55 protein-coding genes (2 of these 55 only partly in view) are annotated in these 57671 nt (G+C 40.6%); 27 read left to right on the top strand and 28 right to left on the bottom strand.

All coding sequences use genetic code 11. The annotated features are described in order from the left end of the window. A protein-coding gene (gene pyrF / locus LX92_RS05845; RefSeq protein ID WP_109649354.1) for an orotidine-5'-phosphate decarboxylase crosses the window boundary here: on the top strand, window positions 1–205 show its 3' portion. Its footprint begins 620 nt before the window's first position; 205 of the gene's 825 nt are visible here — the last part of the coding sequence; its start codon lies beyond the left edge, outside the window; it ends in the stop codon at window positions 203–205. Window positions 206–207: 2 nt separating this feature from the next. On the opposite strand, the gene LX92_RS05840 is transcribed toward pyrF, so the two are convergent. Continuing rightward, window positions 208–402: a hypothetical protein gene (locus tag LX92_RS05840; protein WP_109649353.1), complete on the bottom strand. Its 195-nt coding sequence runs from the start codon at window positions 400–402 to the stop codon at window positions 208–210. A gap of 227 nt (window positions 403–629) precedes the next feature. On the opposite strand from LX92_RS05840, the gene LX92_RS05835 reads away from it, so the two are divergent. After that, window positions 630–1415, top strand: coding sequence for an alpha/beta fold hydrolase (locus LX92_RS05835; RefSeq protein ID WP_109649352.1), 786 nt, complete (start codon window positions 630–632; stop codon window positions 1413–1415). Between the two features lie 7 nt (window positions 1416–1422). Here the strand turns inward: LX92_RS05835 and LX92_RS22270 are convergent, their stop codons facing one another. From LX92_RS22270 to LX92_RS05790, 9 genes are all read right to left on the bottom strand, one after another. Further along, window positions 1423–1644 carry a hypothetical protein gene (locus tag LX92_RS22270; protein ID WP_146197805.1) on the bottom strand — a complete coding sequence of 74 codons (222 nt, stop codon included), beginning with the start codon at window positions 1642–1644 and terminating at the stop codon, window positions 1423–1425. A gap of 407 nt (window positions 1645–2051) precedes the next feature. Continuing rightward, window positions 2052–3509 (bottom strand): aryl-sulfate sulfotransferase, encoded by a 1458-nt coding sequence (locus tag LX92_RS05825; RefSeq protein WP_109649350.1) that lies wholly within the window; start codon window positions 3507–3509, stop codon window positions 2052–2054. Between the two features lie 104 nt (window positions 3510–3613). Further along, window positions 3614–4531 carry a hypothetical protein gene (locus LX92_RS05820; protein ID WP_109649349.1) on the bottom strand — a complete coding sequence of 306 codons (918 nt, stop codon included), beginning with the start codon at window positions 4529–4531 and terminating at the stop codon, window positions 3614–3616. Between the two features lie 10 nt (window positions 4532–4541). Next, window positions 4542–6242: a SusD/RagB family nutrient-binding outer membrane lipoprotein gene (locus LX92_RS05815; protein WP_109649348.1), complete on the bottom strand. Its 1701-nt coding sequence runs from the start codon at window positions 6240–6242 to the stop codon at window positions 4542–4544. A 10-nt stretch (window positions 6243–6252) separates the two neighbouring features. Beyond that, entirely contained in the window at window positions 6253–9435 is a 3183-nt protein-coding gene (locus LX92_RS05810) for a SusC/RagA family TonB-linked outer membrane protein (protein ID WP_109649347.1), read from the bottom strand. Window positions 9436–10187: 752 nt separating this feature from the next. Continuing rightward, window positions 10188–11699, bottom strand: a complete 1512-nt coding sequence (locus LX92_RS05805) for a helix-turn-helix domain-containing protein (RefSeq protein WP_223308261.1) — start codon at window positions 11697–11699, stop codon at window positions 10188–10190. A 359-nt stretch (window positions 11700–12058) separates the two neighbouring features. Then, a complete protein-coding gene (locus tag LX92_RS05800; RefSeq protein WP_109649346.1) occupies window positions 12059–12766 on the bottom strand; it encodes a DUF4197 domain-containing protein in 708 nt (235 codons plus the stop codon). 34 nt (window positions 12767–12800) lie between these two features. Beyond that, window positions 12801–13652 (bottom strand): formyltetrahydrofolate deformylase, encoded by an 852-nt coding sequence (gene purU, locus LX92_RS05795; RefSeq protein WP_109649345.1) that lies wholly within the window; start codon window positions 13650–13652, stop codon window positions 12801–12803. Window positions 13653–13745: 93 nt separating this feature from the next. After that, window positions 13746–14159: a hypothetical protein gene (locus LX92_RS05790; RefSeq protein ID WP_109649344.1), complete on the bottom strand. Its 414-nt coding sequence runs from the start codon at window positions 14157–14159 to the stop codon at window positions 13746–13748. Between the two features lie 106 nt (window positions 14160–14265). Here LX92_RS05790 and LX92_RS05785 point away from each other — a divergent pair, with 106 nt between their 5' ends. Then, window positions 14266–14721, top strand: a complete 456-nt coding sequence (locus LX92_RS05785) for an Lrp/AsnC family transcriptional regulator (protein ID WP_109649343.1) — start codon at window positions 14266–14268, stop codon at window positions 14719–14721. 168 nt (window positions 14722–14889) lie between these two features. Further along, complete coding sequence (locus LX92_RS05780) at window positions 14890–16302, top strand: alpha/beta hydrolase (RefSeq protein ID WP_109649342.1); 1413 nt, start codon at window positions 14890–14892, stop codon at window positions 16300–16302. Here the strand turns inward: LX92_RS05780 and LX92_RS05775 are convergent. Then, on the bottom strand, window positions 16289–17026 hold the full coding sequence (locus LX92_RS05775) for a DJ-1/PfpI family protein (RefSeq protein ID WP_109649341.1): 738 nt from the start codon (window positions 17024–17026) through the stop codon (window positions 16289–16291). The genes LX92_RS05780 and LX92_RS05775 overlap by 14 nt on opposite strands. A gap of 7 nt (window positions 17027–17033) precedes the next feature. Then, window positions 17034–18236 carry an MDR family MFS transporter gene (locus tag LX92_RS05770; protein ID WP_109649340.1) on the bottom strand — a complete coding sequence of 401 codons (1203 nt, stop codon included), beginning with the start codon at window positions 18234–18236 and terminating at the stop codon, window positions 17034–17036. Between the two features lie 217 nt (window positions 18237–18453). Here LX92_RS05770 and LX92_RS05765 point away from each other — a divergent pair, with 217 nt between their 5' ends. After that, a complete protein-coding gene (locus LX92_RS05765) occupies window positions 18454–19110 on the top strand; it encodes a DUF1684 domain-containing protein (RefSeq protein ID WP_109649339.1) in 657 nt (218 codons plus the stop codon). A gap of 62 nt (window positions 19111–19172) precedes the next feature. On the opposite strand, the gene LX92_RS05760 is transcribed toward LX92_RS05765, so the two are convergent. The 6 genes from LX92_RS05760 to crcB form a co-directional block, all read right to left on the bottom strand. Beyond that, window positions 19173–20417, bottom strand: coding sequence for an ammonium transporter (locus tag LX92_RS05760; RefSeq protein WP_109649338.1), 1245 nt, complete (start codon window positions 20415–20417; stop codon window positions 19173–19175). A gap of 27 nt (window positions 20418–20444) precedes the next feature. After that, window positions 20445–20783, bottom strand: coding sequence for a P-II family nitrogen regulator (locus tag LX92_RS05755; RefSeq protein WP_109649337.1), 339 nt, complete (start codon window positions 20781–20783; stop codon window positions 20445–20447). 129 nt (window positions 20784–20912) lie between these two features. Continuing rightward, window positions 20913–21971 (bottom strand): outer membrane beta-barrel protein, encoded by a 1059-nt coding sequence (locus LX92_RS05750; protein ID WP_109649336.1) that lies wholly within the window; start codon window positions 21969–21971, stop codon window positions 20913–20915. A gap of 113 nt (window positions 21972–22084) precedes the next feature. After that, a complete protein-coding gene (locus tag LX92_RS05745) occupies window positions 22085–23365 on the bottom strand; it encodes an ammonium transporter (protein WP_109649335.1) in 1281 nt (426 codons plus the stop codon). Between the two features lie 28 nt (window positions 23366–23393). Beyond that, window positions 23394–23732 (bottom strand): P-II family nitrogen regulator, encoded by a 339-nt coding sequence (locus tag LX92_RS05740; RefSeq protein WP_109649334.1) that lies wholly within the window; start codon window positions 23730–23732, stop codon window positions 23394–23396. A gap of 246 nt (window positions 23733–23978) precedes the next feature. Then, on the bottom strand, window positions 23979–24353 hold the full coding sequence (gene crcB / locus LX92_RS05735) for a fluoride efflux transporter CrcB (protein ID WP_109649333.1): 375 nt from the start codon (window positions 24351–24353) through the stop codon (window positions 23979–23981). Between the two features lie 744 nt (window positions 24354–25097). On the opposite strand from crcB, the gene LX92_RS05725 reads away from it, so the two are divergent. After that, window positions 25098–25484 (top strand): pyrophosphohydrolase domain-containing protein, encoded by a 387-nt coding sequence (locus LX92_RS05725; protein WP_109649331.1) that lies wholly within the window; start codon window positions 25098–25100, stop codon window positions 25482–25484. A 41-nt stretch (window positions 25485–25525) separates the two neighbouring features. Here the strand turns inward: LX92_RS05725 and LX92_RS05720 are convergent, their stop codons facing one another. Both LX92_RS05720 and LX92_RS05715 read right to left on the bottom strand, forming a co-directional pair. Further along, entirely contained in the window at window positions 25526–26386 is an 861-nt protein-coding gene (locus LX92_RS05720) for a hypothetical protein (RefSeq protein WP_109649330.1), read from the bottom strand. A gap of 116 nt (window positions 26387–26502) precedes the next feature. After that, complete coding sequence (locus tag LX92_RS05715; protein WP_109649329.1) at window positions 26503–27567, bottom strand: branched-chain amino acid aminotransferase; 1065 nt, start codon at window positions 27565–27567, stop codon at window positions 26503–26505. A 103-nt stretch (window positions 27568–27670) separates the two neighbouring features. On the opposite strand from LX92_RS05715, the gene LX92_RS05710 reads away from it, so the two are divergent. The 10 genes from LX92_RS05710 to LX92_RS05660 all read left to right on the top strand — a co-directional run bounded on the left by LX92_RS05710 (window position 27671) and on the right by LX92_RS05660 (window position 38696). Beyond that, complete coding sequence (locus LX92_RS05710; protein WP_109649328.1) at window positions 27671–28144, top strand: DUF4920 domain-containing protein; 474 nt, start codon at window positions 27671–27673, stop codon at window positions 28142–28144. Further along, window positions 28144–28833: a tRNA (5-methylaminomethyl-2-thiouridine)(34)-methyltransferase MnmD gene (gene mnmD, locus LX92_RS05705; RefSeq protein ID WP_109649327.1), complete on the top strand. Its 690-nt coding sequence runs from the start codon at window positions 28144–28146 to the stop codon at window positions 28831–28833. Before LX92_RS05710 ends, mnmD begins: the two co-directional genes overlap by 1 nt. Window positions 28834–28936: 103 nt before the next feature. Then, the gene (locus LX92_RS05700) at window positions 28937–29869 is read left to right on the top strand and encodes a TIGR01777 family oxidoreductase (protein WP_109649326.1); all 933 of its coding nucleotides are present in this window, start codon (window positions 28937–28939) and stop codon (window positions 29867–29869) included. A 165-nt stretch (window positions 29870–30034) separates the two neighbouring features. Next, window positions 30035–30595 (top strand): nucleotide exchange factor GrpE, encoded by a 561-nt coding sequence (locus LX92_RS05695; RefSeq protein ID WP_109649325.1) that lies wholly within the window; start codon window positions 30035–30037, stop codon window positions 30593–30595. A gap of 9 nt (window positions 30596–30604) precedes the next feature. Beyond that, the gene (dnaJ, locus tag LX92_RS05690; protein WP_109649324.1) at window positions 30605–31726 is read left to right on the top strand and encodes a molecular chaperone DnaJ; all 1122 of its coding nucleotides are present in this window, start codon (window positions 30605–30607) and stop codon (window positions 31724–31726) included. Between the two features lie 1741 nt (window positions 31727–33467). Continuing rightward, window positions 33468–34403, top strand: a complete 936-nt coding sequence (locus LX92_RS05680) for an ABC transporter ATP-binding protein (RefSeq protein WP_109649322.1) — start codon at window positions 33468–33470, stop codon at window positions 34401–34403. After that, window positions 34396–35736 (top strand): ABC transporter permease, encoded by a 1341-nt coding sequence (locus tag LX92_RS05675; protein WP_109649321.1) that lies wholly within the window; start codon window positions 34396–34398, stop codon window positions 35734–35736. The genes LX92_RS05680 and LX92_RS05675 overlap by 8 nt, the downstream gene beginning before the upstream one ends. 2 nt (window positions 35737–35738) lie before the next feature. After that, the gene (locus LX92_RS05670) at window positions 35739–36644 is read left to right on the top strand and encodes a mechanosensitive ion channel family protein (protein ID WP_109649320.1); all 906 of its coding nucleotides are present in this window, start codon (window positions 35739–35741) and stop codon (window positions 36642–36644) included. Continuing rightward, window positions 36631–37521, top strand: a complete 891-nt coding sequence (locus LX92_RS05665; protein ID WP_146197804.1) for a DUF6268 family outer membrane beta-barrel protein — start codon at window positions 36631–36633, stop codon at window positions 37519–37521. Before LX92_RS05670 ends, LX92_RS05665 begins: the two co-directional genes overlap by 14 nt. A gap of 11 nt (window positions 37522–37532) precedes the next feature. Then, window positions 37533–38696: a sigma-54-dependent transcriptional regulator gene (locus LX92_RS05660; protein WP_109649318.1), complete on the top strand. Its 1164-nt coding sequence runs from the start codon at window positions 37533–37535 to the stop codon at window positions 38694–38696. A 2-nt stretch (window positions 38697–38698) separates the two neighbouring features. Here LX92_RS05660 and LX92_RS05655 read toward each other — a convergent pair whose 3' ends face one another. Then, window positions 38699–39382, bottom strand: coding sequence for a hypothetical protein (locus tag LX92_RS05655; RefSeq protein ID WP_109649650.1), 684 nt, complete (start codon window positions 39380–39382; stop codon window positions 38699–38701). A gap of 198 nt (window positions 39383–39580) precedes the next feature. On the opposite strand from LX92_RS05655, the gene LX92_RS05650 reads away from it, so the two are divergent. The 3 genes from LX92_RS05650 (at window position 39581) to LX92_RS05640 (ending at window position 42878) form a co-directional block, all read left to right on the top strand. Further along, window positions 39581–40459: a PPK2 family polyphosphate kinase gene (locus LX92_RS05650; protein WP_109649317.1), complete on the top strand. Its 879-nt coding sequence runs from the start codon at window positions 39581–39583 to the stop codon at window positions 40457–40459. Continuing rightward, entirely contained in the window at window positions 40456–41844 is a 1389-nt protein-coding gene (locus LX92_RS05645; protein ID WP_109649316.1) for a M20/M25/M40 family metallo-hydrolase, read from the top strand. The genes LX92_RS05650 and LX92_RS05645 overlap by 4 nt, the downstream gene beginning before the upstream one ends. A gap of 101 nt (window positions 41845–41945) precedes the next feature. After that, window positions 41946–42878: a peptidylprolyl isomerase gene (locus tag LX92_RS05640; protein ID WP_109649315.1), complete on the top strand. Its 933-nt coding sequence runs from the start codon at window positions 41946–41948 to the stop codon at window positions 42876–42878. Window positions 42879–43406: 528 nt separating this feature from the next. Here the strand turns inward: LX92_RS05640 and LX92_RS05635 are convergent. Both LX92_RS05635 and LX92_RS05630 read right to left on the bottom strand, forming a co-directional pair. After that, entirely contained in the window at window positions 43407–43601 is a 195-nt protein-coding gene (locus LX92_RS05635) for a cold-shock protein (RefSeq protein ID WP_013304911.1), read from the bottom strand. Between the two features lie 161 nt (window positions 43602–43762). Continuing rightward, window positions 43763–44401 carry a peroxiredoxin gene (locus LX92_RS05630; RefSeq protein ID WP_109649314.1) on the bottom strand — a complete coding sequence of 213 codons (639 nt, stop codon included), beginning with the start codon at window positions 44399–44401 and terminating at the stop codon, window positions 43763–43765. Between the two features lie 197 nt (window positions 44402–44598). Between LX92_RS05630 and LX92_RS05625 the strand changes: the two genes are divergently transcribed. The 4 genes from LX92_RS05625 (at window position 44599) to LX92_RS05610 (ending at window position 47487) form a co-directional block, all read left to right on the top strand. Continuing rightward, window positions 44599–45051 (top strand): YfiT family bacillithiol transferase, encoded by a 453-nt coding sequence (locus LX92_RS05625; protein ID WP_317047054.1) that lies wholly within the window; start codon window positions 44599–44601, stop codon window positions 45049–45051. Window positions 45052–45180: 129 nt separating this feature from the next. After that, window positions 45181–45519 (top strand): tRNA-binding protein, encoded by a 339-nt coding sequence (locus LX92_RS05620; RefSeq protein WP_109649313.1) that lies wholly within the window; start codon window positions 45181–45183, stop codon window positions 45517–45519. A gap of 4 nt (window positions 45520–45523) precedes the next feature. Further along, window positions 45524–46447: a bile acid:sodium symporter family protein gene (locus tag LX92_RS05615; RefSeq protein ID WP_109649312.1), complete on the top strand. Its 924-nt coding sequence runs from the start codon at window positions 45524–45526 to the stop codon at window positions 46445–46447. After that, the gene (locus LX92_RS05610; RefSeq protein WP_109649311.1) at window positions 46444–47487 is read left to right on the top strand and encodes a lysophospholipid acyltransferase family protein; all 1044 of its coding nucleotides are present in this window, start codon (window positions 46444–46446) and stop codon (window positions 47485–47487) included. Before LX92_RS05615 ends, LX92_RS05610 begins: the two co-directional genes overlap by 4 nt. A gap of 2 nt (window positions 47488–47489) precedes the next feature. Here LX92_RS05610 and LX92_RS05605 read toward each other — a convergent pair whose 3' ends face one another. From LX92_RS05605 to LX92_RS05595, 3 genes are all read right to left on the bottom strand, one after another. Next, window positions 47490–50024 (bottom strand): M14 family zinc carboxypeptidase, encoded by a 2535-nt coding sequence (locus LX92_RS05605; RefSeq protein ID WP_109649310.1) that lies wholly within the window; start codon window positions 50022–50024, stop codon window positions 47490–47492. 81 nt (window positions 50025–50105) lie between these two features. Then, complete coding sequence (locus tag LX92_RS05600) at window positions 50106–50477, bottom strand: PUR family DNA/RNA-binding protein (protein ID WP_109649309.1); 372 nt, start codon at window positions 50475–50477, stop codon at window positions 50106–50108. Between the two features lie 78 nt (window positions 50478–50555). Beyond that, window positions 50556–52310: an ABC transporter ATP-binding protein gene (locus LX92_RS05595; protein ID WP_109649308.1), complete on the bottom strand. Its 1755-nt coding sequence runs from the start codon at window positions 52308–52310 to the stop codon at window positions 50556–50558. A gap of 185 nt (window positions 52311–52495) precedes the next feature. On the opposite strand from LX92_RS05595, the gene nusB reads away from it, so the two are divergent. The 3 genes from nusB to yajC are packed head-to-tail and all read left to right on the top strand — an operon-like array spanning window position 52496 to window position 54270. Beyond that, complete coding sequence (nusB, locus tag LX92_RS05590; RefSeq protein WP_109649307.1) at window positions 52496–53443, top strand: transcription antitermination factor NusB; 948 nt, start codon at window positions 52496–52498, stop codon at window positions 53441–53443. Window positions 53444–53485: 42 nt separating this feature from the next. After that, entirely contained in the window at window positions 53486–53956 is a 471-nt protein-coding gene (locus tag LX92_RS05585) for a DUF1573 domain-containing protein (protein ID WP_109649306.1), read from the top strand. Window positions 53957–53976: 20 nt separating this feature from the next. Then, window positions 53977–54270: a preprotein translocase subunit YajC gene (gene yajC, locus LX92_RS05580; RefSeq protein WP_109649305.1), complete on the top strand. Its 294-nt coding sequence runs from the start codon at window positions 53977–53979 to the stop codon at window positions 54268–54270. Between the two features lie 125 nt (window positions 54271–54395). Here yajC and LX92_RS05575 read toward each other — a convergent pair whose 3' ends face one another. Continuing rightward, a complete protein-coding gene (locus LX92_RS05575; protein WP_109649304.1) occupies window positions 54396–54998 on the bottom strand; it encodes a YdeI/OmpD-associated family protein in 603 nt (200 codons plus the stop codon). A gap of 4 nt (window positions 54999–55002) precedes the next feature. Next, a complete protein-coding gene (gene pepT, locus LX92_RS05570; protein WP_109649303.1) occupies window positions 55003–56229 on the bottom strand; it encodes a peptidase T in 1227 nt (408 codons plus the stop codon). A gap of 150 nt (window positions 56230–56379) precedes the next feature. Here pepT and LX92_RS05565 point away from each other — a divergent pair, with 150 nt between their 5' ends. Continuing rightward, window positions 56380–57671 carry the start of a TonB-dependent receptor gene (locus tag LX92_RS05565; protein ID WP_109649649.1) on the top strand. Its footprint extends 1600 nt past the window's final position, so only the first 1292 of its 2892 coding nucleotides appear in the window; its start codon is at window positions 56380–56382; the stop codon falls past the right edge of the window.

The following is a 57671-nucleotide window of genomic DNA, read 5'->3' as shown; positions in this document are numbered from 1 at the left end:
ATTGGTGCCGGGTGTTGGCGCACAAGGGGGAAGTTTAAAAGAGGTGTGCCATTACGGAATGAACCAGCATATCGGTCTCTTGATAAATTCTTCAAGAGGAATCATCTATGCATCAAAAAATAAGGACTTTGCAGCTATGGCAGCCCTCAAGGCAAAAGAATTGCAACAACAAATGCAAGAGGAGTTAAAATTGTTGGGGCGATAGGCCTAAACAAGTTCTTCCAGTCTCCTTTTGGTTTTTTTGGCTTTCTGCTCAAAAAACTCACCCAATTTGGTATTGCTGTATTTGAGATTTGAGGCTCTTTCCATAAAGCATTGGTATTGGTATTCCAATAGGCTAATGGCCTGACTCCCTGTTGATATGGATGTTACCGATCCGACTTTACAATATTGTTTTTCCATAGTGTTCAAATGTTATATCAAATATACGTGTGATTTGCTATTTTAGATGTTGTGAAGCCTAATTAGCTCCTTATATGTAGGTTATTTATCCATTTATTAACAATTGCTTAATAATGTTCATAAAAAAGCAAGATAATGGCTGTTAAAAAAAACCTTAAATCGATAGCCCTATTAAAAGTTTTAATACATTGCACAATTCCTTAGAACGGGACGTTTAGAGAACACTATTGTTAAGTTACTACACATATATACATAAAGAATCAACCACTTGGGTGACGTTTGTTCACGGGGCAGGGGGTAGTTCCTCCATTTGGTTTAAACAAGTGCGTGAATTTAAAAAGCACTTCAATGTATTGTTGTTGGATTTAAGGGGGCACGGGAATTCCAAACCCAGTATCAAGGATGCCTTTAACGATAGATACACTTTTGATTCGATTACTGACGATATCCTTGAGGTTATCAATCATCTAAAAATTGCCAAATCACATTTTATCGGTATTTCCTTGGGAACCATCCTTATTAGGAATCTTGCCGAAAAACACCCCCATAGGGTGGTGAGTATGGTCATGGGTGGAGCCATAATGCAACTAGACATACGTTCGCAGATCCTAATGCGATTGGGTATTTTATTCAAATCGGTTATTCCGTATTTATGGCTTTACAAGTTCTTTGCCTTTATTATCATGCCCCATAAAAACCATAAGGAGTCGCGGTCGCTTTTTGTTCGTGAGGCAAAAAAGTTATATCAGAAAGAATTTACGCGATGGTTCAGGTTGACTTCGGAGATAAATCCGTTGTTACGCATCTTTAGGGCCGTTGATACCAAAATTCCCACCTTGTATGTCATGGGGGGTGAGGATTATCTGTTTTTACCCGCTGTTAAAAAAATTGTGCAGGAACATACCGCCTGTAGTCTTTTGACCATTGAATATTGTGGACATGTGGTCAATGTTGAACAGCCACAGATTTTCAATCACCTGGTTATTTCATACTTGTCGGATACCGGTAATTGATTCGTCTTTATTCCACATTATAACCGATTGGACTCCCTAAATATTTTTTATCCATTTGTTTAATGTTCTTCTGTGTCAATCCCGTATTGGTCCAAAATGGAAGATGTGCCTGTTGTATTACGATCCACCAAGAATTTGATTTATGGGTAGGTACTTGGAGGGTTGTCAACACTGATGGAACAATTGTAGGTTGATAGTAATGGGTTATGGGATAAGAACCGGATTTCATGGATCTTGAACAAGGATAGTATTGTGCGATAACCAAGGGAAATAGAAATACTGGAATGGAAAAAAGTGGTTCGTACTGCCTTTGATGGATTGTATCAGTGAAAGGAATTACCTGAAGTTTGGGGTGATATCCTTTCTTTCCTATGGGATAAATAGCCATTATGTAAATTGCAGCCCTGAAGAATATTGTTAACTAATTCAAATAATTACTCTAAAAAATGAAACTTTACAATATTTTTAGAAGTAAACCTCAGGACTGCCTTACACTTATTAGATTGAATGTTCAACTAATTTAAAGACAAACCAGGTGTGTATGGGAAAAGCTTATAAACGTTTACGTTTCCGACAAAGTATTACCCTATGCTTACTGTGATTGATTCCATTAACGATATAGGCTGAACCAGTACTTTATTTACAATTGCCAATGTCGAAATTCAATTCCAACGGATTTCCCGGAATAAGGTCTTTTCCGGTAAACCCCTCATAATCCTGACTATACTTTATTGCTTGAAAAACGTTGCTTGCCGCCGTATCCCCTTGCGATAAGGGTTCACCTTGGTTGGTTATGGGATTAACGTATTTCCAAACTATTTCCTGATCCTCATTAATTTCGAAAAACGTACCCTTTGTTCCTTCGCAGATCAATGTATTTCCGTTAGGAAGGCGTTGTGCGCTCGAAAGAATTTTTGAATAGAACATAACAGGGTCATCAGGATGGCTATAAGACCAATCGGGGGCTTCAGGACCATAAGGTTCCCCCGGATTATTCCGGTAGTTAAAAGTGCCTTCCTTGGGTGTATCGATGATATCAACGGAGGAGTAATCCGTTTTTCGTCCCAAGCCGTTATTAAAGAGCATTATCTTGCCCCCATCAGGATGGTCATTTGGTATCCAATGGGCATTGTGCTGTCCAAATAATTTCCTATCGGCCGGGGTCCCATGATGATATGCTTCTGGATTTCCCCATCTATACATAATAGCGCCACCCATACCACTATTCCCCCCATTATCAAATTTGGCTTCTTCGGTGGTGGTTGAATGGTCTATGATATATATTTCACTAAGTTTCTGGGAACTTATTATGATTTGATCAAGGTCTACATGATATTGTATTGAATTAAAGTGCAACCAATCGGTATCCTTGTTTGGGCTTCCCTGATAATTGATATCCAATAGTTGTGGATTTTCTGAAACAACCCCATAATTAAACTTTGTGTTGTCATAATCCTGAACAAGATGATCCCATGTGCTCCATTCCCATACAATATTACCGCCATTGCTACCAGAGGGTTCAATTTCAATAATACGTTCGTCATAGAGGCCATCTTCTGGGAGGTGTTCTGGATTTCTACCGGCTAAAATGGCCTCATCCCGTGTTTTTTTATGTGCTGATAAAAATAAAATATTACCATTGGGCAAAGGGACTAATCCATGGTGTTGGCTATAGCTTGGACTTGAATAAACATAACTCCAGATCAAGTCACCTTGCCAATTGAATTTTTCAATCACCCCACCAATGCCACCGTAGGGTAACCCTGGATTAATGATTTTACCAGCCCTTAACAAGGAGCCATCTTCCAAGAGACAGAATGCACCACCCCTGTCATAAGTACTCAACCATTGATTAATGACCCGCCCACAATTATCGATAAGATAAGTGGCCTTGTAAATGGTGTAAAGGGTGTAGCCGTCATAAGCTTTTGGGTCATTTAACAATGTTCCCAAATTGTTTGATTCTGGAATCGGCATAGAATCCGGTGCTATGGAAACCGGTTTCGTAATTTGGGTGTCACCACTATCAACAGAACAACTTGCAAAAAATGATATCCATAGAATGATTAGGATGTGAAACAACAATTTTTTCATGGGATACGGAATAGAATGAAAACCATACACCTTAGGAATGGATTTAGTCCGAAAAGAAAAGCAGCTTAGGGTTATAAGCTGCTTTTCTGGGTGTTTGAATAAATTTATTGGGTGAACAAATCAGGCCAATCGACTCCTCCTTCCCTGGTTAGTACAACATCTCCTGAATCCCCATAATCGTTGGACCATGATAATGACATTTCCGGGCCATTGACATCGGTAATGACCCATGTATAGGTCAACCCGTATTGGTCCTGTCCGCCGGAAATGATGAGGTTGCAGGCATCGGAAAAGGTCGCACCACCGCTGGTTGCCGGGGAATCGCTCCAACAAGTGGTTCCATATTGGCCGAAACCAAGATCCGATGTTAAATAGATGCCACCCCCTTGATCCGTCCATGTGACGGTTCCGCTCACGTCCCCGCTCGGACAAGTACCGGTTATCGCCTGCAGATTGGAAGACACAAAGGAATGGGTGCCACCCAAATTCGAGGTACAGGATACCGGATAATTGAGTACCGTGGTAAAAAGCACCGTGGTTTGAATATTGGTTCCAGTACCACCTTTTACGCCGTCAGGACTAACAATATCGAGTATGGTGCCGTCGGGCATCGTAAACCGGGTCGTAATGGTCAACATATCTCCAACCTGAAGATCGGCACCGCTATCAATTTCGGAAAATGCAGCGACCACGTCCGCTGTCGTTAGACTAAAATCCTGGGGTAGGGTTACATTGCTAAACAAAACAGCATTGTAAACAGGACCTGCAAATGTGGTATAAACACCGATAATATCAGTTGATGCAGGATTCCCTTGGGCAATAGATACGTTGAATTCCAAGGTTATCGGCTCCCCATTCTGTGCTTTTACTTGATCGATGAAAGCTGGGGCACTTGTCGCTTTTACCAGATTGGGTGCCGCACCTTCCTCTAACGGGATCACCGAAGTTCCACCGTCATCTTCACACGAAACCGTAAAAGTTATGGTCGCTATTATGAGTAGTATAGTTTTGATTTTTTTCATGATTTTTTTATTAATTGTCCCAAAATATTTTAACGGTCGTTGCATCTTTTTGTTCTGGTGCGTTTTGATTGAGGTTCAACTCTGGTTGCGGCCAAAAAAATGAATATTGAAAACCATTGTTAAGCACGGTTAAATTATCCTGTAGGGGCCAGCCATCGCCATTGTCCAATTGGTATTCCGGGGAAGGACCATTGGGGTCTGCCAAAATAGGATACCCTGTTCTTCGATAATCGTTGTATTGGTCCATGGAATCACCGAAGGTGGCCACCCATTTTTGGGTCATGATCAATTCCAGTCTTTTCTCATCGTTGGCGGCAGCGAATTCGTTGTCAATCCCATCCATGAAGGCAATAACCTCCGGGGATCCTTCCAATGTGGGTACCGATTGGGAAGTCCCAGATCCAGCAACCACTTGATCCACTTTGGCGAAACTTGCTTCCATGGCCTCCCGTAGTTTGGCGCCTGCGTCCCCGCTCATTAAGCCTACATGCATAAGCTCTGCCTGAATATATAGGAACTCGTCATAAGTTAGGATCCTCCTAGGGGCTACCCCAGTGCCACTGGCAATCGTTCGGGCAAACCCTTGACCGTCATCATAGCGACCCCCGCAAGGGAAGATACCTGGGAAGGTAGCATCAGTTTGTACGGCATGATCTCGATCCGGACCAATACTTCCAAAACGTATGCTAAAAAAACCAGTTGATGAATCCCAGTAATCGGCATTGGGGTCTCCCGTGGTGGTATCCCCTTGATCTCTGGGGAATTGACCGGGGGTCAATTGGTTCGCCCAATAGTAAGGAATCCTGGGGTCCTTGTTTCCCGTGTGGATGTTCGGGTTCATGCCCATTAAGATTTCATAGAACCAAGGGCTGATATATTTGGCCACTTGAGCACCACCATAGGCATCGATAAAAAGTTGATTGCGTTCATCTGAGGGAGCTTGGGCAATGGTATGGGTAAATTGAAAATCGTCGGCAATCGAAGAAAGAAAATTATTCTCGGAAACCAAAGAATTGAAATCGGCCTGATTGAATAGGGAGGACAATCGAATTTGGTTGTACAATTTCAATTTATACGTATTGGCGAATTTTACCCATTGGGTTGTGGATCCCCCATAATATAAATCATCGGAGGCAGGAAGTGACAGTCCTTGTCCGCTAGCCACTTTTGCCTTTCCAGAATCCAGTAAATCCAAAACCGCCTGATATACCGCTTCCTGATTATCAAAAACCGGACTTACGGTGCCCCCTTCCAATAGGGTTGCCTCTGAGAAAGGCACATCGCCCCAAAGGTCTACAGCTACCGACATGAGGTAGGCCTTTAGGATCTCGGCGATACCGACATACACCATGTCCCCACTTTCCGTTGCTTGGGAAATCAGTGTTTCAATATCGGTAAGGGTCAAATATATAGTGTCCCAATCATTGTTCAGGTTAATATTGTCTGCCTTGGTACCATATTGATCTTGTTCTTCCCTTGCCGTGAATTGGTGGGTATAAACAGATAACATGTCCCCGCTCCACAGGCGAAAATCCACCGTGTTTGCTATCGCTATATCGATGTTGGTCAATAATTGGCCCAAAGGAGCAGTTGTCGGACTGTCGGTATCCGTATCGACATCCAAGTATTTCTCACAGCTGATAAAAGGGATTGACAGAAATAACCAAGCCAAGGTGTATGTTAAAAATCTTGAGTATTTTATAGTTTTCATGCCTTTTTTATTAGAAAGTTATGTTGAATTTAAACCCGTATCGTCTAGAAGTAGGGGCCGCTGCAATTTCGATACCCTGTAATCTGGTGGAACCAAAACTGGTTACATCGGGGTCAAAATTTGTATATTTTGGTACGTTGGGTGCGAAATACCATAAGTTATTCCCCATGACGCTAAAACTAATTTTCCCAAAAGGAGTTTTGTCCAGCCACTTGGATGGAAAGTCATAGGTAAGGCTCATCTCTCGTAGACGATAGACTGTGCCGTCATAAATAGCAGCTTCATCAACTGAATTTTGCGCAAAGGTATTTCCACCAGCAGGAGAGAAATACAGTTCGTTCATGTCAATTTGGGTAGTATTTGGGATTTGATTACCATTACCGTCTAGAATTGGATTTCCATTATTATCCCCGTAAAATCCAGGAATGATAAAAGTGCGTTCCCTATCCTCTGTATCTTTGGTGACCCCTCTTCCAAGTAGGGATGCGATACTTGTTGAACTAATATCCCCTCCTTCCTTCCAATCGAACTGTGCCCTAAACGCTAAATTTTTATAAGTGAAGGTGTTGATTAGTCCAACCCTAAAATCAGGATTTGGATCGCCGATCACACCATTTTCCAGATCTTGTACGATACCGCCTCCGGCCTGGTTAATAAGATAGTTTCCATTGGCATCCCTGGCAAAACGAGATCCAAAAAATACGCCAAAGGGTTCACCTACTATCGCATGTGCGACTTCATTGGCATTGAACTGGATTCGTTCCAAACCTTCTACCAATTCGATAACCTCATTCTTGTTTTTTGTAAACGTGGTGAATGAAGTCCATTTAAAATTTTCGGTTTGTATGGGAACCAATGTGAGTCCAACTTCAACCCCCGTGTTCTGTATTTCCCCAATATTGGTATTAAAGGTGGCGAACCCACTTGATGAAGGAACACTAACGGGGGAAATTAAGTCCGTAGTGGTTTTTTTGTACCAGCTAAAATCGAGTATAATACGTCTTTTGAAAAATTCCAAATCAAGACCAGCCTCGATTTCATCTGTAAATTCAGGGGTTAGTTCCGTGTCGCCCAGGGCCGATCTATTGGCTATGATCGGTGCCCCGGAGAAGGCATTGCCCACAGCGAAAGTCCTGTTTAGGAATTCTGGATCGGCATCCCTACCTACAGATGCATACCCAACCCTGATCTTACCAAAAGTCAAAACATTGCTATCAAGATCAAAGGCGTCCGTGAATATAAAGGATGTGGATATCGATGGATAGAAATAAGAATTGTTGTTTTTGGGAAGTGTAGAACTCCAGTCGTTTCTTCCTGTGGCAGTAAGGAAAAGGAAATCCTTAAATGAAAGACCCAGCTCTGCAAATACCCCGACATTTCTTTTTCTACTGAATCCGATACCATTGGTCGGTGTCGGATTTACCAAGGTTACATTCAGATTGTTTTCGATCGTAAAGATTCCTGGTGATATAAATGTGTTGCCCAAAATGGCATGGCGATCGGAGGTGCTTTGAAGCACGTTGCTACCCAAAATGGATGTAAATCCAATATCCTCGGTAATGTCATAATCAAAATTCACCAAAAAGGTAGATTCTATATCCTCATTCGTAAAGTTATCGGTGGTAACTGCGCCCAGGCCGTTATTTGCCCGGGATCCAATATCCCTGATCTCTTTTCTGTCCAAATTGTATTTGTTGACCCCAACGCGCAAGGATGTGGATATATGGTCGTTAAAATCATAGGATGCATTTACGTTCGCGACCGTTCTACTGGAGTTTGTGATGATCTGATCGTGTTTCCATGACCATAGCGGGTGATCCCAACCATTATTAGGCGTTACGGAAGCACCGGTTACCGGATGCTCAAAGGGTAAGCTCATATCCCAGACCCTTCCAAGCCATAAGGTTCTTGCAAAGGATGATGCAGAACCCGCAAATTGATTTTCGCCAAAGAAGCCACCGACCTGTTTGGTGTCTGAGTAACTGAGCGAAGCTCCGACACTTATGCGGTTTTGAAGTTTGAAGGTACCTCCGGCAGAAACCGAAGTCCTATCAAAAGTATTGTAGGGAATGTACCCTTCCTGGGTAAGGTCAGAGACGGTAACACTAAAGCTTCCATCCTCACCACCATAGGCAAGATTGACCGAATTATCGAGGACCGAACCGATCCTGAACAAACTTTCCACATTGTTCGGTTTTGCCTCATATGGAACTGTAGGACCGAATTGATCGGGAAATGCATTCAACAAGTTGGGCCAAGTGGCTATTGTTTCCAAGGAATCAAACCGTGGTCCCCATGAACCATTGGAATTGACATAACTGAAATTCACTCCGTTACCATAAGTATTTTGATATTCCGGTAAATTGGCGATTTTTTCAAAATAGGTACCGGAATTAAAAGTCACATTGAGTTTTTTGGCCGTATTGCGACCAGATCCCGACTTGGTCGTGATCACGATAACGCCGTCTGCAGCCCTTGATCCGTACAATGCGGCCGCAGCGGTACTTTTTAAAACATTGACCGAGGCAATATCGTTAGGGTCTAAAGAAGACAAACCGGATTCGTAACCGCCGCCGCCAGTGGATTGACTGCCCGAAGGTGCCAAGTCGGCAGTGGTCGTCTGGGAATTATCATAGGCAATACCATCGACTATGATCAAGGGTTGTGAAGCGCTTCCGAAAGAAGTTGCGCCCCTGATATTGATTTGATTGGAAGCCCCGGCGACCCCAGTGGAAAAATTGACGTTTACCCCTGGCACTTTACCCGATAAGGATCGTACCAAATCAGGTTCGGAGTTTTCTATGATATCCTCTGATTCAACTTTGCTAACCGCATAGCCTAATTTTTTCGGATTCCTTTTTATGCCAAACGCAGTGACCACGACCTCTTCCAATGCTTGGGTGTCATCTTCCATTTGAATGTTTAGGACATTCGTGGAATCAACAGTTCTTCGAGTGGTTTTTTGACCTATATAGGAAAATATCAAAACCTTGCCTTCGCTGGTCTTTATGGCAAAGTTGCCATCAAAATCGGTTTGGGTACCGTTTGAGGTACCATCAACTAGGATATTCACTCCTGGTAGTGGAATACCATTCTGATCGGTCACTAAACCTGTAACCGTTTTTTCTTGTGCATATGCCCACGATATACTAATAAGGAAGAGCATGATCACCCAATTACATTCTTTTTTCATCTGTTACTATTTATTTGAGTTAGAAGGTCAGACGCCCATATTCATCTATTGACCATTAGTTTTAAAGGATGTTCATGAAACTTCCATTATTAAATGCATAATGAGGTTGGTTTCGGAAATTTAAGGAGACCCATTGCATCATACTTCATATTTCAATTCAAAACAGGTATCCTGAAATCAGTATGGTTTGATGTTGTACAAGGTTTGTTTCACCTATACTTTTGGTGTAAATGTTTTAGAGTTGTGTTACCTATTCATTAGTCATTCGGTTCAAAGTAACACGCTCTTAACATAACTTTGGGAAAGCCTTATAAACGTTTACTTTACCGATAAAAGCTTACTCTTTTTTTACCTTTTGTAACCGATCAGGGGCTATATGGTATTCGTATTGGGCGAACAACGTGTTAAGTGGGCAAGAGAATTCATGGCATGCTTGAAAATCTATGGGTAACCATCCACGTGTGAGGAAACACATAGAAGAGGGAGGCTTGCGATAACCTCGTAGGCTTATGGGAAGAGGAAGAGTGGTGGTCGTCTGCGAATGTAAATTGCAGCCCTGAATAATTTTGATGACTAATTCAAATGATTACCCTAAAAATGAAAAGAAGAATTGTTTTAAGAGCATAATCCCCAGAGCTGCTTTTTACATGATGATTGATGAATATCCAAATAAAGTCACTTTAGGTGGGATGGTAGGTAAGACTTATAAACCTTTCCTTTACCGACAAAGGTTTACGACCCATTTACGCCGCCTAGGCCTTGACGGATATTCTTTGGTATTCGCTAGGGGTAACGAGGGTGTATTCCTTAAAGGCTTTATTGAAGGTCACCTTATTATTATATCCAACTTCGTAAGCAATATCGATAATATTGAGGTTTCTTTGATAGTCTTGATCCAGAATTGACATCGCTTCCTGAATTCTGTATTTATTGATCAATTTGTGGAAATTCATGTTAAAATGCTCATTGATCACCTGTGAAGCGTTATGCCTGGTGGTGTTCAGGCGATCCGCTATGGTTTCTAGGTTTATGTCATTCTCTTTGTAGATCTTTTCTTCATCGAACAGGAATTTCAACCGCTCTTTGAGTTCTGTGGATAAACTCTCGGTTAATCCCGATTTTTCATATTTAAGAAAAAACTGATTTTCATAGGAATAAAGTCCACTGAACACTTGTGGCTGAATATTTGCCGAATATCCCAAATACAAGACCATTAAGGCCATGGCGGATATTTGTGAATGAAAAATAAGATTGTGCCCTAAATTGTTCACGATCATAAAGCCATATAAAGAATAAGCCACGACGTACAGTATGTGTATCCTATAGAGATTCCCATTCCAGATTTTATTCCCCTTACTCAATTTGTCCTGGTTTTTGCTTTTTAAATAGAGTTTTCGAATAAAATAGCCATACACGATTAAGGATGATAGTTTCAGGGCAACCAAGGTTGGTACATGCAGGAGTTTCGCTTCTTCGAAACCCCCATTGTACCTCGTCAATAGAGCATTTAGCTTTTCTTCTGCGGGAAGCAAATAGATGGGTATTACATAGATTATGAGTAATACCGTTGGTACCAAATGAAATAAATCCCTTTTCTTAAATCGATATTGTTGGGTAATCCTTTTGAAATAAAAATATAGTAAGGGGCCATAGAGTAATGAAAAGGGTAACGACATTCTATAGGCATGGGGATATACGAATTCATAGTTCGATATACTAAAGCAAACATGAAAAATAAAAAAGGAATGGATAAAGACAAAGGTGCTGATCAGAATCCGGGCTAAGAAGTCTATTTTACGATTGAAATTGATGATAATGGCAATGTAAAAGCCTATCATGGCCACATAGAGGTAGATAACAATCCAAAAATTCAATTTAGGGGCATATTTTTCGGGAATATTGAATATTGGTGAGGTTTCATATTCCGACTCCCCGTTATCGAAAAAAGAAATATGGGATTCGCTCCAGGAATTAACGGATGTCTCCCTTGAGGTAATCTGGGCAAATGCACTCTTGATCGGATAAACCCCTATTGCGTATAAAGAGGGAATGCCCATAAAAGTACGAATATGAACAAGGTCCATCGGTGGTTTTATAGGTAGGTTTTCGTTTTGGAAACCTATTGGATTTTTGAAACCCGACAATACCCCACAATAAATCGTGCCTTTATGAAGGTTTTGGTTTTCCTTATAAACTTTAGAATGCGCAGGGTAGAGTTTTATAAAGAAGAGCAAGAATGTGATTAAGATTCCTATATTCTTCATTGGATTGATGAATTAGCTTGCTTGAAGTTAAACATTATATGGGCTCTAATTCTTAAAAAAATATTAAAATGGTAAATCCCGATAATATATTACCCTGTATAATAGCGGTTTGAATAAGGAAATTGGGTTTTAGGTTTTATGGAAATAGCGCTAAGGATAGGGAATAAAAAAACCGGTGCTCCCACCGGTTTTTGACTAACTAACTCAAAAAATTACTGACTCAAATAATTCTGTACAAAAGAACTTAATTAACAAGTGAACTAGGTTAACTAAAGTTTAGCAATATGTTAAAAGTGTCCTTATATAATTCAACGTAGTTTAAATCCATTTAGTATAAATGACCCGTAAATATTTTAACATTAATCCTGTAGCGTAAATACTTTACGCAATAAATCGGTAGTACGGGATGACGCCTTGGTGCGAATTTCCTTTTCTTCCACAGCGATCATGGTGTAGACTCCGTTTAGTGCTTCGTTGGTAACGTAATCGGTAAGGTCGGGATTTACCTTATTTGTGAGTGGTATGCTATTGTATTTTGTGATTAGGTTGTTCCAGATCTGATCGGCACCTACTTTTTCGAATGAATTTTTAATAACCGGATTGAACTTACTGTATAATGCGGTCTTAGTGGCGTTTGTCAAATATTGGGTGGCAGCATCATCACTTCCCATTAATATGTTTTTGGCGTCATTGAAGGTGATTCCTTTTACGGCATCGATGAATATGGGGGTGGCTTCGCTTACGGCATCCTCAGCGGCCCTGTTCAATACCTTAAGGCCTTCATCAGCCAAATTGCCCAATCCAATGTCTCGTAGGGTTTTGTCTACCTTTTGGAGCTCCTCCGGCAACATGATCTTTACAAGTTCATTTTTGTAAAAACCATCTGTCTTGGTCAGTTTGGTCACTTGTTTTTCAATGCCCATGTTCAAGGCTTCCCTCAACCCTTGGGCAATTTCCAGATTACCAATACCGGATTCCCCCTGGGGTAATTGGTTTATGACTTGTTGCAGTTCACCACAGGCCAAAAAGTTAAGCGATAAGAACAGTATAAGAATATTTTTTTTCATCGTTGTTTGTTGTTATATGTTATTTGATTCCGTATTAAGAAAATATGACGGTCTTGTTGTTATAAACCATTGTTTTGCGTTTCACATGTAATTTCACCGCCCTTGAAAGCACGATTTTTTCCAAATCCCTGCCTTTGGCAAGAAAATCCTGAATGGTATGGGTATGGGAAACGGCTGTTACATCTTGTTCAATAATAGGTCCGGCATCGAGCTCATCTGTTACATAATGACTTGTCGCCCCAATGATCTTAACACCTCTTTCGAAAGCGGCATGATAGGGTTTGGCCCCAGCAAATGCCGGTAAGAAGGAATGGTGTATGTTAATGATCTTATTAGGGTACGCATCGATCAAACGGCTACCCACAATTTGCATATACCGTGCCAAAACCATAAAATCCACATTGTGTTCCTTTAAAAGTTCCAACTGGCGATCTTCAACTTCATCCTTAGTTGTTTTGGTAACGGGAATATGGTAAAAAGGTATATCGAATTGTTCCGCGATATATGCCAAATCAGTATGATTGCTTAATATAAATGGAATTTCAGCCTTTAATTCACCCGAATGGTACCGGCTTAGCAAATCGTAAAGGCAATGGTTGTATTTAGAGACAAAGATGGCCATTCGCGGTAAAACATCATCCAAATGAAGGCTCCACTGCATTTGGTACGGCGTGGCCAACGAAGTTGTAAATTCATTCTTAAAGCCTTCTAGATTCAGGGTATTATCATCAAAATCACTTTCAAGACGCATAAAAAACACATTGGCCTGTTTGGCGACATGTTGGTCCAGATATATGATATTTCCCCCCTTCGCGTGTATAAAACCTGTTACTGCGCTTATGATCCCCGATTGATCAGGGCAATGGATAAGAATTGTGGTTTTCAAACTGACTGATTTTAAAAGTCCAAAATTAGAACTAAAAAAGCATCAATTTAGTATGAAAATGTGGTTTTTTGTAGAAATGGGACTTCCGTAGGGCTATGGTAATTGCATATTACCACTATTGGGCAATGTCCCTGTCCATTTTTTGAACGATTTCCTAAAGCTTCTTATTTCTTGTTGCAACAGGTTCAAGTATTCCTTTTCGGGTACGCCATCCCGCTCTAACCCGGTACAATAGGAATTAATGTTCTTGATCATGATTTTGATGAATGAAATGTTCCTGTACTTTTCATCATTGGATGCCGAGAATTCGGTTTGGGCGATTTTCTGTGGTATCAATATCGCATCGGTCAAAAGGGCATCAGCAATAATATCCCTCAAGCTGTTCGATTTATATAACTTCAATAAATCTTTGTTGAATGTGACATAGGAGGCAATGGCCCTACTCATTTCACAAAGTTCAAGGGCTTTCCTATACACCGGAATATGGCCTAATTTTTTCTTTGACATGGGTTCAATAGCAATTTTATTACCTTAAAGTTACGCTCGATTTTTCATTTTCAAATTTAGATTTAAAAGCAAATCCATATATTTACTTAGTAAACATAAGTTAATCATGGTGAAATCTTTAAATAGCGCTATAGACCCCATTAATTGGAGCATATTGGGTTGTCTTCAGAAGAATGCAAGGGAATCCTTCGCCAGTATCGGTAGAAAGGTAGGGTTGACCTCACCTGCTGTTGCAGAACGGGTAAAGAAACTTGAGGACCTTGGTGTTATTACCGGATATAAGGCCTTTCTTTCGCATACATTAACGGGGCATCAACTAAAGGCAATTATTACTTTGAGGGCCTTTATGGGAAAATTGAAACCCTTCCTGGAGATAGTGAAAAACTACGATGAGGTCATAAATTGTTATAGGGTAACGGGTAATGAGAATATCGTCATGGAGGTCGTTTTAAAAGATCAGTTCCATTTAGAGCGGTTTATTGATAAATTGATACAATACGGGGAGACTAGGACGCATATCATCCTTTCGGAGGTTGTGTCGAATGCCCCTGTAGTCAAGTGATGCCCCATTATTTTGAGATTATTGGGAAGACCTATGGACCGTGAGTCTGTCCAAGCTTTTGTTTTACAGGGTCTAAATTGGAAATATAGAGGAATAATTACAATTTGTATTCCCTAATTTTTATCTTTGGTAAGTCTTTTTTGGCGAGATTTTTGATGTAACTTCTGTATGAAAAAAATATTTTTCTTATTCGTTCTCTGCTCCTCTTTTTTAACCACCGCCCAGCAATTGATCTTAAAAAAGGGTGTTGTTATGGATTCGGTCATTGTCAATGATTCAATTCCGGAAAGTTTCGCGCTGTATTTGCCGACCAAGTTTGAGGTTTCCAAGCCATCTCCGGTTCTCTTTGTGTACGATACAGAGGGCAGGGGTGAGCGGGTGCTGAAAATGCTTATGATGGCAGCTGAAGAAAATCAATATGTTTTGGCCGCATCGAACAATGTACATGATTCTTTGTCCTTAAGTCAGAATGTCCTTGTTACGAAACGAATGTTTCAAACTGTTTTTGATGCGTTCACTATTCAAAAAGACAGGGTGTATACGGCTGGTTTCGGGGGAGGGGCCAGGATGGCGTCATTGATGCCCACATTTTTCAAACAGGTAAATGGGGTGATTTCATGCGGGGCAGGTCTTGCGAATAGCGAGGTGCTGTCGAGTAAGAATCCTTTCCATTTTATTGGTATTGTTGGGGTAGAGGATTTTAATTACCCCGATATGTTGCGGAGTAAAAATTTATTCAATACACTGAAATTCAAGAATCAGACATTGGTATTTGATGGAGGTCATCAATGGCCATCGATGGATTTGTTGTCCGAGGCTATGAGGTTGTTTGATTTGGAAGCCATGGAGAAAGGGATTATCGCGAAGGATACCAGCTTTATTATTGATAGTTATACCAAAAGCTTGAATTATACCAACAGTTTGATATCTGGGAACAACCCGTTGGAAGCCTATCGGAAGCTTGAGGAGGTTATTGAGGTGTATAAACCCCTGATTACCGTCGATTCACTTAAGAGCAGTCTAAAAGCCCTAAAAAGGAATACAAGGTATAAAAACCAAAAGCGCAGCCAGAATGCTATTTTTTTCAAGGAAGACTTGATCAAAAGTGACTATAACTACTATCTGGAAGAAGATCTGCTTACCTATAACTATAATAATTTGGGGTGGTGGAAATATCAAATGGAAGAACTTCAAAAATTTCAAAAGAGCCCTAACATCCTGGAAAAGCAAATGGGCGTAAGGTTGGAGGCTTATTTGAATGCGCTGGTTGAGGATAATATGGATATCGTAAGGACACAACCTACCATCGATGAGGAAGCCTTGAACTTTCTTTGGATGCTGAAGACCATAATATCCCCTAAGGAATATTCGAATTATCTAAACGTGATTTCCTTGAACGCCAAGGTAGAGGATTTTGGTACGGCCCTGTTTTATCTTGAGGAATTATTAAAGATCGGCTATGACAATGTCGATGAACTATATGCATTGGAGAATACGGCCCTTTTAAGGATTACCCCTGAATTTAACGAGTTGGTGGGTAAATATCTTAAAAGCGCCCGGTACAAAATTATTGAAGAATAAGATTGGGCACCTTCGTGACATCCCAGTCAATGACCAGTCCTTTGGCAATCGAGGCGGCAATTTCCTTACCGTAAAGAAATTCACATACGTAAAGTGCCGCTTCAAAACTCTTGGCGCCCCCTGCGGAGGTAATGTATTTGCCATCGTGTACGAACAGGACATTATCCTCAACCTTTAGGTGGGGAAAAGTCTTTCGATACAATTCGATATCGCTGGGAAATGTGGTCGAAGTTACGCTGTCGAGCAGCCCAGCCTTGGCCAAAACAAAGGCGCCGTCACAATGCGATGTCATGAACAGCGCTTTTTTGTCAACCTTTCGAACGAAATCCAACATTAACGAATCTTTTAAATCGGTATCCAAATGATGCTCCGCGCTGGGTACGACCAATATATCTATCTTCGGAATGGAATCCTTGGTGTAATTAAAATCGGGTAGGATGCGTATTCCTTCAAAAGTTGTTATGGGATTTAGGGTGTTGGCAACCGTAAAGGTATTCATGGCTTTTATGCCCTTTCTGAATTGGGTATGTTGAAAAATATCAAAAGGCGCCGTGAATTCCGTGTTGTACGTGCCATTCATGATAAGAAAGGCAACATTGTAGTTATTGGGGGATACCTTGGGATGATGCGTTTTGCTTTTTTCAATCGCTGTTTTTTCCATTTTCTTGGGATGGCATGCCGTTGTTAAAAGGCCTAGTGCAAGTAAAATATAAATAGTTCTCATTGGATTGCTATGTGTGTTTTATAAGTGTATTCCGCAACAGTAAAAGTAATGATATCCCCAATAGGCATACAACGGTAATGCCGTACCATGTTAACTCGTAACCAAAATGGGCAATACTCTGCATACCTGAATTATGTCCGAAAATATGAGCAATGGAAAAAGACATACTGTAAAGTGCCATATATTCACCTTGGTTTCCTCTTTTTGCGCGGTCCATGGCAAATGCATTTGAGAAAGGGAATGCAATCATTTCACCAATGGTCATCAGAAGCATTCCAATTGTCAATATGCCAATCCATGAAAACAAATTCAATAGTATAAAGCTGAGCGCGGTCAAGCCAAGCCCAAAAATAATATTAGTGATCTTGGACCAAGATCTGCTTTCGATGAACTTTATCAAGGGCATTTCAAAAACAAATATGAAAAAACCATTAAGGGCCAACAATAGGCCAATCTGAAACTCGCTCAATGAATGAATATCGCTATAGTATACGGGCATGGTCGAAAAGTATTGCACAAAGGCAAATGCGAACAATACCATGGCTGCAATGAACAAAAGAAACGGCATATCCCTATATGCTGATTTAGGGGATTTATGGTATACGTTATCCAGTACTTTCGATTTCCGGGGGTTGAGTATGATCAATAAAAGTATGCCTGCTATCATACAAGTAAAACCATCGACCCAAAATAATCCCCCATAGCCCAATGAGGTTATGATGATGCCCCCGAGGGCAGGGCCTGCCGAAAAACCTAGGTTTATGGCCAAACGGATCAGGGTTACGGAACGGGTTTTGTTTTCAGGTTTGCTATAGGCACTTAAAGCTACAAATACGGCCGGTCTAAAGGCATCGGCAATGACCATTAATATGAATATGCCGATACATATGGGCCAAAATCCTTCAAGAAATTGAATTGCTATGAACAGGAAACCTGTAGCGATAAGACTGGTCAACATTACTTTATAGTACCCTATTTTGTCGGTTAGCCTACCGCCGATCCAGGTACCGGCCAATGAGCCCAAGCCAAAACTGGTCATAATGCTTCCGACATTTTCCAGGCTAAACCCTAAACTTTGGGTAAGGTATAATGATAAAAATGGAATAACCATGGTCCCGGCCCTATTGACCAAGGTGATCAAGGCTAGCCACCATACCTCTTTGGATAATCCCCTAAACGAATCTATATATTGGGTGTAAAGTTTCTTCATTGCTTGATTGGCATAAAAAAAGCCCTGATGATGTCATCAGGGCTTTGTAATGTTATAAACGTCTATTCGATTTTAAACACAGCAGCACTGAATCCATATTTTTGGACGCAGGTTCACATATTTATAAATCGATGTTTGTTCCATGATTTTTTCTATTGGATAGTAAAGCTAATTAAAAATTTGATATGTTGTATTTTTGGATATAAATTACTGAATAATGAGGCGTACTCTTTTCTTGGCATTATTGTTAATGGTTTTCTTCAGTTGTAAGAAAGGTAAAAAGTATCATGATGAAAGCAAGGTCGAAATTGAAAATGTTTCGAATGGGACTTTAAAGGATATACTTGAATTTCAGGTGGAATTGAATGAGGAATTCAAAAATCCTGAGACCTCTCCGTTGCCCGATCGATATCGCAAGGATTTTACGAGTCTTGATTTTTTTGACCTGGACACAAATTATGTTGTAAAGGCGAAATTTGTTTTAACGCCGGATGCATTGCCGTTTTTAATGCCCACGACCACTGAAAGGGAGTCAGAGGAAACCGTTTACGGTATCGCTTATTTTGAGCTGAATGGGGAGGAACATCAATTGGAACTTTATCGAAATAAGGAATTGATGCAAGAAGAAGGGTATGAGGATTATCTTTTTCTCCCATTTACCGATAAAACCAATGGGGAGGAAACTTATGCAGGTGGAAGGTATATCGATTTATCGATTCCTGAGGGGGATTCGATTACCATTGATTTCAATAAAGCGTATAATCCGTATTGTGCCTATAACAAAAAGTTTTCCTGTCCACTGGTTCCTAGTGTGAATGCCTTGGATACCAAGGTCCTGGCAGGGGTCAAGGATTTTAAGAAGGGTAAGGGCTGATATAGATTATAAATAGGGTATAAAAAAAAGGAGCGTTTGTAACGCTCCTTTTTGTTGTTTTGTCAATGTTGGTTCATCCTAAAATCAGGATAGGCATCCATCCCGTGTTCATGAATATCGAGGCCATCTATTTCCTCTTCCTTAGAGACCCTTATTCCCATGGTCTTCTTCAGGGTAAAAATAATAATGAACGCTGAAAGGCAGCAGAAAACCCCTACGGTCGCTACCCCTGTAAGTTGGTAAAGGAATTGGTTGATGCCTGCTTTATCGCCCAAGATCCCTACGGCAAGCGTTCCCCAGATACCACAGATCAGGTGGACGGTTATGGCGCCTACAGGGTCATCCAGTTTAAGGCGGTCAATAAGGGAAATACCCAATACGATAATGACACCCGCGATCAAACCGATGATGATGGCTTCTAATGGTGTCATTAGGTCGGCCCCGGCCGTAATGCCTACGAGACCACCTAGAATACCATTGAGAAACATGGTCAAATCAAAGTTCTTGTACATTAGGGTTGAGGTGAAAAACGCGGAAACCCCACCGGCTGCTGCCGCTAAGCTTGTGGTGACCAAAACCAAGGATGTGGTTGCCGGGTCTGCTGAAAGTACCGATCCCCCGTTAAAACCGAACCAACCCAACCATAGGATCAGGACACCGGCGGCGGCCATAGGGATATTATGGCCGGGAATGGCTTGTGCCTTCCCATTTTCATCCAATTTTCCGATTCTTGGGCCCAGTAGAATTACCGCGATCAGGGCGGCCCAACCTCCTACGGAATGTACCAGGGTTGAACCGGCAAAGTCATAAAACCCTGCATCGTCACCTCCCAATGTGGAAAGGAAACCACCACCCCATTGCCAAGATCCGGCGATAGGGTAGACCAAGCCTACGTAAAAGACCACAAATATCATAAAAGCACTTAATTTTATGCGCTCGGCAACAGCCCCCGAAACTATGGTAGCTGCGGTAGCGGCGAACATGCCTTGAAATAGGAATTCGGTCCAATACGTATAGCCTCCTTTGGCATATTCAGGAGTAAGGCCATCGGCCCCTATATGTAAACCAAAGCCCCCAAACCCAAGAAATCCGTTGAAATCCCCAGGATACATTAGATTAAATCCTCCTGTAAAATATAACAAAAGGCCAACGCAAATAATGAAGACGTTTTTGAAAAGTATGTTTATGGTGTTTTTTTCCCGTGTAAGGCCAATCTCTAAAAATGCAAATCCTGTATGCATAAAAAAGACAAGGGCCGTGCAAACCATCATCCATACATTGTTTGCGGTAAATAATCCTGCATCCATTTTAATATAGTTTAGTTGTTTAAGTGTTTAGTTGATTCCGGCTGAGCCGTTTTCCTTCGTTCGAATTCTATAAGCGTCTGTAATTTCTGAAACGAATATTTTACCATCGCCTACATGTCCTGTATAGGCAGATTCGAGAATGGCTTTTACCGTTCTTTCCAGAAATTCATCTGAAATGACAATGGACAGGTACCTTCGTTGGATATCTGCCGTGCTGTAGGAGATCCCTCGATATACATGACCTTGCTTTTCGTTGCCTACCCCTGTGACATCCCAGTAACTGAAGAAGTTGACTTCAACATTGTGTAAAGCTTTTTTGACGTCGTCAAATTTTGATTTCCGAATAATCGTTTCGATTTTTTTCATAATTGTATTGTTTTATGCTAGGTAATATTCATAAATATAATGCGTAAAAGTTTTAATACACACAAACCCTAGCATTTCTGCTAGGGTTTTGTCTCAACTTAAACTATAATAAAATCAATCAACTCATATTTAGAAAGAATAAACCGCTGCTAAAACAAATGAAGAAAGACTTCCAAGAGGTTCTCCATCGGCATCTAGAAATGAATCTTCAGAAGCACTGTCAAGTCTTAATTCAGGTTTGAGGATTAAATCTCCAATGGTTGCACTACCAGTTAATGTTACGGCAAACACGCTTGCATCTCCATCAGCATCGGAAGCTCCAATAGCTCCAAAGAAATCAGTTTCAGTGAAATATTCACCTCTTAGTCCAATAGTAAAATTCTCTGAAGTGGCCAATTGAGGATATATTGCTGCTCCAGCAAAACTACCAATACCTTCGGCGCCATCGAAATAGGCGGCATTGATTCCTAAAAAGAAATCTTCCGAAACATCAAATCCACCAGTGAAATCCACTTCAAAAGATCCGTCATCTGCCAAGAAATTCAAATATTGACCACTATAACCTAATTGTGCTCCATAGGCATATTTTCCATTAGGATTGAACTCTGTCAAATCAGTTGGATTCATTACTGCTAACATGGCTGACCATTCGTTGCCCAAATCAAAATCAGCCTTTAAGCCAGTATGGCTAAATGGACCATAGGAAAATAAATAAGATGTACTATAGTTGAAATTTGCCACAGGTGAAATTACTTCGTAACCAAGGAAAGTATTAAAATTACCAAATGTAAGGGTTACATTGTCGCTTACATTCCAATAGGCATACAACTGATTTATAATATCTCCTGTATTGGAATACATTGGGGAAGCAAAAATGGCATCCGTACCCCTTGGTCCAAAAACCAAATCGGCTACAAACCCAACTTTTTCCCCTTCATACCCTGCAATAACATTGGCCATGCCCAACGCAAAACCAGGAAGATTTGCAAATGAACTACCGGGTACAGAATAATTCTCTCCAGAATTCGCTGAATTTAAATTAGCACGGTAATATGCGTCAATTGAACCGCTAATAGTAAATTTCGGCTTAGCTTCTTCCTCTTCTTGGGCAAAAGTTGCTGTTGCTGAAAAAAGAAGGGTAAGAAGCGCTAGACTTTTCAAAAAATTTGTTGTTCTAATCGTTTTCATATTTTAATGATTTAGATGTCCTTCGTTTGTTTCAAAGGATGTTTGTTGTTGAATTGTTGTTCTTGTTGATTTTATGAAACGGGGTATACCTTGGCGTACCCCGTTTTCATGTTTTAGTGAGAGTTCAATCTGAAATCAGGGTAGGCTTCCGATCCGTGTTCGTGGATATCCAAACCATCCATTTCCATTTCTTTGGAAACTCTTAATCCGATTGTTTTCTTTAGGATGAACATTACTACAAATGTTCCAAAGGCAGCCCATGCGATATATGCTAATGAACCATAAGTCTGTACCCAAAGTAAGTGTGCTCCACCACCGTAAAGCAATCCGCCATCCAAGGCAAAAAGACCTACTAAGACGGTACCGGCAAAACCACATACACCGTGCACGGAAATTGCACCAACTGGATCATCGATATGAAGTTTTTTGTCAATGAATTCTATGGAAAATACTACGAGCATTCCGCAAACCAATCCAATGGCCAAGGCGCCCCAGGCACTTACGGCACCACAACCAGCAGTGATTCCTACCAAGCCGGCCAAAGCACCGTTCAAGGTCATGGATACATCTGGTTTTCCATATTTCAACCATGTAAGAAGTAAGGCGGATACTGCCCCAATAGCAGCGGCAAGGTTGGTGTTGATGATAACACTACCGGCACCAATGGTGTCATCGCCTCCCCAGGCCAATTGTGATCCTCCGTTAAAACCGAACCAGCCTAACCATAATATCATTACACCGATAGCTCCAAATGGGATGTTGTGACCAGGTATCGCTATGGCTTTACCGTCAACATATTTTCCAATTCTTGGTCCGACCATGATAGCGGCAACCAAGGCTGCACCACCACCTACGGCGTGTACTACGGATGAACCTGCGAAATCGACAAAACCAGCCGTATTCAACCAGGCATCATCATCGAAAGGCCAGTACCAACTTCCTGATATTGGGTAAATCAATGTGGTTATTACAGCGGATAAAATCAAATAGGTAGAGAATTTGGTCCTACCGGCTACAGCTCCGGAAACAATGGTCGCTGCGGTAGCACAGAATACGGTTTGAAAGAAAAGATTGTACCAATCAGTGGCGCTAAAAAAGAAATAGCCTTGGTCTGCGGGACTGGATCTGAAAAAACCACCCATGACAAGGTCGCTTCCATACATGATGCCATAGCCAACTGCCCAGAACATGATAGAACCTATACAAAGGTCCATGATGTTCTTCATTATTATATTACCTGCATTCTTGCTTCGGGTAAAACCTATTTCCACCAAAGTGAAACCTGCTTGCATAAAGAAAACCAGCACGGCGGCAATAGTGATCCATAAGGCAGCCATGTCACCATTGATGGTCTCAACAGCTTTATTTAATGCTTCTTGTTGTATTTCAGTCATAATTTTTTATTTAGTTGTCCTACTTTGTTTAGTTGATTCCTGCGTGTCCGTCTTCTTTGGTACGTATTCTGTACGCATCCAAAACTTCGGAAACGAAAATTTTACCATCACCGACATTACCGGTGTATGCTGATTCAAGAATGGTTGCTACCGTTTTTTCCAAAAAATCATCCGAAACCACGATTGACAAATATCTTCTCTGGATATCACTGGTACTGTAGGATATGCCCCTATACACGTGTCCTTGTTTTTCATTGCCAACTCCAGTTACATCCCAGTAACTAAAAAAATTGACCTCAATTTGATGCAAGGCGTTTTTGACTTCATCAAATTTTGATTTTCTAATAATTGCTTCGATTTGCTTCATAATTTGTTGTTTATGGCGTCAAATGTATATTATTTCGATTGACACCCACAAAAAATTAGGGGTATAAGGTGAATAATTATGATTATAATAATTAATACCCCCAAAAAATAAGGGTATTAGTTAAAATAAATACAAATATTTATAATGTGAATTTTAAAATTTGGGTTTTGGGATGAAAAAAAGGGGGGTGTCAGGAAAGTGGATTAAACCTTCTTGATGTAAAACGCGAATATAAAGGGGTGGTAATTAATGGATAAGCTTGGATAGCCAGAAGCCTAGTAAGACCGCCAAAATACCAACGGTAATACTTGAAATGGTATAAAAGGAAAAATGTAATATTTCCTCTGCTTTAATCAACGAGTGGTTTTCAAAGGCAAAGGATGAGAATGTTGTGAAGCCACCACAAAAGCCTGTTGACAATAAAAGCGTTTGGTTTTGGGTTAGGAAGTTGTTCTTTAAGGAGAGCCCGAGGACCAGGCCGATAATAAGGCATCCAATAATATTCACTAAAAAGGTGCCGAGATAAAAGTGCTGGAAATAATCGTTGAACGTTCTAGAGATAATATGTCGTAACATGCTACCGATACCTCCTCCTAAAAAAACAAGCAACAATTGTTTCATTTATTAGCTTACATTCAAAACCATATGATATAATAAGGAGTACCCTATAGACATGTGTCCCATATCATGGTTCGATATTTTCAATAAAGGTAAAAAACTAAACCGCTTTTTTGTAGTCTGATGTGGAAATATCCAAAGGATAAATCTTTGAAACACTTGAATCCCCAAGGCTTTTGTTTGAAGTGCTCTTGCTTTTGTTGGTATTGTAAAGGCTAGTAAGTATCATTGTTATATTAATAAAAATCAATATAAAAACTAAGGTTAGAAATGTCATCATTTGTTGGATTCTTTATAAGAACAACGCAAAATTAGGTTGTTTGGTATTATATACGTGGTGAAATGCACAAATTGTTGTAAAAGCATTGATTTTTGTGGTATACGTAGATTTTTAATTAATTTTTCAACAAATACTTAATACAGAAGAGTGTTAACAGAAATATTATGAAGATTATTCCTACCCACTTAACACCTTTGTAATTCTTGGCATGAAGTTTTTTGTCTTTTTTATAGGTACCGGCTATAATTACGGCAAATACAATAAAGAAAAGAATGGCAAAAATCAATTGTCCCGTGCTGAACATATTATTTAAGGTAAATGGTTATTCATTCGTAATCATATAATAGGTAAGGTCTATTCTTTTCCGGACTATGGGTTCAACTATTTTTTTTCAATTGTGGATAAGTTGATTTAAGAATGATGCCTTTCTTTTATATTTTAGGCAAAGCTAATCTAAATATAGAAATATGAAGCATAAAATAGACGCCGTACGATTATTCCATGATTCTTTTGGTTTAGGGGTGTCCCATACAATGAAGGCAGATCTGGGCAAGGATAAGAATACCTTGCGATTCAATTTAATGGATGAGGAAAACAAGGAGTACTTGGAAGCGGCAAACAATAACGATTTGGTGGAGGTTGCCGATGCCTTGGGTGATATGCTTTATATTTTATGCGGCACCATATTGGAGCATGGCATGCAACATAAAATAGAAGAGGTTTTTGAGGAAATCCAGAAGAGCAATATGAGTAAGTTGGGTGCCGATGGAAAACCTATTTATAGGGAAGATGGAAAAGTCCTTAAGGGGCCAAACTATTTTAAGCCCAACATCCAAAGTGTTTTGGATAAATAGGGGCAAATGGATTTCATATTGCCCCTGTATGACCTTTGGTTTTATTTTTTTGAGGGTTTAAAGAAGTCATTGGGCTCAAGGCCGCAGACGTCGATCATTTCAATGGCATAATCCAATGTGCCGAGATTTTTATCGGTGTTGTTGGTGCCCATGCTGAATTTTACGCCCGCAGCCTTCGCTTTTTTAATGAAGGAAGCCGACGGGATTTTATAGCGGGCATTGATTTCGATGGCGATATCATTCGCGACGGCGGCGTCAATTACCTTTTGCATGCGTTCATCGGTCCATAAAGCATCATATTCGGGTTGAAGGATGTCGGGAAGGTAAGTTGAGTTCACATATAGATCGATGGGTTCATTTTTCATGACCCCTACGATTTTGTCGACCAATTGATCCATGAAATCGTCTTTGTCGTCCACAAAAACTTCCTCGGGTATCCAAAGGCGCATTCTTCTTCCTTTTTTATCGGTCCATGTCATGGCGTCCGTAAAAACATAGTCGAAAGTGGCAATGTTTTCCTTAGAGAACATCGTTACCCATTCCCTGCCTTCAGCTTGCATGGCCATATACACGGGATAATCCTTGTATTGTTCATAGTTGGCCAAAAGTGTCGAGTCATTGGTGATTGGAAATCCTACCCCTGCATTGAAGGCGACACCATAATCAATACCGGTTTCCTTGGAATGTTCTAAAAGGTCCTCCATGGTGAGTCCGCCTTTTAAATGACCGTGGTAATCAACGATGTCATACCCCGCTTTCTTTAATTCAGCAATTCGTGCAACTACTGGATTTTGCGCTTTTTCTGTTTGTGCCTCGGTCTTGGCTTCTTTCTTTTTTGAATTACAGGCCACCGTACTCAAACCAATAATTATGCTAGCGATAAGAACAATCGTTTTTTTCATGGATTTATAATTTGAAATTAATTCAATCGATATTGACCACAACGGGGGAAATCCCCGCGTGTAAAATAGTCTTATAGCTATATGCTGTTGTTCAAGTACCTCGAATAACCCGAAGGTTAAACCTTAAACCGCCATCCGAAATTATCCTCGGCCCTGTTGTATTGGATATCGGTAATGCGTTTTTTGAACAATGCCGCATAGCTGTTGGGGGTTTCTGGTAAATCGTAATCGACATCCCTGAAACCAAAAGTCGAAATAGGTGAGATTACGGCAGCGGTACCGGCCCCGAACATTTCTTTTAAGGAACCATCCTTGGCAGCCTCGATAAGTTCTGAAACGGCAATTTTTCGCTCTTCTACGGCAATACCTTTGTTCTCGGCAATCTTCAAAATACTCTTACGGGTAATACCGTCCAATATCCTGTCGCTAGTTGGGGCGGTAAGCAAGGTGTCATTTATGCGAACGAAAATGTTCATGGCCCCTGCTTCCTCGATATACTCATGCGTATTGTCATCGGTCCATATAACCTGATTGTACCCTTTGTCAACGGCAAGTTGGGTTGGGTAGAACTGTCCGGCATAATTACCTCCTGCCTTGGCAAAACCAACACCACCATTGGCGGATCTTGAGTATTTTTCCTCAATCAAAACTTTCACCTTACCAGAGAAATAGGCTCCAGAGGGGGCAAAGGCGATTATGAACATATATTCATCGGCTGGTGAGGCATGGAAACCGTTTCCAGAGGCAAAAATAAATGGACGTATATATAAGGAGCTGCCAGGAGTTTGTGGAATCCAATCCTTTTCCAATTTTAAAAGCGCCTTAAGCCCTTCCATGAAATAGTCTTCTGGAATTTCCGGAATGGCCATCCTTTTGGCTGAAATGTTCAATCTCCTACAATTGTCCATAGGGCGGAAAAGCCATATAGCGTCTTTTTCGTCCTTATAAGCTTTCATGCCCTCAAAAATGGACTGTCCATAATGAAAGATTTTGGCAGAAGGGTCCAGGGTAATGGGTTGGTAGGGAACGATTTCTGGGACGCCCCAAGAGCCGTTTTTGTAATTGCTGACCAACATATGATCTGTAAATACATTACCAAATGCCAGATTGTCAAAATCTACTTGTCCTATTTTGGATGTTTTTGCCTTTTCAACTTTAATGTTCATCGTCTTGGTCTCCATTGAATACTATTTATTGAATAAAATTAGAAAATTATCCCAAGTGGTTCTTCTTTTTTCTTTAAAATTGATCAATTTTACCATGCAAATCTAAAAATTGGCAATTATGAAAAGTTTTAACATGTTTGTTGTGTTATCCATATTCCTTGCTGTGGGTCATGCCCAGGATGTCCAACAGGAAATGTTGTCGTTTGGGGCGGATTTTAAGCTATCGGGTACCATTACCGGCCAAGAGATGTCTGACAGGTACGGTTCAATGCATGTTTTGGATACCTTGCAAACGAAATTCAGGGGTGTGGTAAAGGAAGTTTGTCAAGCCAAAGGTTGTTGGATGAAGGTTGCATTGGAAGATGGTAAGGAAGCGATGGTTCGCTTTAAGGACTATGGGTTTTTTATGCCCAAGGATATTGCTGGTAAGGAGGTAATCGTCAATGGTTTGGCATTCATAGAGGAAATGGGTGTCGATGATCAAAGACACTACGCGGAGGATGCAGGTAAGTCACCAGCGGAGATCGCGAAGATCACAAAACCGAAAAGAACTTTGGGTTTTACGGCAGATGGCGTGATATTGCAGGACTGATGCAAAGGGAAATAATTACTACAGCGGATGGTTCAAGGACCATACAAATAAAGGACTGGGATGAGCAGTACCATTCCAAGCATGGGGCTATTCAAGAGGCTTACCATGTTTTTATCAAACACGGACTCGATTTATTTCAAGGGAAAAAAGAGTCGGTACATATTTTGGAAATTGGTTTTGGTACCGGCCTAAATGCCCTGATTACCTTATTGGAGACTTCGAAATCAGGTCTCTATACGGCGTATTATGGTATAGAGGCTTATCCGGTTTCCCCAGAGGAGCTGGCCCAATTGAATTATATTCCAGAGTTGAAAGCCCATGATTTTCAGGAACAATTTACACAAATGCACAGTTCCCCATGGGAAAAGCAAGTGGCGATTACCGATAATTTTTCACTTTGTAAAAAACAGTGCGACTTTAAGGAAATCGATTTTGAAAACTGTATGGACTTGATATATTTCGATGCATTTGGTGCCCGGGTACAACCGGAACTATGGACCGAGGATGTTTTTGAACTCATGTTCAGGGCACTCAAGGTAAATGGGGTCTTGGTTACTTATGCCGCCAAAGGTAGTGTTAGGAGAGCCATGCAAGCCGTGGGTTTTGAAGTTGAAAGATTACCTGGTCCTCCTGGCAAAAGGGAAATGCTAAGGGCGAAAAAGGTTGGGGTGAACGCGAATAATCCTTAAAATATTAAGGGAATTGCCCTAAATACCCATTATGGATTGTTAAGATTGTTAAATCGAAATTAAAATGGGGTACCACCGTATTTAGATCCCATACCTTTATCCTATGAAATTATTGATTACAGGTGCTACAGGATTGGTAGGAAGGGCTATTGTTGAAATCAGCAATAAGCATGGAATTGCCGTGAATTATTTAACCACCAGAAGGGATAAGATAATTTCGAACGAGAATTTTCAAGGGTTTTATTGGAACCCAAGCCGTAATGAGATCGATTTGGCATGTTTTGAAGGTGTTACTGCTATCATCAACCTTGCGGGTGCCAGTATTTCTGAAAGGTGGACGGCGGATTATAAAAACGAGATGCTTTATAGCCGCATCAATTCATTGAAGACACTGAACTATGCCTTGGGTAAAATCGATACCACAGGAATAACATCTTTTGTATCGGCTTCGGCAATAGGTATTTACCCTTCTTCACAGGATCATTTATACACTGAGGAAGATCAAGGGGTCGATGACAGTTTTTTGGGCGAAGTGGTTCAGAAATGGGAAAACGAGATCGATGCTTTGTCGCATTTTGGATTTTCGGTAGCGAAGGTTCGAATAGGATTGGTGTTATCTAAGGATGGCGGCGCATTGCCTAAAATTGCAAAGCCCATTAAATCCTATATGGGTACCGTTTTTGGGAATGGTAAACAATGGCAGTCTTGGGTGCATATCAACGATTTGGCCAAAATTTTCCTATTTATTGTTGAAAATCAATTGGAAGGAGTTTACAATGGTGTGGCTCCCAATCCGATTACCCATAAAAAAATGGTGCATGAGTTGGCGAAGGTCTTCAATGTACCCCTTTTGTTACCTCATATTCCCCAGTTGACAATGAAATTGGTTTTAGGTGAAATGTCATATTTGTTATATGCAAGTCAGCGCGTGAGTAGTAAGAAAATCGCGGAAGAGGGATTTGTTTTCGATTATCCCAATATAGGAAACGCACTTGAATTCTTTTACAATGGGGAATTAAAGCACTCTATGGGCTGATCCGGAATGTCATAATCCGGTCTTAAAATTATACTTCCATCTTATTTTTGTCTTTTTCAGGAACTACCAGAACAAAATTTGGTAAAGATTAATGACATTTTGACATTTTTAAATAAATGGCAGTACTTTTGCCATCCAAAATAAGAATAAAATTAGTATCCGAAAATGAGTGATAAAAACAAAGCTGAAGAGGTTAATGAACCTATCCTTGACGAGCAATCAATAAACGATACCGGGAAAGAACAAGAGGATGTTGCGAATGAAGAGGAGGCTCAGTCTGTGGAAGAACAACTTCAAAACGAACTGGCCAAGGAAAAAGACAAATTCCTTAGATTGTTTGCAGAATTCGAAAATTATAAGAAACGTACTTCCAGGGAGCGCATGGATTTATTTAAAACAGCGGGTCAAGAGGTCATTGTGGCCTTACTTCCCGTTTTAGACGATTTTGAGCGTGCCTTAAAGGAATTGTCCAAATCAGAGGATAAGGAAATGTTCAAGGGTGTTGAATTGATCAATGGTAAATTCAGGGATATCTTGAAATCAAAAGGTATGGAAGAGGTTGGCGTGAAACAAGGTGATGTTTTCGATGCTGAGATCCATGATGCCATTACCCAAATACCGGCCCCGGAGAAAAAGCTTAAAGGAAAGATCATTGATGTTGTAGAACGAGGTTATAAATTGGGGGATAGGATAATACGTCATCCAAAAGTCGTCGTCGGGAACTAAAATTCAAGTATGAAGGAAGATTATTACGATATATTGGGCATTAGTAAAAATGCCACCGCTGCAGAAATAAAAAAGGCCTATCGAAAGAAAGCCTTGGAGTACCATCCGGATAAAAACCCGGGTGATTCAAAAGCAGAGGAACTCTTTAAGAAATCAGCGGAAGCATACGAAGTCCTAAGTAATCCGGATAAAAAGGCACGATACGATCAATACGGACATGCAGCTTTTGAAGGCGCCGGTGGTTTTGGCGGAGGCGGAATGAACATGGATGATATTTTCAGTCAATTTGGGGATATCTTCGGTGGTGCATTCGGCGGAGGCTTTGGCGGTTTTAGTGGTTTTGGTGGTGGCGGAGGCCAACGTAGGGTCAAAGGTAGTAACCTGAGGATAAGGGTGAAATTGACCTTGGAAGAAGTGGCCAATGGTGTTGAGAAAAAAGTGAAGGTCAAGCGTAAAATGCAGGTGCCTGGGGTAACCTATAAAACCTGTAGTACATGTGGAGGCCATGGCCAAGTAACAAAAATAACCAATACCATATTGGGTAGAATGCAAACTGCAGTCCCTTGTTCTACTTGTGGTGGTAGTGGTCAGATCATCGATAAGCGACCAGCCGATGCGGATGCACAAGGTCTAAAGATAAAAGAGGAGACCGTTTCGATAAAAATCCCTGCGGGGGTTGAAGATGGCATGCAGCTAAAAGTCCCAGGAAAGGGGAACGAAGCCCCAGGGAATGGAATACCGGGAGACCTTTTGGTCGCTATAGAGGCCCAAGACCATGAAACCTTAAAAAGGGAAGGGGATAATCTTCATTATGACCTGTATATTAGTTTCTCAGAAGCCGTTTTAGGAACTTCCAAGGAGATTGACGCAGTAGGTGGTAAGGTGCGTATTAAGTTGGAACCTGGAATACAGTCTGGCAAAATCCTAAGGCTGAGGGGGAAAGGTATTTCCAGTTTAAACGGTTATGGTAGTGGGGATCTTTTGGTCCATATTAATGTATGGACACCCAAAGAGCTCAACAAGGAACAGAGGGAGTTTTTCGAACGAATGGATGGCAGTGAGAACTTTATGCCAAAACCGGAAAAATCAGATAAATCCTTTTTTGAAAAAGTCAAAGATATGTTCTCTTAAAAAATATCAATTTGAGTATAAAATAAAAAACGTATATTTGATTTAATATTGGGAAACCAATATTAATTTTCTTTTTCATAGCAATTTTTTTCCCATCCTTGATTTTATTGAGGGTGGGTTTTGTTTTTAGGACAACTTCTTTTAAAATGTTCGGGTAGCATAGATCGTTAGTGGATAGGATGGACTAACCCCGCCCCGGGCGGGGTCTTTACGTTCGTTAGGGGTGGGTTTTGTTTTTAAGGTGACTTTGTTTTTAAATTGTTTGATTATGGATCAAGAATAATTGTTGGGTTTATACAAAGGTCATTGTCAATCTATAAAGGAAGAATGCTACATTTTCCATGCCTCTGGATTGGGCTCTAAGGGTGGCTCATGCTTAATCATTGTATTTTTTTAATTGTTGATTTTTTTTATTGGGAATAATCGAGTAAAACTTGTATTGGGATTATTCTTTCATTTTACCCAAATAACAAACATTGAGCTAAACAAAAGGAAAGACCCTTCTTCGCCAGGTGGTGCCCTAAAATCCTGGGACTTTATGGGCCGATGCCATGGCCTAAATTATTTCCATGGCTTCAATAATTCCCAACGCCCATGAAATCTCCACGAAGGAAGAGGATTGGCTTGACAATGGACTTTGAGGACAATGTTCAATAGTATTCGGTAACAGTCAGTGAATTATGGATAATATAGGTTGACGCAGTAAAGGAACGGCCTATTTTTATTTTCGTAGCAAAGCAAGTGATTTCCACACTGGTTTTAGGAAGGCGTCCATAGAGCATTTCACGTTAGTGAAAGCGGCCTGGGCGCTGTGGCAGTGGAAATTCCGTAGATTTCAAGAAAAGGAAAATCAGCCTAGCGTTTTTAGTTTCTTTTTTGGGCGATGCAAAAAAGAAAAAGACCTTAAAAAGGGAATGGTACGCCATTGTTTTAGTGAGGAATTTGTATCATTGGGTAAATGAGCCAAGGCATGGCTGTTTTAGTAGTAAATCAAGGTATTTCTAAAGGGGATGAATAAGGACGTCCATATCACATAAGACCATGTCATTTCGACGGAGGGAGGAACGAGTGAGGGGAAATCCCTTAACGATATTCCAGTGCGATTCCCCTACGTACCTCATTCGGAATGTTAGGCCAATTTATAAAAGAATTTCAGCCCGTGTTTTTTCGTTCGTTTTTTATTCATGGGCATGTCTATTGTTTTTTATAGGTATTCATGAATGCCGTGCATTTGAGGCAATGCAAAAAATGAACAGAACACGAACTCCGGGATAGTTTATTCTTTCTTTTTCCAATTCACACCCAACTTATGGGGTTGATCCTTGATTATCCCATATAGTTGCTAGTTCGGAAGGACTAACCCCGCCCCGGGCAAGGTCTTTACGTTTGTTTCGGGTGGGATTTTCAAAATCTTATTCCATGGCGTTCTGTTAGGCTTGTGGTCAATAGGAAGTACTCACCATCCCTCCTTGGAAAGTTTAGGGAATGATACTGGTAAGTGGAGCCGTCTTTATCTGGGGTAACGGTGCGATTGATCCCTGATGGTTATAAGGTCATGCCTGGATTTGGTTTTGTTTTCAAGATCAACTGTATCATATGTTTACGTTGTGTTTTTTGATAAGTCAATCTTTTTTTTTCTTTTGATTTTAAAGGTTGTGGTCATCGTTTTTTAATCCTCGTATTATTGTGATTTTGGAAGTTATTTTTAAAGCAATTCTATATCTTTGGCAAAATTGCTTACATGGATAACATTTTGGTCACTAAGGAGGTTACCAAACTATACGGGAAACATTTGGCTTTGAATAAAGTTTCCTTGGAAATACCTAAAAACAGTATCTATGGCCTTTTAGGCCCCAACGGTGCTGGTAAGACTACATTAATTCGTATTATCAACCAAATCACCTATCCCGATAAGGGAGAGGTATATTTTGATGGGGAACCTTTAAAGCCCAAGCATATTTCCATGATTGGCTATTTGCCAGAGGAAAGGGGATTGTATAAAGGTATGAAGGTTGGGGAGCAGGCCTTGTATTTGGCACAATTGAAAGGGTTAAGCAAGGTTGAGGCCAAAAAACGATTGATGTATTGGTTTGAACGTTTGGACATTGGGGATTGGTGGAACAAGAAAGTCCAAGAGCTGTCAAAAGGTATGGCCCAAAAGATACAATTCATCGTTACCATATTGCATGAGCCCAAATTGCTCATATTCGATGAACCCTTTAGCGGTTTCGATCCCATTAATGCCAATATCATTAAGGATGAGATTCTTAATTTAAAAGAGAAAGGGACATCCATAATCTTTTCAACCCATCGTATGGAATCCGTTGAGGAATTATGTGAGTATATCGCCTTGATCCATCAATCGGAGAAAATCCTTGATGGCAAATTGTCCGATATAAAAAAAGCCTATAAGAACAATATTTTTCGGGTGGGGCTACAAGCCGAAAATGTTGATTTGCTTCTGACGGAGATATCGGATAAATTCAATATTAGCAAAGTAGGAATCGATCCATTGGAAAATCAATTGGATTTTACCATTCAGATTCCGGCCAATGATTCCGGTGAAATCCTGGCTTTTTTCGCAAAACGTTCGAATATCAATCAATTCACGGAAATTATTCCCTCTGCGAATGAGATATTCATACAAACCATACAAGATAAAGACGCAAATGAATAAACTGCCTATTATCATAAAAAGGGAATATTTGGCAAAAGTCCGAAACAAGTCCTTTGTGATCATGACTTTTCTCAGCCCTATCTTAATGGTTGGGATGGTGGTGCTGATTGCCTATCTGACCAAGATCAATGACAATCAAAAACGCATTATCGGGGTGTTCAATGAAAGTGATTACTTCTCCAATGATTTCAACACTACCGAAAGCACTTCCTATGTATTGTTCAAGGATGTATCCTTACAGGCTGCCAAGGATTCAACCGCACATATGGGGTATTATGGACTTTTGCACATACCTTATGAGGATGAACTGGAAAAGGTGGCCGAACATTCCTATTTTTATACGAAGGAAACACCAAGTTCGTCTGTCCTTGAGCAATTGGAGCACGTTTTTCAGGCAAGGTTAAGGGAAAGAAGATTACAGGATATGGGCGTTTCCTCTTCGGAATTTGCCCAAATGGACAAAAAATATGAAATCAATACGGAAACCTTTGAGGGGGAACAAAACCTAAAAGGGGTCAATGAAATAAAGGCTATTATCGGGGGTGGATTTGGATATCTGATCATGATGTTCATCATCATATATGGTGGTTTCGTGATGCGTAGTGTCATAGAGGAGAAAACCAGTAGGATCATTGAGGTGATTATTTCCTCGGTGAAACCATTTCAATTAATGATGGGCAAGATTATCGGTACCTCCTTGGCCGGGATTACCCAATTCGCGATCTGGATTGTTTCCGCTACCCTGCTTTTGTTCGTCGCTTTTGCTATATTTGATATTGACCCAACGACATTGAACAATGGGGCGGAAGTTACAGGTGGTATGGCAGGTAATATGATGCCTTCCGTACCAACCCCCAATCAGACCATTCAGGCCTACGCACAGGAACTTTTTAAAATACCATGGGCCATGTTGATCTGTTTTTTCGTGGTTTATTTTATACTTGGGTATTTGATCTATAGTTCTATATATGCAGCCATTGGTGCCGCCGTTGATAATGAAACGGACACCCAACAGTTTATATTTCCAATCATATTGCCATTGATGTTGGCCATATACGTTGGTTTCTTTTCGGTTTTTAGCAACCCCCATGGTCCCATTGCCGTAGGTTTTTCACTGTTTCCATTAACATCCCCTATCGTGATGCTTATGCGCTTGCCGGGAGGTATTGGGGAAGGTGGTGTGCCCGTATGGGAATTAGTGGTGTCTATTCTTCTATTGATTGTGACATTTTTGGGAATTGTTTGGTTTGCTGCCAAGATCTACCGGGTAGGAATTCTGATGTACGGTAAAAAACCCACCTACAAGGAATTGTTTAAGTGGATAAAGTATTGACCATGGTACAGGACGAATCCGATACATTAAAGGAAATTATTGAAGTGGATGTCTGGGGCTCTATCCAGGAAATCCTCAATTGGGGAATTCGGATAGGGACAGGGGATAAATCATTGCATGTAACTGTCGGACTGCTTCTAATAGTCATTCTGACATTTTTAATGACCGGGTTCGTGTTAAAATGGTTACGGCAGATCTTAACCCATAAAATGGACAAAGAGGATCAGCTGAAATTCATCAGTGTTTTCAAGTTTATCAAATACGCGACATATATGGTGGTTGTTTTAATTACCCTGAGTATGGCGGGTATTGACATAACCTTATTGATAACTGCGTCAGCAGCACTTTTTGTCGGTTTGGGGTTGGCCCTGCAAGAACTCTTCCAGGATGTTATAGGAGGTATATTCATCATTGTCGATAAGTCATTGAGTGTTGGGGATATTATAGAAATAGAAGGTCGGGTAGGTAAGGTATTCGAGATTAAACTAAGAACGGTTAGGGCTATTACCAGGGATGATAAGGTTATTATTATTCCGAACCATAAATTCATAAACGAAACCATATTCAATTATACCCAAAATCATAAAACAACTAGGGAGAATGTAAAAATAGGGGTGGCCTATGGGAGTGATGTGGTATTGGTGACCAGGATTCTTGAGAAAATTGCGCAGAGCCAAAGGGGGATCCTGAAAAATCCCAAACCCTTTGTACTGTTTGAGGATTTTGGTGATTCGGCACTTTTGTTTTCATTGAATTACTATACCAATGATAGCTTTACCGATTTAAGGATCAAAAGCGATGTACGCTACACCATTGATGCGGAATTTAGGAAACACAATATTTCCATACCGTTTCCCCAAAGGGATGTACATGTTTTTCAACACAAAAATAGCAATGAAAAGGAGTAGTGTCAGAAGCAATATAATTATGGTGCTCATACTCATATTTGTATTGAGCCAAGATCGTATTATGGCCCAATCCCCTGATATATTCAGGTTGGAGTATATGATTATGCCCAAGAATAATGCCGATGCCCAACTTTCACGGTATAAAATGGTGGTCAATGTGCCATTGAAGGTCAAGGATTCTAACAATGTTATCATCGGTGCTGAGTATAATTATTTGGCCTATAAACTGGCGGATAATGAGTATTTTGATAGTGAGGGGTTAGAGAATCTCCATGTGGTCGATTTAAATCTTGCCTATGTATATAAACACAATCAAAATTGGAGGTTTATAGGGGTGGTAACACCTCGGCTGTCATCGACGCTGACCAATCCGCTGGAAAACGGTGATGTTTCGGTCAATGTAACCGCAGGGGCCTTTAAGGAAAGGCAAGACATCGATAAACCAATGCGTTTGGTAATCGGTTTGGCCTATAACTCAACCGTATCGTTACGAATACCGTTACCCTTTGTGTATTACGAAAAAAGATTCCATCCCAATTGGTCCTATGTTGTTGGGCTTCCCAAAACAGGATTTAAATATCACTTGGATGATACCCATTTGATCCAGACCGAATTTATACTGGATGGTTATTTTGTAAACCTGCAAAACAATATCATCCTACCCAATACAGGCTTTGCCTCATCGGTTTCCTCATCGACGGCATTGTTAACGATAGGGTATCAATATAACATATCAAAAATTATGTCGTTCTACGGTTATGTCGGGCATACGATTTTTCAGGATGGGGTGTTACGTGATAAGGATAGAAATGATATTTTTACGTTGAATGATGAGCCTAGTCTGTATTTCAGGACCGGATTTAGAATAGGAATTTAAAAAATTACAATATGTCAAAAATTTTGGTGGTAGAAGATGAAGCGGCAATCCGTAGGGTATTGGTTAAAATATTATCCGAAGAGAACGATTCGTATCAAGTGGAAGAGGCGGAAGATGGCTTAAAAGGTTTGGAGGCCGTTAAGAACAATGACTACGATTTGGTATTGTGCGATATAAAAATGCCCAAAATGGATGGTGTAGAGGTGTTGGAAGCAGCACGTAAGATCAAACCAGAGGTTCCTTTTATCATGATATCGGGCCATGGCGATTTGGATACGGCTGTAAATACCATGCGCATAGGGGCATTCGACTATATCTCGAAACCACCCGATTTGAATCGTTTGTTGACTACGGTGAGAAATGCATTGGACAGAAAGGAATTGGTCGTTGAGAATAAGATTCTAAAGAAAAAGGTCAGTAAGAATTATGAAATGATCGGTGAAAGCGACGAAATCAATGCGATTAAAGACATCATTGAAAAAGTGGCACCTACCGACGCCCGTGTTTTGGTTACCGGTTCCAACGGTACAGGAAAAGAACTCGTAGCCCATTGGATCCATGAAAAAAGTCCAAGGAGTGCAGCACCTTTCATAGAGGTGAATTGTGCGGCCATACCCTCGGAATTGATAGAGAGTGAACTTTTTGGCCATGTCAAGGGGGCTTTTACGTCGGCAGTCAAGGATAGGGCCGGTAAGTTTGAGGCGGCTAATAAGGGAACCATTTTTTTAGATGAAATAGGGGATATGAGTCTGTCTGCACAAGCCAAGGTGTTGCGTGCCCTGCAAGAGAATAAAATATCAAGGGTAGGTTCCGATAAGGATATCAAGGTAGATGTCAGGGTTATTGCCGCTACGAACAAGAATCTTGCGGAAGAAATAAAGGAGAACAGATTCAGGGAAGACCTTTATCATCGCCTTGCCGTGATTTTGATTAAAGTACCTTCATTGAATGATAGGAGGGATGATATTCCGTTATTGATCAAACATTTTGCAGATAAGATAGCAGGCGAACAAGGTATTTCACCCAAGGAGTTTTCCAAAGGGGCCATAAAGCTTTTGAAAGGATACGATTGGACCGGTAATATACGCGAATTGCGAAACGTTGTGGAACGGTTGATCATCCTAGGGGGTAAGGAAGTAACCGAAGAGGATGTAAGGTTGTTTGCAAGCAAATAGCTTTACTTACAGGCTTCCAATTTTTCCAAGGCTTTAGCCGTGATTTCCTTCGTCTTGTAATTATAGTATTTTTTCCCCTCGGTAAGGTTCGGCAATAGTAATTGCTGTTCGCAATGCAAATAAATATTTTCTGCGAAGGCACGAGCCGATGCACAATCGACCGAGTTTACGATTTTTTCAAGGGATTGGCGATATTTTTCCAATGAGGCATCTATTTTTTGCTCCATTTCCATTTCGGTGGGCTTGCTCATCGATACTTTTTCCAAATCGGATATGGTGGTGTTCATGGCTAGAAGGTCTGTCCCATATTGGCTGTCGTGTAATTCGTGGTCCTCAATCGACTCAATGGCATCGGTCATATGTTCCAATGCCCGATTCAATAAGATTCGCGCCCCGTTCAAGGAGGTGGCCTTTGTGGCCGAGATCAAGTCTGTTTTTCCGTCCTTTATATTGTGTTCGGCATATACACAACCACATTCCTTAATCTGTTCCTTGGATTTTTCAATAGCATTTATGGCCTTGTAAGCATGGTATTTTGCTTGGTTAATGTCTTCTTTCGCAATTGCTTTTTCGGTTTCAGACTTCACATAATTCATGTTGGAGGTAGCGTACTCGCAGGCCTTATCAACCGTGAAGGAAGAAAATATAATCAGTATGGCAATTGCCAAGAAGGAAGGGTTCTTCATAATATAGGCCATTTTATCGTTGTAAAATTTGGGAATAATACATGGTAAATGTACGTAGAGAATGAGGTTTTTCCCATTTTTTTCGATAGAAAGCAGGGAGTTTTGTGTAATTTGGACAAGCTGCAAAAATGCGGGGTTAAATGGTTATATATTTTAACATTTTAGGTAGTTCAACGATAAAATATTTTAAATTCAAGCATGAAAAAGATTGATATTAACGCCTATAAGGCAGATTCCACCACAAAATTGTCGGAATTAGCCACTTATGAGGATTTTGGTGTAACCAATAAGGAACTAAAGAAAGATCTGGGAAAGCTTCGAAAAGAACTTGGTGATTTTCAGGATACCATATATGCCGACGGCAAATATAGCGTTCTGATTTGTTTACAGGGCATGGATACCTCCGGTAAGGATAGCCTTGTAAGGGAGGTGTTCAAAGACTTTAATGTTCGGGGCGTCGTGGTTCATAGTTTTAAGGTGCCGACGGACCTCGAATTGAAACATGATTTTCTGTGGAGGCATTATATAGCGCTTCCTGCAAAAGGGAAGTTTGGGATTTTCAACCGTACACATTATGAGAATGTCTTGGTTACCCGTGTGCATCCTGAATATATCCTAGGGGAGCATATACCGGGAATCAATGAGGTCTCGGACATTGATGGGAAATTTTGGGATTCCCGATTCGAACAGATCAATAATTTCGAAAAGCACTTGGCAGCCAATGGGACCATCATATTTAAGTTCTTTCTCCATCTTTCCAAGGAAGAACAAAGACAACGACTTCTTCGAAGGCTGCGGTTGAGACAAAAGCATTGGAAATTTTCCCCCGATGATTTAAAGGAAAGGAAATTATGGGATCGGTACCAGGAGTGCTATGAAGAGGCCATACAAAGGACATCGAAGCCCAAAGCTCCCTGGTTTGTTGTTCCAGCGGACAATAAAAAGTCGGCAAGGCTTATTGTGGCCCATATACTTTTCGAAGCGTTAAAAAAATACAAAGATATAGCAGCTCCTGAACTTGATGATAAAATAAAGGCTAATTTAGACAGCTATAAACAACAATTAGAGAGCGAATGAGGTTTTTGAAATTCTTTTTACTGGCTGTTTTGGCTACTTGGCAAGGGTATTCCCAATCCGAAGACGAACAACAGATAAAGGCTATTTATAATACGGCTTTGACCAATAGCGAATCGTATGATTGGCTCAATTATTTGTCCAATCAGATCGGGGGAAGGCTTTCAGGCTCCCTTCAAGCACAGCAAGCTGTGGAGTATGCCAAATTACAATTGGATTCAATGGGTCTTGACCGTGTTTGGCTACAACCCGTAATGGTACCGAAATGGGTTAGGGGCACTCCGGAATTCGCTTATGTTGAGACCGCCCCGGGGATTACCACCGATTTGCCAATATGTGCACTGGGTGGGTCCGTGGCTACACCCTTGCAGGGTATTAAGGCTAATATTGTTGAGGTAAACGGGATTGAGGAATTGAAGCTTTTGGGGCCAGGAAAAATATCGGGTAAGATCGTTTTTTTCAATAAACCCATGAATCCCACGGAATTGAACACTTTTAAATCCTATTCAGGATGTGTCGACCAACGTTATGCCGGTGCAAAGGAGGCTGCTAAATTCGGGGCGGTTGGGGTCATCGTACGTTCAATGAATTTGAGGTTGGATGATTATCCCCATACTGGGGCCATGGATTACGGCGATACGGAAATCCCAAATCGTATTCCTGCTGCGGCAATCAGCACCAAAGGAGCTGAGTTTTTGAGTGCCACACTAAAATTAAGTCCCAAGGCCAATTTTTATTTCAAACAAAATTGCAAGGTCTATAAAGATGTTGAATCGTATAATGTCATCGGAGAAATCAAGGGAAGTGAATACCCCGATGAGGTCATGGTGGTTGGCGGTCATTTGGATTCTTGGGATTTAGGGGACGGTTCCCACGATGATGGTGCCGGCTGTGTTCAAAGTATGGATGTATTACGCCTTCTAAAAGAAACGGGGTATCAGCCAAAACGGACCATTAGGGTGGTATTGTTCATGAATGAGGAGAACGGTTTACGCGGTGGTAAAAAATATGCTGAAACGGCAAAAAACAAAAATGAAAAACATGTCTTCGCATTGGAGAGTGATTCCGGAGGTTTTACGCCAAGAGGGTTTTCATTTGATTGTTCAGAGGCTAATTTTGAACAGGTGAATCGCTGGAAATCGCTATTTGAACCCTATCTCGTCCACTTGTTCGTAAAAGGCCATAGTGGGGCCGATATTGGACCGTTAAAGGATGACGGAATCGTATTGGCAGGTTTGCGTCCCGATTCACAGCGTTATTTTGACCATCACCATTCTGAGAACGATACTTTTAAACATGTCAATAAAAGGGAATTGGAACTGGGTACCGCTGCGATGGCCAGTTTGGTTTATCTATTCGATAAATATGGGACAGTCCAAACGCCATAGGCACTAGGCTGATTTTTGTATATGAATGGGGTTGCCTAAACCTGAATACTTTTCCCCAAACTAATTTGTATATCTTTGCAGCTCATTAAAAATAACGAAAAATGCAAGACGGAATCTACGCAAAATTCAATACTTCTAAAGGAGAGATACTGGTCAAATTAACCTATGATAAAACACCCGGAACAGTGGGTAACTTTGTGGCCTTGGCAGAGGGTAAATTGGAAAATTCGGCAAAACCTATTGGAGAGCCCTATTATAATGGTTTAAAATTCCATAGGGTTATTCCCGATTTTATGGTGCAAGGGGGATGTCCCTTAGGTACGGGTACGGGTGACCCAGGATATAAGTTCGATGATGAATTCCACCCAGATTTGGTCCATGATGCCCCAGGGGTACTTTCTATGGCCAATGCAGGTCCCGGAACCAATGGAAGCCAGTTTTTCATTACCCATATAGCGACACCATGGTTGGATAATAAACATACGGTTTTCGGACATGTGGAAGCAGGACAAGAGGTGGTCGATGCCATTGCCCAGTCGGATACGATTGAAAGTTTAGAGATCCTAAGGGTTGGTGACGATGCTGAAAATTGGGATGCCGTAAATGCTTTTAAAACGTTTGAAAGTTCCAAGGAACAGCGGATTGCCGAAGAAAAGGCAAAACAGGCAAAGGAATTGGATAAGGTAGCGGCAGGTTTCGATGAGACCGAAAGTGGACTACGATATAAGATAATCCAAAAAGGAAGTGGAGCAAAGGCTGAATCTGGACAGACGGTTTCCGTGCATTACGAAGGTTCCTTATTGAGCGGTCAGGTTTTCGATTCCTCTTATAAAAGAAATCAACCTATCGATTTTAAACTTGGGGTAGGACAGGTGATCCCAGGATGGGACGAAGGTATTGCCTTATTGCAGATAGGCGATAAAGCCCGTTTTGTAATCCCGTCGAATTTAGCTTATGGAAGTGCAGGGGCCGGAGGGGTAATACCACCGGATGCAACTTTGATATTCGATGTGGAATTGATGGGCGTTAAATAAAGAACATCCCATATAGATAATAGAGGAGCCTCAGTATATACTGGGGCTTTTTTATTTCCAAAATTCACTTCTTTGCCCGCTGATTCCAACTGGCAAATAGCAACATAATATTGATGCAAACAAGAATAAGTAATAAAGTGAAAAAAGTAGGCATAGTCAGTCTAAATTAATTGGATTCACACATCTATATATTGAACAACGGGTACATAAGAAACCCTACCCAATCAAAGAAATTAAACACAATTATTTATTTTTTAGCACTTAAGATACTTAGCAATAGAAGTAGTACATTAATAAAAAGCAAGGACAATAAAATAATTATAAAAGTGGTCATGCAAGAATTTGTTAGTTAAGTTATAGTTATAGTGGAGAGTTTTTTGTTTTACCAATGATGCTAAAAACTAACAAAGGTTGCGTTAAAGATTAAACAAAAATAAGAAAAATGAAATTATATGTAAGAAAATACCGCAAATAAAAACCCCCGATGAATAATCATCAGGGGTATATAAAAAAAGTTAAAATCGTTACCTAGTCAACTACTTTCACATTAACGGCGTTCAATCCTTTTTTACCTTGTTGTAGTTCAAATTCTACAACATCACCTTCACGAACTTCGTCGATTAAGCCAGAAATGTGTACAAAATGATCTTCGTTCGAACCATCTTCAGTGATAAAACCGTAACCTTTGGAATCATTGAAGAATTTAACTGTTCCTTTACTCATAATAAAAATTATTAAATATTAATTAAAGTGCAAAGGTAGTATTAAAATATTTAATTGTATGATATTTTGGAAGTTATCTTTATGTTAACCCCACCTTAAATAAACAACCAGATTTTTTAATGCTATCAAATTGCATCTTATTTGGGTTGTATTTACAAGGTTTAAGCCGTGGGGTCAGGGGTCATTCTCAAATATGGTTTTACTTCCTTAACGCCCTTTTTAAACATTTCCCGTGCTTCTGCGGTGGGTATGGCAGGACTCACAACAACGTCTTGTCCATGTTCCCAATTGGCAGGGGTGGCGACTTTATGGTTGGCTGTCAACTGTAAGGAATCAATAACCCTTAAAAGTTCATAAAAATTACGTCCAGTTGATGCAGGGTAGGTCAATGTCAGCTTAATGGTTTTGTCGGGTGCAATAATAAAAACCGAACGTACCGTTAACGTACTGTCCGCTTTTGGATGTATCATATCATACAAATCAGAGACCTTTCTATCCTCATCGGCAATAATCGGAAAATTCACTGTGGTATTTTGTACTTCATTGATATCCTTGATCCAATCCCTATGTGATGCAGCCCCATCTACACTCAAGGCCAACATTTTTACATTTCGCTTGTCGAACTCCCCTTTAAAATTCGCTGCGGTCCCCAACTCTGTAGTGCATACCGGCGTGAAATCCGCAGGGTGGGAGAAAAGGATTCCCCAACTATCCCCGAGGTAATCATATAAATTAATAGTTCCTATAGAACTGTCTGCTGTAAAATTCGGGGCTGTGTCCCCCAATCGTAATGTTGCCATTTTGGATGTTTTTAAATTAGTAAACTATTTACCCTATAAAAGTAGTAGATATTTAGATTTTTATCAATTTCCATTTGGTTAAAACTGTATTAAATTTTCTATTTTTAAAAGATGGAAAATAAAGAAAAGCAAACATTGAGGTATCCTTTGGGCCATTTTGAATATTCCCCAAATGTATCCCAGGATACCGTTGATGGTTGCAGGTCTTGGAGGAATTACCGGGAATATTGGAGAATTTGGTAACCCCTTTGACCAAGGAACAATTGGAAACCCCATATAGGCCTGGGGGGTGGACCGTAAGGCAATTGGTGCACCATATTGCCGATAGCCATCATCATAGTTATACCCGGTTCAAGTGGGCCTTGACCGAGGATGAACCGATGATCAAGGCCTATGGGGAAAAAAGTTGGAGTAAATTATTTGATGCCAGAACGGCTCCTATAGCACTTTCAATAAGTTATCTAAAGGCATTGCATGCCAAAATGGTTTTCCTTTTAAAAGGACTTTCCAAGGAAGACTATGAAAAATGCTATATACATCCCGATGACCATAGTAAGGTTTCGGTTAAAGAGAATATCGGGAAATACGCTTGGCACAGTCAACACCATTGTGCCCATATTCAAGGGTTGCTAAAAAGAAAAGGATGGTAGCCTTTTTCGTTTCCTATGGTTTGAAGGCTATTCACAATCCCTGTGGGCGACTTATTTGATAGTGTCCGCAATACTTGGTAATCTCCATAGCTATTTTTATATTCGACATTGGCGTTAAAGAAATATACTATGGACGATACTATAAGCTGGAGTGACTTCGCAAAGGTTGATATGCGTGTGGGTACCATCATTGAAGTACGTGATTTCCCAGAGGCCCATAAACCGGCTTATCAATTAAAATTGGATTTTGGGGAGGGGATCGGTGTTAAAAAATCCTCGGCGCAACTTACCGAATTATATACCAAGGAAGAACTCTTGGGGAAGCAGGTAATTGCCGTAATTAATTTTCCGGACAAACAAATTGCCAATTTTATGAGTGAATGTCTTATCTTGGGTGCAGTTGCCGGGAAAGAGGTCGTTTTGCTTAAACCAGATTCTTCTGTCCCCAACGGATTAAAAATAGCTTGATTCCTTGACCGATACCGTACTCGATAATGTTCATATTAATTTCGATAGCCAAACTCTATGGATATTGAATATTGCCTTGGCTTTGGTCATGTTCGGAATTGCCTTGGAAATATCGGTGGGGGATTTCAAAAGACTTCTCAAGAAACCTAAATCCATTTTAACGGGGGTTTGCAGTCAATTTTTAATCTTACCTGCAATGACCTTTGTGTTGGTTTGGCTCATAGAACCCATTCCAAGTATTGCCTTGGGAATGTTTATGGTCGCCGCCTGTCCGGGAGGTAATATCTCCAATTTCATAACCCATTTGGCCAATGGTAATTCCGCATTGTCCGTTAGTCTTACGGCAGTGGCCACGCTTATGGCGGTTTTTATGACGCCGTTTAACCTTGAGCTTTGGGGTTCTTTGTATGGGCCTACCGCAATAATATTGAAGGATGTTGCCATATCGCCGTATGAAATGGTGAAATTGGTTTCCTTGTTATTGGCTATTCCCTTGCTTTTGGGTATGTGGGTGAATTACCTAAAACCTGTGTTGGCCAAGAAAATGGCCAAAGTGTTGAAATGGATTTCCTTGGTCTTTTTTATTGCCCTGATTTTCCTTGCCCTCTATAATAATAGGGAAATATTTGTGGATTATATTTTTTATGTTTTCTGGATTGTACTCATTCATAACCTCTTGGCTTTCTTGACAGGATTTTCCATTGCAAGATTGATGGGGTTGTCCACTAGGGACGTGCGATCGATTACTATTGAAACGGGTATTCAAAATTCAGGTTTGGGACTGCTGTTGATCTTCACTTTTTTTGAAGGTTTGGGGGGTATGGCATTGCTTGCGGCTTTTTGGGGAATATGGCATTTGGTTTCTGGTTTGGTGCTCTCCGCATTTTGGGGGTATAAACCTATTGGGAAAGAGGAATTGGCTTCATGAGGATAGGATACAGGATTTTAAAACTTTATATTAGGACCAGTCTGTTTTTTTATTTCAAAAAAATCAAGGTGGAAGGGCTACGGAATATTCCAAAGGATAAGCCCATTATACTTTTGGCGAACCATCAGAACGCCTTGATGGATGCCTTGATCATCGTTATGAACGTTAAGGAGGCACCCTATTTTTTGGCGCGGTCCGACGTTTTTAAAAAACCATGGGTCAGTCGGTTTTTGCACTACCTACGAATGATTCCAATTTATAGGTTTAGGGATGGAAGGGAAACCCTTAAGAATAATCCGGCAATTTTTGATAAATGCGGTAAACTCTTGTCACAGGGGAAAACATTGATGCTTTTCCCAGAAGGAAATCACGGCCTTCATCGACGGGTTCGATGGCCCATGCGAAAGGGTTTTGTAAAGATGATATTTTCCGCATTGGAAAAAAATCCGGATTTGGATATTAGAATAGTACCGGTAGGGTTGAATTACCTAAAAGCCCAAGGCTTTCCTGATAGTGTGGCCTTGCATATCGGGAAGGATCTTGCTGTGCAGGGGTTTTATGACCCTAAAGATTTGACCCGTACTGAAAGCCAACTCAAAAAAGAGGTGTATGAACGTTTAAAACAGTTGACGACCCATATTCCGGAAGGTGAGGATTACAACAGTGTTATTGAAGCTTTGGATGGCCAGGGAGTGGATTATCTAGACCCCATTACCGTAAATGGGAAAATAAAAGAAATCGGTGCACCAATTCAAAAAGGGACAAAGCAAAAGGAAAACCGGGTGTTCGCAAAGGGTATGAAGTTCATTTTTACGATGGTGAACTTTCCGGTACTCCTCATATGGTACACCTTTGTAAAACCCCTTAAGATGGATGTCGAATTCAGGGCCACTTTGCGTTTTGCATTGGGGATTGTCTTGTTCCCTATATACTATACTCTTTTGTTTGTATTGCTTGCCTACCTGTTTGGTGTAGGATTGGCATTCCTTGTTTTTTTAGGCCATTTGCTTTTTAACCTATTGTATGTAAAACTTGTTTAGGGTTACATCATATCCCCAAAGAAGATGGCATTCATTAATAATTTATTCGTGCCATACCAAAAGGCCCTAAAATTGGTATTATCGGTAAAAATGATCACTCGGCCTTTACCGACCTTTTTTATGGTAAAAGGTACAGAGCCTTTAAGTAGTTCCAGATTCTCCTCTGAAATATATCCGCTTAATAATGGATCGTTGGTATATTGGATAGGATTATTAAAGCTGTTCTTGTCGGGTTCTATATAAATGTTGGTGTTGCGGAATAAAGGAAGCTTGTCATTCTTATACCCAAAATTAATGGGGTGTGATCTGTCTAATTTTGCTTCGAAAATGGCTCCTCCGGTTACTTGGGCCCCCTTAAAATCTTTCTTTTTTGCAAAGGGTATGTCTTTGGCGACCAAAGTGTCTTTCCGGAATTTCAGTGTAACGATTTTGTTTTTATCTAACCATTCGGCGATATTGCGGTACCCAATCAAGGTACCCCCGTTTTTGACCCAGTCCGTTAATTTTTCAGCATCCTTTTTACTGATGCCTTTTTTGCCCCAGGAGCTCGTACTGGGAATGATCAGATCGGTGTATTTGTCCAAATCCAAAGTGCTAAAGTAAGACATGTCCAGTTTTGTCAATGGAATGTTGTAGCGGGTGTCGAACAAATGCCAAATCTCCCCTGCATCATAGGAACGAATACCATCACCCACTAAAATCGCAACTTTCTGTTTTTTGATAGGGTCGAAATCATTACTTCCCAAATCGATTCCTTTGGTATGGCCTGTGCCAACGGCCGTAATCTGTAACTGACTTTCTTGTGCCACCCCTTTTAGGAAAGTGTACAGTTCCTCTATATCCAAATCCTGGTTTTGTACCGGCACCATGATCGTACCATAATCATAGAATTTGCCTTCAATGGTGAACGGGGATTTGGCTACCTTGGCCCTTAAGCCTTTCTCTACGATTCTGTTCAATGCCTTGGGGGTGTAATACCCATTCCATTCAAATAGATAGGCGTAAGTACTCTTACCGGTAACATTTCCCGTCAAGGGTGTAAGGTCTGTTATCTCCGCACCGGCATGCGCCATGCTATTTTGTTCCGTATAGTCGACATTGAATGCCAAGGGGAACGTCCATGCTGAAATATCATAAAAAAGACTATCGGTAAACGAAGTGCGTTTTTCAAACATGGCCTTGATCAATCGATGGTTTTTTTGATCCAAGGGCACCACATAACTATTTCCTTTTGTATAATTTTTTCCATCAATGGTGGCATCATTCGCCAAGGCATGGAATTTTATTTTGTGGCGGTTTAGGATTTCTGCCAAATGCCAGCTTTTTGCCGCATCCTTATTATCGCCAAAAACAATCGATTTTGATTTACTTTTCCCGGCTTCGGTTCGGGCCCCATTAAAAAAGTCACGTTGATAATCCAATAATTTAACCCTCATCTTATAGGCTGCTTCAATCGTGGACAAAGCCGTTGTAAATTGATTTCGAATGGTGAAAGGGAAGGTCAATAGCCCGTTTTCCGATTCTTGTGCATGGCCCCTTGAGCTGGCCTGTTCGAACAAAATACCAATTCCCCCATTTACATCGGGGAAAGTAGAACCTTTGCCGTAGAAATAATCGTCATAATTTTCCTCTGAAAAATACAATGAGCCGATCTTATCCAATGCCTTGGCGTGGTACGTGCCGATTTCGGCAGTCAACTCCTGATTGATTTTAGGGGTCAAAGGATGCACCCTTGTAGGTTCTCCAGGTTGGAAGAAGAAGGTGGAATTAGTGCCCATTTCATGATGGTCTGTTAGGATATTGGGGTTCCACTGATGAAAGCTTCGGATACGGGCCCTACTTTCGGGAAGCTGTACCGGTAACCAATCCCGGTTCATGTCAAACCAATAGTGGTTGGTTCTTCCGCCGGGCCATACCTCATGAAATTCCCTTTCATTATTATCGGTAACGGGATGGATGCTTTTGTTCGTATTGGCCCAATAGGCAAAGCGTTGCAATCCATCAGGATTGAAACAGGGATCCATAAGAATGACAACGTGGTCCAACAGATCCTCAATTTCCGGACCTTCAGCAGCCGCCAGGTAATAGGCATAGGCTAAGCCTGCATTGGAACCACTTGGTTCATTACCATGTATGGAGAACCCTTGGTACACGACTACGGGCATACTGTCCGTGTCAAGGCCATTGCTGTTGTTTTCAGTGAGTGCAATATGATTTTTTTGTATCGTATTGATGTTCCGCTGGTTTTTAGGTGATGTGATGGTTAATAACAATATAGGTCGTCCTTCAAAAGTCACACCCCGGTTTTCCAGGGTTATCCTGTCACTTTTTTCGGCCAACGTCTGCATATAGAGCACCAATTTGTCATGGGTTACATGCCATTCGCCCACTTCATGGCCAATGACTTCCTTGGGAGTAGGTATATTTTTGTTATAAGTGATATTCTGGGGAAGATAATAATCGAGGCCAATGGCATTTTGAGCAAGGGAGCCAAATGTAAACGAAAGGAGGAATACAATCGAAAGTGGATATTTCATATTTGAAGGATTAGCTTTTGTTAAAAATAAAAAAACGACCCTGATTATCAGGGTCGTTTTTTAAAAATATTTGGTTTGGTTCTAAATATCATCAAAACTGACATCGGTAAAACTCTCTGAAGGTTTCATTTCACCATTTTCATGAAATTCTTCTTTTTTAAAATCTTTTTGGTGTCTCTCTGAGATAACTTCTGTCCCTTTTTCCGCAATGATAAAATCCATCATTTCTTCTACATTTTCCTTAAATGCGGCAAAATCTTCTTTGTACAGGTAAATTTTGTGTTTTTTGTAATGAAACGAACCGTCATCATGTGTGAATTTCTTGCTTTCGGTTATTGTTAGATAGTAGTCACCTGCTTTGGTACTTCTTACATCAAAGAAATATGTTCTCCTTCCGGCTCTCAATACCTTGGAGTGTATCTCTTCCTGATCTATTAATTCTTTGTCGCTCATTTTTCAAGTTTCTAGTTAATTAAAATAGTGTCTAATCCTCAAAATTGTAAAAAAAAAGCGTAGTTAGCAACAATAATGTTAGTTTTCTTTCTCGGAAAGTTGGTGAAGATAGAGTTCCTTATAATAGCCATCCACATTGTTCAATTCTTCATGGGTGCCCGACTGTAATAACTTACCTTCACTCAAAACCAGTATTTTGTCGGCATTTATTGCCGAGGATACCCTATGGCTAACGATAATCGTTGTTTTGGCCTTGGATGCTTTCTGTAGATTGTTTAAAATGGTTTCTTCCGTTTCGGTGTCCACAGCCGAAAGGCAATCATCGAAAAGATAGATTTCCGGATCTTTCAAAAGGGCCCTTGCAATGGAAATACGTTGTTTTTGGCCACCGCTTAAAGTAATGCCACGCTCTCCCAAAATGGTATCGTATTGTTTGTTGAATTCTATAATGTTTTTGTGTACCACGGCACTTTTAGCAACCTTGATCACTTCCTCATCCGTGGCACTGGCTTTACCGAATTTTATATTGTTCTTGATGGTGTCGGAAAATAGAAATGCGTCCTGGGGTACGGCCCCAATAGCCTGACGTAGGCTATATAGGTTTAGTTTTTTGATAGGGACATCATCAATCAATATTTCACCGGAGCCAACATCATAAAGTCTGGCGATCAAATCGAGTATCGTTGACTTGCCCGATCCCGTTTTTCCAAGGATAGCAACGGTTTGGCCTTCTTCTATCGTAAAGGAAATATCCTTTAAGGCCATAATATTGGTATCCTCATAGGTGTAGCTTACATTTTTGAATTCTATTTTTCCCTTTATCGGTGTGTCTTCCTTTACTTCGTTTTTGATTTGGGGTTTTTCATTTAAAAACTCATTGATCCTTTTCTGTGAGGCTTCCGCACGTTGAATGATGGAGGTAAGCCATCCCACAATGGCAACAGGCCAGGTCAACATGTTTACATAAAGGACGAATTCGGCAATTACGCCTACAGAGGCAATCTCACCGTCTATATATTGATGGCCTCCAATATAAATAACGAAAATATTACTGATCCCTATTAGCAATATCATTAGGGGGAAAAACCAGGCGTTTACCTTGGCAAGATCCATACTTTTTTCCTTGCCTTCCAAGGCCAGTACCTTTAATTCGGCATTGATCTGTGGTTCTATGGCATAGGCCTTGATCACCGATACACCGGAAAAAACCTCTTGTGTGAATGTGGAAAGGGTAGATAGGTATTCTTGTACGACTGTACTTCGTTTGTGTATTATTTTACTTATTTGGTATATGAGTATCGAAAGGATGGGTAACGGAATCAAGGTATAGGCGGCCAAAGTTGGGGCCGTAAAGAACATTATGGGAATAATGCATGCAAATAGGGTTATGGTGTTGATGCCGTACATTAAGGCAGGACCCGAATACATACGAACCTGACTGACGTCCTCACTGATCCGGTTCATTAAATCACCCGTTCGGTTTTTTTTGTAAAAATTCAAACTTAAGTATTGGTAATGATCGAAAATCTCATTCTTAAGATCGTATTCAATATAGCGGGAGACATAAATAATGGTCTGTCGCATTAGAAAAGTGAAAAAACCGGAGAGCAATGCGGCCCCCACGATTATCAGGATAAATTCCAAAAGGTGGTCTTTGGCGGTTTCCTGGGTGATTTCGCCCTTAATAAAGTCCTCAACCGTGGTAATCGATTTTTGGACATAGGAGGGCATGACCAACTGAAAAATCTTGGCAACGACAGTAATTACCATCCCTACCAGAAGTTTTAACCAATATTTTTTAAAGTATTTATTAAGGTGTTTAAGTTCTTTCATAAAGCTGGTCAGCTGAGTGGTTTTGTTATGGTCAAACCATTCGCCAAAGATAGAAGTTTGACTTAAAACCAGATGTTATAATATTTATAAATAAGAGAATAGTTGCAATAGAACCCATAGATTGAAAAATGATTTCTATTTTTGCGGCTTAGAATGTAAACCAATCTTAAAAAAAGTTCTTCGAAATGCTTACAAGAAGGCACATACGCGTAAAGGTGATGCAATGTATATATGCATTGACCCAGTCAAAGGATGATTCCCTTGAAAAACAGGAAAAATTTTTAAAAGTAAGCATAGAGAACATGTATTCGCTCTATTTACTGATGCTTAGTCTATTGATCGAGGTTCGACAATTGGCAGAGGAAAAAATCAAGCTTTCATCTAAAAAGTACATGGCCACCGATGCCGATGCGTTTCCGGACAATCAAAAATTCGCAAACAACAAATTGTTGTTGCAGTTGGCCCATAATGAAAGGCTAAAGGAAGCATTGGAAAAAAGGAAATTGAAGAATTGGTATTTGAACGAGGAATACGTAAAGCTGATTTATAAGGAGATTATAGGGAGCAAAGCGTATCTCGATTATATGCAAATTCCCTCTAGAACCTATAAGGAGGATAAAGAACTGATAGCGGGTTTGTTCAAGGTTATTATAGCCCCCAATGAAAAGATCTACGACTACCTTGAAGATGATAAGTTGACCTGGGTAGACGATATCCCTATCGTAAATACCTTTATCCTCAAACAATTCAAGAAAGTGAAGGAGGACCAAAACGAATCCTTTTTCTTGCCAAAGCTCCTAAAGGATGATGAGGATATGGTATTCGCAAAGCGACTATTGACCAAAACCTTATTGAACAATGCCAAATGGGAAAAGGAAATTGAGGGTAAAACGCCAAACTGGGATAAGGATCGTATAGCGGACATCGATTCGATATTGTTGAAAATGGCCATATGTGAATTATTGAACTTTCCTTCCATCCCCGAAAAAGTGACCATCAATGAGTTTTTGGAAATTGCGAAGGAATACTCAACCCCAAAGAGTAGTATCTTCATAAACGGCATACTCGATAAATTAGTGAAGGAATACAAAGCCGAAGGAAAACTTAACAAGGTAGGGCGGGGACTATTATAAATTAATTCTTTAATTTTGGGTCGAATCAAAAAAAATTTATCAATGAAAAGAGCTATTTTAGGTTTAAGCCTAGTTGTTTTGTTAGGACTTGTTTCCTGTAAGGAAAATGCTTCAAGCAAAGTAAAGGACGATAATGTGGCTGTTGCCGCTGAACGTGATGAAGCTGCTAAACTTTTACCCGTAATGGTATTTGACAAGGTTGAGCACGATTTTGGGACAATCACCCAAGGAACACCACAAGAAACCGTTTTCAAATTCACCAATACCGGTGATGCCCCTTTGGTGATAACCAAAGCTACCAGTAGCTGTGGGTGTACAGTTCCAAATCCACCAAAAGATCCAATTGCTCCAGGGGAACAAGGAGAATTAAAAGTCAAGTATAATGGAGCCGGACAAAATCAGATAACAAAAACCATTACCGTTGTAGCGAATACAGCAAAAGGTAGTGAGATGTTGAAGATAAAGGCTTTCGTCAATAAAAAAGGAGCAGCACCATTAGGTCCTGTTAAATAAGCAACGTAATAATAGATACAATGGGAAGTGGAAGTATAATGGATTTTTTACCAATGATCCTCATTTTTGTGGTGGCATATTTTTTTATGATCCGACCGCAAATGAAAAGACAAAAAGATGAAAAAAAATTCGCTGCGGAATTGAAACGCGGCGATCGTATTGTTACAAAAAGTGGATTGCACGGTAAAGTGGTTGATTTGAATGATAAGGATTCTTCATGCGTCATTGAAACAATGGCCGGAAAATTGAAATTCGATCGTTCCGCTATTTCCTTGGAAATGAGTAAAAAGGTGAATACACCAGCTACGAAATAAAGGTAATCCTTAATGGAATCTTGAAAAGGCCAATGGTTTGATCCATTGGCTTTTTTTTGTCTTGTCAGGTCTGCGTATCAATCGTGTTTTAAACCCTTGGAAATCCATGGTCGGGTTTTCTTGATCTATTTGGATCGGTACCTATCGTTAAGGCCCCTTCCCGCTTTTATCAAGATCGATATTTTTTCTATTCTGGAAAGTTTCGTTTTCTCTTGTTTCGCATTGGCTATATATTCAGCGTATTCCCGCTGTCGGTAGGGTGATAATCCATAGAATGCCTTTTTGATTTCAGGGCTATCGGTTAGGGCCTTTGCCAATAACCCAGGTAATATAAGGTTGGGGTTTTGACCTTTGTTGGGTAGCAATTGAATGCCCTTTTCCTGGTTGCGCAGCGCTTCGTTCATATATGCCAGTACGGTAATGGAATCAATATCCGAAACGGATTCAAATTTCAGGTGTCGCATGGCTTGGGTCTTACCTTTCTGGGCATTGACCAATATCTTTTCGGGATCCTTTAAGAAGATGCCATTGAAAAAACCGATACTGAAATGGTTTTTGAACCTTGATATCCAAAATACATTTTTCCCGTTAAGCGCATATACGGGGGATTGCCATTTAAAAGTCTCTTCTGCCTTGGTCGTTACCGCTAAGTCCCTCAAAATTTGAACACCTTCCCTAAAGCGATGCTCCTCTTCAAAATATGCTTCTACCTTGGAAGCAACATTCATGGGCTTACATTTTTTTGGCAGTTAATTCACAGATTTTAATGATGACGGCAACCGCTTTAAGCATACTCTCAACAGGGACATATTCGTATTTTCCATGAAAATTATGTCCGCCAGCGAAAATATTCGGACAGGGAAGTCCCATAAAACTCAATTGCGATCCGTCGGTACCCCCTCGGATGGGTTTTATGATGGGGGTAATACCGATTTCCTCCATCGCTTCTTTGGCTATCTCCACGATATGGAAAACGGGTTCAACCTTTTCGCGCATATTGAAATATTGGTCCTTTATTTCGAGTTGAACGCAAGGACCATGAATGGCATTTAATTTATCAGTAATTTTTTGTAGTAGTTCTTTCCTTTCCTCAAACTTATCCTTGTCATGATCTCTGATGATCAATTCAAATTCAGCATGTTCTATTTCCCCCTTGAGATGGTGAATATGGAAGAAACCTTCCCTATCGGTTGTGTTTTGGGGGGTTTCCTCGGGAGGTAAGATCCCTATGAATTCATTGGCAATACTTATGGCATTGATCATTTTGCCTTTCGCATAACCCGGGTGTACACTTTTCCCTGTTACAACCACTTTGGCACCTGCCGCATTGAAATTCTCATACTCCAATTCCCCAATTTGACTTCCATCCATGGTATAAGCCCAATCCGCACCAAACTTTTCCACATCGAATTTGTGTGCTCCCCGACCAATTTCCTCATCAGGGGTAAAGCCCACCCTAATGGTACCGTGTTTAATTTCAGGATGGCGAACCAAATATTCCATGGCCGTAACGATTTCGGCTATACCGGCTTTGTCATCTGCACCAAGTAATGTAGTGCCGTCGGTCGTAATCAGGGTTTGACCTTTGTATTGTAATAGGTCATCAAAATAATCGGGGGAGAGAACAATATTCTTCTCTTTGTTTAGGATAATATCCTTCCCGTCATAGTTCTCGATGATTTGGGGATTGACATCAGTACCGTTAAAATCAGGGGAAGTATCAAAATGCGAAATAAAACCTATGGTCGGAACTTCCTTATCAATATTACTAGGTAGGGTGGCCATGATGTAAGCATTGTCATCGATGGTGACCTCTTTTAGTCCAATACGTTCAAGCTCATAAGCGAGTTCCGTGGCTAAATTCCATTGTTTCTCTGTACTTGGGGTGGTTTTTGAATTAGGGTTGCTCTGTGTGTCAATTTTTACGTAACCCAAAAAACGGTCGATAAGTTGTTGCATGGACTTTTTGTTTATTCAAAAATACGATTTTGTTCATTTGTCACCCTTATAATTTAAGGTCATTTAGTTCCCCGTTTCTTCGTTGGATTGATCGTTTGTAAATAATTACTTACCTTATATTCAGAATAAACTCAAAAACACTCAATTATGATGAAAAATTATGTAATTTTTATGCTCCTGTTGTTAGGGGGCTTAAGTTTTGCCAGCGCGCAAATTTCGGGTACGGTATTGGATGAAAATGGAGTGCCCTTAGGTGGTGCTTCGGTAGTTAAAAAAGGGACATCCGTAGGTACTACAACTGATTTTGACGGCAACTTCAGTATCGTTGCCGATATGGGTGAAACCTTGGTGGTTTCTTTTATTGGTTTCGAGGTAAAGGAAGTTGTTGTTGATTCCACGGTGATAAACATCACATTGACCTCAGGGATCCAGTTGGCCGAGGCCATTGTCATAGGTTCAAGGAACCCGAATAGGACAGCTTTGGAAAGTGCGGTTCCGGTTGATGTTATTGATGTGAAAGAATTGAATAATGTTGCCCCCCAAGTAAATCTTAACCAAATACTGAATTATGTGGCACCTTCATTTACATCAAACACCCAGACCATTTCCGATGGTACCGATCATGTTGATCCAGCTTCCTTACGCGGATTAGGTCCTGATCAGGTACTGGTTTTGATCAATGGGAAAAGAAGACATAATTCATCCTTGGTCAACGTTAACGGAACATTCGGTCGAGGAAGTGTCGGTACCGATTTGAATGCAATACCCGCGGCTTCCATAAAGCGCTTGGAAGTATTACGTGATGGGGCTGCGGCCCAATATGGATCCGATGCCATAGCCGGGGTTATCAATATTGTCTTGAATGACAACATAAACGAATTAAGCCTAAATGTTACAACCGGGGCAAATTTCAGTAAAAATGCAAATGATCAAACCGGCGGAGTAGATGGGGAAACGGTCAATGTCAGCGCAAATTACGGATTGGGTCTAGGGGATAGAGGCGGTTTTATTAATTTCACTGGGGACTTCGACTATAGGGAAGACTATAGTAGAATGAAAGAATGGGAAGGGGATGTTTTTAATCTCTACAATACCGTTGAACGTTTTGCCTTGAATGATGGATACAATTTAGCAAACCTTCTGGATGATGACGTCGATGATGTGATCAATTACGGGAATCAGGCGGGATTAGGTTTAAGTCCGTCTGCCACAAAAGCGGAATTACAGGGAATCTTATCGGCCGATAACACGGAAAGCGAGTTAAGTGCAAGAGGGCTTGAAAGAAGTGATTTTAATATGCGCGTTGGTCAATCGGCATTACGGGGCGGACGGTTCTTTACCAATTTTTCCTTACCGCTGGATGACAATGGAACAGAGTTGTATTCCTTTGCAGGATTGAGTTCAAGGACAGGGAATTCTGCCGGTTTTTATAGACTTCCCAA

The organism is Maribacter polysiphoniae, assembly GCF_003148665.1.
Classification (GTDB): domain Bacteria; phylum Bacteroidota; class Bacteroidia; order Flavobacteriales; family Flavobacteriaceae; genus Maribacter_A; species Maribacter_A polysiphoniae.
The sequence above is the reverse complement of the archived record's forward strand: the minus strand, read 5'-3'. Positions and strand labels throughout refer to the sequence as shown.

Bases quoted from the DNA above. Each gene is read 5' to 3' on its own strand.
- LX92_RS05575 (WP_109649304.1), bottom strand. From the start codon at position 54,998: ATGAATGTTGCTTCCAAGGTAGAAGCATATTTTGAAGAGGAGCATCGC.
- LX92_RS05650 (WP_109649317.1), top strand. From the start codon at position 39,581: ATGAAAAAGATTGATATTAACGCCTATAAGGCAGATTCCACCACAAAA.
- LX92_RS05745 (WP_109649335.1), bottom strand. From the start codon at position 23,365: ATGACTGAAATACAACAAGAAGCATTAAATAAAGCTGTTGAGACCATC.
- LX92_RS05670 (WP_109649320.1), top strand. From the start codon at position 35,739: ATGGTACAGGACGAATCCGATACATTAAAGGAAATTATTGAAGTGGAT.
- LX92_RS05635 (WP_013304911.1), bottom strand. From the start codon at position 43,601: ATGAGTAAAGGAACAGTTAAATTCTTCAATGATTCCAAAGGTTACGGT.
- LX92_RS05595 (WP_109649308.1), bottom strand. From the start codon at position 52,310: ATGAAAGAACTTAAACACCTTAATAAATACTTTAAAAAATATTGGTTA.
- LX92_RS05715 (WP_109649329.1), bottom strand. From the start codon at position 27,567: ATGGAGACCAAGACGATGAACATTAAAGTTGAAAAGGCAAAAACATCC.
- LX92_RS05760 (WP_109649338.1), bottom strand. From the start codon at position 20,417: ATGGATGCAGGATTATTTACCGCAAACAATGTATGGATGATGGTTTGC.
- LX92_RS05610 (WP_109649311.1), top strand. From the start codon at position 46,444: ATGAGGATAGGATACAGGATTTTAAAACTTTATATTAGGACCAGTCTG.
- LX92_RS05660 (WP_109649318.1), top strand. From the start codon at position 37,533: ATGTCAAAAATTTTGGTGGTAGAAGATGAAGCGGCAATCCGTAGGGTA.
- LX92_RS05720 (WP_109649330.1), bottom strand. From the start codon at position 26,386: ATGAAAAAAACGATTGTTCTTATCGCTAGCATAATTATTGGTTTGAGT.
- LX92_RS05780 (WP_109649342.1), top strand. From the start codon at position 14,890: ATGAAAAAAATATTTTTCTTATTCGTTCTCTGCTCCTCTTTTTTAACC.
- LX92_RS05725 (WP_109649331.1), top strand. From the start codon at position 25,098: ATGAAGCATAAAATAGACGCCGTACGATTATTCCATGATTCTTTTGGT.
- LX92_RS05665 (WP_146197804.1), top strand. From the start codon at position 36,631: ATGAAAAGGAGTAGTGTCAGAAGCAATATAATTATGGTGCTCATACTC.
- LX92_RS05810 (WP_109649347.1), bottom strand. From the start codon at position 9,435: ATGAAAAAAGAATGTAATTGGGTGATCATGCTCTTCCTTATTAGTATA.
- LX92_RS05710 (WP_109649328.1), top strand. From the start codon at position 27,671: ATGAAAAGTTTTAACATGTTTGTTGTGTTATCCATATTCCTTGCTGTG.
- LX92_RS05740 (WP_109649334.1), bottom strand. From the start codon at position 23,732: ATGAAGCAAATCGAAGCAATTATTAGAAAATCAAAATTTGATGAAGTC.
- LX92_RS05750 (WP_109649336.1), bottom strand. From the start codon at position 21,971: ATGAAAACGATTAGAACAACAAATTTTTTGAAAAGTCTAGCGCTTCTT.
- mnmD (WP_109649327.1), top strand. From the start codon at position 28,144: ATGCAAAGGGAAATAATTACTACAGCGGATGGTTCAAGGACCATACAA.
- LX92_RS05800 (WP_109649346.1), bottom strand. From the start codon at position 12,766: ATGAAAAAAAATATTCTTATACTGTTCTTATCGCTTAACTTTTTGGCC.
- pepT (WP_109649303.1), bottom strand. From the start codon at position 56,229: ATGCAACAACTTATCGACCGTTTTTTGGGTTACGTAAAAATTGACACA.
- LX92_RS05620 (WP_109649313.1), top strand. From the start codon at position 45,181: ATGGACGATACTATAAGCTGGAGTGACTTCGCAAAGGTTGATATGCGT.
- LX92_RS05770 (WP_109649340.1), bottom strand. From the start codon at position 18,236: ATGAAGAAACTTTACACCCAATATATAGATTCGTTTAGGGGATTATCC.
- LX92_RS05820 (WP_109649349.1), bottom strand. From the start codon at position 4,531: ATGAAAAAAATCAAAACTATACTACTCATAATAGCGACCATAACTTTT.
- LX92_RS05815 (WP_109649348.1), bottom strand. From the start codon at position 6,242: ATGAAAACTATAAAATACTCAAGATTTTTAACATACACCTTGGCTTGG.
- LX92_RS05765 (WP_109649339.1), top strand. From the start codon at position 18,454: ATGAGGCGTACTCTTTTCTTGGCATTATTGTTAATGGTTTTCTTCAGT.
- LX92_RS05585 (WP_109649306.1), top strand. From the start codon at position 53,486: ATGAAAAGAGCTATTTTAGGTTTAAGCCTAGTTGTTTTGTTAGGACTT.
- crcB (WP_109649333.1), bottom strand. From the start codon at position 24,353: ATGAAACAATTGTTGCTTGTTTTTTTAGGAGGAGGTATCGGTAGCATG.
- LX92_RS05640 (WP_109649315.1), top strand. From the start codon at position 41,946: ATGCAAGACGGAATCTACGCAAAATTCAATACTTCTAAAGGAGAGATA.
- dnaJ (WP_109649324.1), top strand. From the start codon at position 30,605: ATGAAGGAAGATTATTACGATATATTGGGCATTAGTAAAAATGCCACC.
- nusB (WP_109649307.1), top strand. From the start codon at position 52,496: ATGCTTACAAGAAGGCACATACGCGTAAAGGTGATGCAATGTATATAT.
- LX92_RS05630 (WP_109649314.1), bottom strand. From the start codon at position 44,401: ATGGCAACATTACGATTGGGGGACACAGCCCCGAATTTTACAGCAGAC.
- LX92_RS05645 (WP_109649316.1), top strand. From the start codon at position 40,456: ATGAGGTTTTTGAAATTCTTTTTACTGGCTGTTTTGGCTACTTGGCAA.
- LX92_RS05600 (WP_109649309.1), bottom strand. From the start codon at position 50,477: ATGAGCGACAAAGAATTAATAGATCAGGAAGAGATACACTCCAAGGTA.
- LX92_RS05655 (WP_109649650.1), bottom strand. From the start codon at position 39,382: ATGAAGAACCCTTCCTTCTTGGCAATTGCCATACTGATTATATTTTCT.
- LX92_RS05805 (WP_223308261.1), bottom strand. From the start codon at position 11,699: ATGAAGAATATAGGAATCTTAATCACATTCTTGCTCTTCTTTATAAAA.
- LX92_RS05700 (WP_109649326.1), top strand. From the start codon at position 28,937: ATGAAATTATTGATTACAGGTGCTACAGGATTGGTAGGAAGGGCTATT.
- LX92_RS05695 (WP_109649325.1), top strand. From the start codon at position 30,035: ATGAGTGATAAAAACAAAGCTGAAGAGGTTAATGAACCTATCCTTGAC.
- LX92_RS05755 (WP_109649337.1), bottom strand. From the start codon at position 20,783: ATGAAAAAAATCGAAACGATTATTCGGAAATCAAAATTTGACGACGTC.
- yajC (WP_109649305.1), top strand. From the start codon at position 53,977: ATGGGAAGTGGAAGTATAATGGATTTTTTACCAATGATCCTCATTTTT.
- LX92_RS05785 (WP_109649343.1), top strand. From the start codon at position 14,266: ATGGTGAAATCTTTAAATAGCGCTATAGACCCCATTAATTGGAGCATA.
- LX92_RS22270 (WP_146197805.1), bottom strand. From the start codon at position 1,644: ATGAAATCCGGTTCTTATCCCATAACCCATTACTATCAACCTACAATT.
- LX92_RS05775 (WP_109649341.1), bottom strand. From the start codon at position 17,026: ATGAGAACTATTTATATTTTACTTGCACTAGGCCTTTTAACAACGGCA.
- LX92_RS05825 (WP_109649350.1), bottom strand. From the start codon at position 3,509: ATGAAAAAATTGTTGTTTCACATCCTAATCATTCTATGGATATCATTT.
- LX92_RS05680 (WP_109649322.1), top strand. From the start codon at position 33,468: ATGGATAACATTTTGGTCACTAAGGAGGTTACCAAACTATACGGGAAA.
- LX92_RS05605 (WP_109649310.1), bottom strand. From the start codon at position 50,024: ATGAAATATCCACTTTCGATTGTATTCCTCCTTTCGTTTACATTTGGC.
- LX92_RS05840 (WP_109649353.1), bottom strand. From the start codon at position 402: ATGGAAAAACAATATTGTAAAGTCGGATCGGTAACATCCATATCAACA.
- LX92_RS05675 (WP_109649321.1), top strand. From the start codon at position 34,396: ATGAATAAACTGCCTATTATCATAAAAAGGGAATATTTGGCAAAAGTC.
- LX92_RS05790 (WP_109649344.1), bottom strand. From the start codon at position 14,159: ATGTCAAAGAAAAAATTAGGCCATATTCCGGTGTATAGGAAAGCCCTT.